At 37.4% G+C, this 57,671-nt stretch carries 40 protein-coding genes and 2 tRNA genes (2 of these 42 cut by a window edge); 26 read left to right on the forward strand and 16 right to left on the reverse strand.

The window, feature by feature from the left end; genetic code table 11:
* From PLJ10_02070 to PLJ10_02095, 6 genes are all read right to left on the reverse strand, one after another.
* Positions 1-7,859: the 5' portion of a PKD domain-containing protein gene (locus tag PLJ10_02070; protein ID HOK08429.1), read on the reverse strand. The gene continues 3,643 nt to the left of window position 1, outside the view; the window shows 7,859 of its 11,502 coding nt (coding positions 1-7,859); it begins with the start codon at positions 7,857-7,859; its stop codon lies beyond the left edge, outside the window.
* Between the two features lie 454 nt (positions 7,860-8,313).
* Positions 8,314-10,206 (reverse strand): DUF4340 domain-containing protein, encoded by a 1,893-nt coding sequence (locus PLJ10_02075; protein HOK08430.1) that lies wholly within the window; start codon positions 10,204-10,206, stop codon positions 8,314-8,316.
* Positions 10,203-11,867 carry a GldG family protein gene (locus tag PLJ10_02080; GenBank protein HOK08431.1) on the reverse strand — a complete coding sequence of 555 codons (1,665 nt, stop codon included), beginning with the start codon at positions 11,865-11,867 and terminating at the stop codon, positions 10,203-10,205. The genes PLJ10_02075 and PLJ10_02080 overlap by 4 nt, the downstream gene beginning before the upstream one ends.
* A gap of 17 nt (positions 11,868-11,884) precedes the next feature.
* Positions 11,885-12,715 (reverse strand): ABC transporter permease subunit, encoded by an 831-nt coding sequence (locus PLJ10_02085; GenBank protein HOK08432.1) that lies wholly within the window; start codon positions 12,713-12,715, stop codon positions 11,885-11,887.
* Positions 12,715-13,446 carry an ATP-binding cassette domain-containing protein gene (locus PLJ10_02090; GenBank protein HOK08433.1) on the reverse strand — a complete coding sequence of 244 codons (732 nt, stop codon included), beginning with the start codon at positions 13,444-13,446 and terminating at the stop codon, positions 12,715-12,717. The genes PLJ10_02085 and PLJ10_02090 overlap by 1 nt, the downstream gene beginning before the upstream one ends.
* Positions 13,447-13,611: 165 nt before the next feature.
* Positions 13,612-14,766: a uroporphyrinogen decarboxylase family protein gene (locus PLJ10_02095; GenBank protein HOK08434.1), complete on the reverse strand. Its 1,155-nt coding sequence runs from the start codon at positions 14,764-14,766 to the stop codon at positions 13,612-13,614.
* A gap of 420 nt (positions 14,767-15,186) precedes the next feature.
* Between PLJ10_02095 and PLJ10_02100 the strand changes: the two genes are divergently transcribed.
* From PLJ10_02100 to PLJ10_02160, 13 genes are all read left to right on the forward strand, one after another.
* Positions 15,187-16,215 carry an FAD:protein FMN transferase gene (locus PLJ10_02100; protein ID HOK08435.1) on the forward strand — a complete coding sequence of 343 codons (1,029 nt, stop codon included), beginning with the start codon at positions 15,187-15,189 and terminating at the stop codon, positions 16,213-16,215.
* Between the two features lie 2 nt (positions 16,216-16,217).
* The gene (locus PLJ10_02105; protein HOK08436.1) at positions 16,218-17,687 is read left to right on the forward strand and encodes a Gfo/Idh/MocA family oxidoreductase; all 1,470 of its coding nucleotides are present in this window, start codon (positions 16,218-16,220) and stop codon (positions 17,685-17,687) included.
* 68 nt (positions 17,688-17,755) lie between these two features.
* Entirely contained in the window at positions 17,756-21,196 is a 3,441-nt protein-coding gene (locus PLJ10_02110) for a formate dehydrogenase subunit gamma (GenBank protein HOK08437.1), read from the forward strand.
* Positions 21,197-21,245: 49 nt separating this feature from the next.
* Positions 21,246-21,812: an NAD(P)H-dependent oxidoreductase gene (locus PLJ10_02115; protein ID HOK08438.1), complete on the forward strand. Its 567-nt coding sequence runs from the start codon at positions 21,246-21,248 to the stop codon at positions 21,810-21,812.
* A 271-nt stretch (positions 21,813-22,083) separates the two neighbouring features.
* Entirely contained in the window at positions 22,084-22,236 is a 153-nt protein-coding gene (locus PLJ10_02120; GenBank protein HOK08439.1) for a hypothetical protein, read from the forward strand.
* An 8-nt stretch (positions 22,237-22,244) separates the two neighbouring features.
* A complete protein-coding gene (locus PLJ10_02125) occupies positions 22,245-24,746 on the forward strand; it encodes a carboxypeptidase regulatory-like domain-containing protein (protein ID HOK08440.1) in 2,502 nt (833 codons plus the stop codon).
* A 182-nt stretch (positions 24,747-24,928) separates the two neighbouring features.
* A complete protein-coding gene (locus PLJ10_02130) occupies positions 24,929-26,713 on the forward strand; it encodes a glycosyl hydrolase family 28-related protein (protein HOK08441.1) in 1,785 nt (594 codons plus the stop codon).
* A gap of 24 nt (positions 26,714-26,737) precedes the next feature.
* Positions 26,738-26,941, forward strand: a complete 204-nt coding sequence (gene thiS / locus PLJ10_02135; GenBank protein HOK08442.1) for a sulfur carrier protein ThiS — start codon at positions 26,738-26,740, stop codon at positions 26,939-26,941.
* Position 26,942: 1 nt separating this feature from the next.
* On the forward strand, positions 26,943-27,593 hold the full coding sequence (thiE, locus tag PLJ10_02140) for a thiamine phosphate synthase (protein ID HOK08443.1): 651 nt from the start codon (positions 26,943-26,945) through the stop codon (positions 27,591-27,593).
* Between the two features lie 160 nt (positions 27,594-27,753).
* On the forward strand, positions 27,754-28,308 hold the full coding sequence (locus PLJ10_02145) for a hypothetical protein (protein ID HOK08444.1): 555 nt from the start codon (positions 27,754-27,756) through the stop codon (positions 28,306-28,308).
* Positions 28,309-28,349: 41 nt separating this feature from the next.
* The gene (locus tag PLJ10_02150; protein ID HOK08445.1) at positions 28,350-29,390 is read left to right on the forward strand and encodes a hypothetical protein; all 1,041 of its coding nucleotides are present in this window, start codon (positions 28,350-28,352) and stop codon (positions 29,388-29,390) included.
* A 28-nt stretch (positions 29,391-29,418) separates the two neighbouring features.
* The gene (locus PLJ10_02155) at positions 29,419-30,144 is read left to right on the forward strand and encodes a glycosyltransferase family 2 protein (protein HOK08446.1); all 726 of its coding nucleotides are present in this window, start codon (positions 29,419-29,421) and stop codon (positions 30,142-30,144) included.
* Between the two features lie 121 nt (positions 30,145-30,265).
* Complete coding sequence (locus PLJ10_02160; protein ID HOK08447.1) at positions 30,266-31,354, forward strand: glycosyltransferase family 2 protein; 1,089 nt, start codon at positions 30,266-30,268, stop codon at positions 31,352-31,354.
* Positions 31,355-31,390: 36 nt separating this feature from the next.
* Here PLJ10_02160 and dapF read toward each other — a convergent pair whose 3' ends face one another.
* A complete protein-coding gene (gene dapF, locus PLJ10_02165; GenBank protein ID HOK08448.1) occupies positions 31,391-32,242 on the reverse strand; it encodes a diaminopimelate epimerase in 852 nt (283 codons plus the stop codon).
* Between the two features lie 243 nt (positions 32,243-32,485).
* Positions 32,486-33,502 (reverse strand): D-alanine--D-alanine ligase, encoded by a 1,017-nt coding sequence (locus PLJ10_02170; protein ID HOK08449.1) that lies wholly within the window; start codon positions 33,500-33,502, stop codon positions 32,486-32,488.
* Between the two features lie 264 nt (positions 33,503-33,766).
* Between PLJ10_02170 and PLJ10_02175 the strand changes: the two genes are divergently transcribed.
* From PLJ10_02175 to PLJ10_02195, 5 genes are all read left to right on the forward strand, one after another.
* Positions 33,767-35,470 carry a DEAD/DEAH box helicase gene (locus tag PLJ10_02175; protein ID HOK08450.1) on the forward strand — a complete coding sequence of 568 codons (1,704 nt, stop codon included), beginning with the start codon at positions 33,767-33,769 and terminating at the stop codon, positions 35,468-35,470.
* 42 nt (positions 35,471-35,512) lie between these two features.
* The gene (locus tag PLJ10_02180; protein ID HOK08451.1) at positions 35,513-35,935 is read left to right on the forward strand and encodes a PH domain-containing protein; all 423 of its coding nucleotides are present in this window, start codon (positions 35,513-35,515) and stop codon (positions 35,933-35,935) included.
* 373 nt (positions 35,936-36,308) lie between these two features.
* Entirely contained in the window at positions 36,309-37,928 is a 1,620-nt protein-coding gene (locus PLJ10_02185; protein HOK08452.1) for a hypothetical protein, read from the forward strand.
* A 25-nt stretch (positions 37,929-37,953) separates the two neighbouring features.
* Positions 37,954-38,877, forward strand: coding sequence for a PfkB family carbohydrate kinase (locus PLJ10_02190; GenBank protein HOK08453.1), 924 nt, complete (start codon positions 37,954-37,956; stop codon positions 38,875-38,877).
* Between the two features lie 98 nt (positions 38,878-38,975).
* Positions 38,976-40,439 (forward strand): metallophosphoesterase, encoded by a 1,464-nt coding sequence (locus PLJ10_02195; GenBank protein ID HOK08454.1) that lies wholly within the window; start codon positions 38,976-38,978, stop codon positions 40,437-40,439.
* A 747-nt stretch (positions 40,440-41,186) separates the two neighbouring features.
* On the opposite strand, the gene PLJ10_02200 is transcribed toward PLJ10_02195, so the two are convergent.
* Both PLJ10_02200 and PLJ10_02205 read right to left on the reverse strand, forming a co-directional pair.
* Complete coding sequence (locus PLJ10_02200; protein HOK08455.1) at positions 41,187-42,557, reverse strand: phosphomannomutase/phosphoglucomutase; 1,371 nt, start codon at positions 42,555-42,557, stop codon at positions 41,187-41,189.
* 58 nt (positions 42,558-42,615) lie between these two features.
* Complete coding sequence (locus PLJ10_02205; GenBank protein HOK08456.1) at positions 42,616-43,794, reverse strand: M28 family peptidase; 1,179 nt, start codon at positions 43,792-43,794, stop codon at positions 42,616-42,618.
* A gap of 107 nt (positions 43,795-43,901) precedes the next feature.
* Here PLJ10_02205 and dtd point away from each other — a divergent pair, with 107 nt between their 5' ends.
* The 3 genes from dtd (at position 43,902) to PLJ10_02220 (ending at position 46,734) form a co-directional block, all read left to right on the forward strand.
* A complete protein-coding gene (gene dtd / locus PLJ10_02210; GenBank protein ID HOK08457.1) occupies positions 43,902-44,351 on the forward strand; it encodes a D-aminoacyl-tRNA deacylase in 450 nt (149 codons plus the stop codon).
* Positions 44,351-45,304 carry a methionyl-tRNA formyltransferase gene (locus PLJ10_02215; protein ID HOK08458.1) on the forward strand — a complete coding sequence of 318 codons (954 nt, stop codon included), beginning with the start codon at positions 44,351-44,353 and terminating at the stop codon, positions 45,302-45,304. Before dtd ends, PLJ10_02215 begins: the two co-directional genes overlap by 1 nt.
* A gap of 65 nt (positions 45,305-45,369) precedes the next feature.
* Positions 45,370-46,734: a hypothetical protein gene (locus PLJ10_02220; protein ID HOK08459.1), complete on the forward strand. Its 1,365-nt coding sequence runs from the start codon at positions 45,370-45,372 to the stop codon at positions 46,732-46,734.
* Positions 46,735-46,771: 37 nt separating this feature from the next.
* On the opposite strand, the gene gpmI is transcribed toward PLJ10_02220, so the two are convergent.
* The 5 genes from gpmI to PLJ10_02245 all read right to left on the reverse strand — a co-directional run bounded on the left by gpmI (position 46,772) and on the right by PLJ10_02245 (position 50,699).
* Complete coding sequence (gene gpmI, locus PLJ10_02225) at positions 46,772-48,394, reverse strand: 2,3-bisphosphoglycerate-independent phosphoglycerate mutase (GenBank protein ID HOK08460.1); 1,623 nt, start codon at positions 48,392-48,394, stop codon at positions 46,772-46,774.
* 80 nt (positions 48,395-48,474) lie between these two features.
* Positions 48,475-49,053 (reverse strand): response regulator, encoded by a 579-nt coding sequence (locus tag PLJ10_02230; GenBank protein ID HOK08461.1) that lies wholly within the window; start codon positions 49,051-49,053, stop codon positions 48,475-48,477.
* 162 nt (positions 49,054-49,215) lie between these two features.
* Positions 49,216-49,291: transfer RNA gene (locus PLJ10_02235), tRNA-Thr, on the reverse strand.
* 46 nt (positions 49,292-49,337) lie between these two features.
* Positions 49,338-49,413: transfer RNA gene (locus PLJ10_02240), tRNA-Phe, on the reverse strand.
* A gap of 224 nt (positions 49,414-49,637) precedes the next feature.
* Positions 49,638-50,699, reverse strand: coding sequence for a M42 family metallopeptidase (locus PLJ10_02245; GenBank protein ID HOK08462.1), 1,062 nt, complete (start codon positions 50,697-50,699; stop codon positions 49,638-49,640).
* Positions 50,700-51,138: 439 nt separating this feature from the next.
* On the opposite strand from PLJ10_02245, the gene PLJ10_02250 reads away from it, so the two are divergent.
* On the forward strand, positions 51,139-52,152 hold the full coding sequence (locus tag PLJ10_02250) for a peptidoglycan DD-metalloendopeptidase family protein (GenBank protein HOK08463.1): 1,014 nt from the start codon (positions 51,139-51,141) through the stop codon (positions 52,150-52,152).
* Between the two features lie 55 nt (positions 52,153-52,207).
* Positions 52,208-52,594 carry a polymer-forming cytoskeletal protein gene (locus PLJ10_02255; protein HOK08464.1) on the forward strand — a complete coding sequence of 129 codons (387 nt, stop codon included), beginning with the start codon at positions 52,208-52,210 and terminating at the stop codon, positions 52,592-52,594.
* Positions 52,595-52,639: 45 nt separating this feature from the next.
* On the opposite strand, the gene PLJ10_02260 is transcribed toward PLJ10_02255, so the two are convergent.
* The gene (locus PLJ10_02260) at positions 52,640-53,116 is read right to left on the reverse strand and encodes a helix-turn-helix domain-containing protein (protein ID HOK08465.1); all 477 of its coding nucleotides are present in this window, start codon (positions 53,114-53,116) and stop codon (positions 52,640-52,642) included.
* 177 nt (positions 53,117-53,293) lie between these two features.
* Between PLJ10_02260 and PLJ10_02265 the strand changes: the two genes are divergently transcribed.
* From PLJ10_02265 to PLJ10_02275, 3 genes are all read left to right on the forward strand, one after another.
* Complete coding sequence (locus PLJ10_02265) at positions 53,294-54,619, forward strand: MATE family efflux transporter (GenBank protein ID HOK08466.1); 1,326 nt, start codon at positions 53,294-53,296, stop codon at positions 54,617-54,619.
* A gap of 104 nt (positions 54,620-54,723) precedes the next feature.
* On the forward strand, positions 54,724-56,562 hold the full coding sequence (locus PLJ10_02270; protein ID HOK08467.1) for an N-acetylmuramoyl-L-alanine amidase: 1,839 nt from the start codon (positions 54,724-54,726) through the stop codon (positions 56,560-56,562).
* Between the two features lie 79 nt (positions 56,563-56,641).
* Positions 56,642-57,671: the 5' portion of a sugar phosphate nucleotidyltransferase gene (locus PLJ10_02275; GenBank protein HOK08468.1), read on the forward strand. It continues 101 nt past the right edge of the window; 1,030 of the gene's 1,131 nt are visible here — the first part of the coding sequence; its start codon is at positions 56,642-56,644; its stop codon lies off the right edge, out of view.

Genomic DNA, 57,671 nt, shown 5'->3' on the forward strand with positions numbered 1-57,671 from the left:
GACAAACTATAACCTATTAAATCTTCAGGAAGCATTGGATAATCACCATTAAGTTGCACTCCCTGACCATCGGCACGAGGAATAGGTGGGTCAAATTTGCCATTATTATTAGTATCATGCCAAACCCAAACACCATTAAAAACTATATCTTGAAATACTACCGAATCACTATCTATCAAATAACTATTGATTTGTGTTGATGTTTTATCCAAAGCCTCTCTTGGGTCAAACCCACCATTCCCAGGTGGACCATAAGGGTCAGCACCTATATCCGTAAAAATAACATTTACCTCTCGGAGTTGAGGCCATATTTTTCTGTTTAAAACAACTCGTGGACCTACTAATGGGTCATACTGGTCAGCATGCACAGATTTAGTTGAATGAACATTAATACCTATTACAGGTCTCCATACATCCATTAGAAGAAGTCTACGGAAAGATAGTAATTCTCCTGCATACATATAAAGAAGCTGATCTACTTGTGACCATTTCGGACGTGTGTGCTCTGCTAACGGTGTATACAATCGTGTTGGATAGTTCCAAGCATCAAAACTTGCAAAATCCCAATTCTCAACTGAGCTCAAATTATTTAAATCCCAAACTGCAAAGCTTGAGGAATATGCAGTATCAGAAATCATTCGTTCCGGTTTATCTTTATTATAGAAATTCGGATTATATTCATCAATAGGTTCGCCATCATTATTTCTTGGAAAGATACCGTTCAACTTCACCATTTCTGCTCGTAATACATCACATGCTAACGTTAATTGACTACGCCATGTTGCCGAGGTCCGAACCGCAACAATATATGAGTTACCTTCAAAACCTTCATCTTGTGTTGGTCCTGTAACCACTGGATAATCCGGATTTTGTGCTGTTCCACTACCAAGGAAATTTAGTCGATACGTAAGCCCATCTTTTGAAAATGGATTCTGTTTAATTAATGTGCCTAACGGAGAGCCATCAGCACCCCATTTAAACAACAAATCATCATAGTATGGGTCTAATGTATTATCATATTCTTCCTTCCTTGAATAATTCTCTTTAAATAAACCAAATTCCAACAGGTCAGTTACATCCGGTCCAGCAAGGTTTCCATAACCCTCATCTCTTCTGCTATCGGGTCGAACCCGATACGTAAGAGATTTTAACACCCTTGGAGCAGGGTTTTCAGGGTCATAAGACATGGTAAACTTAAATAGAGGTACCCAGTCTATCAAAGGCAATAATGCTTCTTTATCTTTAATAATCGACTCTACAGAGAAACTGGCACTTGGCTCTTCTTGTGTTTCCCCTTCAGTAGTCCCTTCTGTCTGTCCTTCCCCTTCTGTTGTTGATGGACATCCAACACAAGGTCCGACAGTAATATAATTTGGTATTTGATAACATAATTTCATTGTTTCATTGGTATTTACATTCTTAAATGTGACTTCCAATGTAACTGAATAAAATCCTTCTTTGGTGTATCTATGTGTTGGATTCTGCTGTGTAGATTCTGGTGCTGGTACATTATCTCCAAAGGTCCATGACCAGGCAATAGCCTTCCATGCATCTGTTCCAATAGACATATCCTTAAAAGCAACATCCAAACCTGGGTCTAACTCACCTGTAGCATCAGGGGTTATATATCCTGATGTAGGTTGTGCTATAAAACTCACAAATGGGGCATTAAGAATCTCAATATAATCACGTTTTATCTTTGAAGCGGTTAATCCATTTTTATCAACAATTTCCACACTCACAGTATATTTTCCAGGAGTACCATAAGTATGAGTTGGATTTTTATCAGTGGACTGACTTCCATCTCCAAATTTCCAAAGCACACTGGAGACAGTAATCCCACTTCCTGGTTTTAATGTAAATTTAATTTGCCCTCCTGGAACCTGTCTTTGTCTATCAGACGTAAAATCAACTGTTGGTACTTGTAATGCGACTATTGGCTTGGTTCTACCGGATGCCACAGGATTGGTACGTACCCAATTTAAGCCCAACCTATCGGATTGTGCTTGACTTACATCCGGCTCTGCTCTGGCTGTCCATTTCCGTAATCGGTCGTTATATGCCCAGTAGCGATAAATTAACGGCTCTTTAAAGAAACTAATAAATCCTAAGGCACGATTACCCCATGGAAATTCGGAATATAACATAAATAATCCATCAGATAAATCTGCAGACGGAGGATAAACGCGAACAAAATTGTCAGGGTCCGGCTCTGTCGGTGTATCAGGACCAAAGGATACAATTGCTGATTGGAATGAATCGCCTGGACTAATTGACGGTGAAGTCCGAATCACTACAAAGAAGTCCGGTCCATATCCATTCTCACTTGGACAATCTCCAAAACATACTGGAATCGGCTGACGAAGACGGGGTTGAGATACGTAAGGCGTTCCACCTTGAGATGAATCCCGACCAGTACTATTATCTGTCCCCGGAGAAGAGAATACAAATCGTACCTGATATCTCGGGTCACCAGGACGTGAATACCATACCGGAGCTGAATCCAGTCGTAAAGGCAAGTCAATATATTCAATTTCACCGTTTGAACCTATTATAGGCGGGTCAAATACACCATTTGTATTCTTTGGGTTCCAATCATTATCACGCCATATAGAAACACCGCTCAATTTATCATTAGCAGGGTCTTCTTCATTCAAAGGCAACAAATCTGTATACGGGTCAAAACTTTGATTCGCTTGTAAATCTACAGAATAAAACTCAACGATAACCTGTTCTAAAAACGTCGGGTCCTTTACAATATACCACGGACTTCCATTCCTTGGTGTTCCTGCTCGAAGACTCAATGTCCTACTTTGGGCACCAGTTATTTCAAAGGCTTCCACACGTTTATCGACGTCTCTCTCAGTATTGCCGTACGCAACCAGCCATAAACCGGTTACATTTTTCGTCCATGCACCATTAGAGAAATACGTTGTATCACCTACATTAGGAATAACTATATCATTTGTATCCGGTGCAAATGATTTATCTCCACCAGCAGCACCAGTTCCATTTCCATAAGCAATTAAATTGTTAACTCGGTTCATCGAAGCATCGATACCTAATATGGAAATAGGCTGTCCACCTGGGGTTATCACTGGTGTTGTAATACCACTGGTTGACGGGGGAAGTAACGCATCTGTTAAATCTACAACTCGTGCAGGAACACTCACTTGAAGCATATCATGACCATAAAAATCCTGCAATCCGCCTTCTTCGGGATTCGTCTTCCATGCTCCACCACGGGACGTTAAACCACCTTGTGATAAAATGATTCCAGCAAATTGAGACGACGTTGGAGATCTGTCGGGCAATCGTGCCGGAATAACACAACGAAACTCTTCAAAAGCACTTACCGTATCTGATGTGCGAATAACAACAAATAAATCATCACCTCGGTGACCACCTTCAGTAAGGGCTTTGGCACTCTTCTCATACGGAACAACATTTGCAACACCGTTATCGTTAAAATCAGCATTTAAAATATCCAAAAGTAGAGATTTCTTTTTAGAAAACGCAAGTTTTTCAGTTTCTTTTATGTCTTTCACAAGTTCTAAAGGTATAGGTGATACGGTTTCTTCATTAGCACCTGAATCTAAACTCTTAGCACTACTTGGCGGATTGGCTCCACCAGCACGAAAATCTGATTGTGGGACTGTCCATGGCTTTGCTGGAGTTAACTGCAATACCCATGCAAGGTCCTTCAATCCATCCCAGACTTTCCTTTGTGCTGATGATAATTGTGGACGTTCCGGATCTGATAAATCGACAACACCATCCGTTACAATTCCATCACCACTCAAATCATCCGGGATATTATCACCATCTAAATCCACAGGTTCTGGAGCAATCCCCCATTCTAATGACCCCGGAACTAATGGCACAATTTTATCTATAAATGTAGGGATTGGGGCTTTATCAAAGAAAAGCGGTCCTGTAAAAACACCATCATTGTTCGTATCCTCATAAAGCAGGACACCAGATGAGGGCAATGTGCCTCCAGTGCTATCCAGAGGTGTTAAATCAGATGGGTCAAACTCCGGCCCCCAAAACGCTATATACATACTATTTAATGCTACCGGTCCTAATTTATTAACAACTGGGTCATCTGCACCGGCAAGATTTAGTCCTAACACCGCTACTGGCTGGGACTTATATTCCACTTTTTGTCGTAAAATTCGTGCCGCCCTTGCTTCTCCATTAGCACCCGAAATCACCGTATTGCTACCCCAACCCAAAGGCCAATCTGCCATTTGCGGATATCGATTTCGAGACATAGCGTTCTTCGTTACTAACCACGGTCCCCTCTCTACTGCATTAACTTTACCACCCTTTACACCATAAGGATACTGAGATACAACTAATTGATTCCCATTTGTTAAATATGGTGCAACATATGCCGAATGAGCATTTTCAAGAGTTAAGACATTTCCATTATTACTAACGATATAATATCTTCCACCATTATTATCAATAAACCACCAACCTGAAAGGTCGACTCCACCAAAATTGCCATCTAATAACTCCGCATAGTAAATATCATTCTTGTAAGTGTCCCATACTTCGCTCCATGTTTCAATATCATTTGGGTCCTCGTTAGGGTCAAAATGGTAATACTCAAGGTTATCTGTTAAACTCCCCTCATCAGCATAAATAATGCACCGTGTTCCAAAATTAGTTAAATCCAACCTTATAGGCCATGTTGTATAATCTGGAAGTGTCGGTTGGATAAACGGCTTCGGATAATATATACTCCGAGGAACAAGTGCTCGTGGTAATAATGTGTCATCAAATGTCGGTTCAAATGGCACGGTTTCAAACGAATATTGAAATGACGTTAACTCATCAAGATTCGGTATCTGATAACCTGTCCAGAAAACACCTTCCGAATAATCAGGCAAGAATCCAGGATTGTATATATACTTTACCGCATTAGTTGGACGTAACAAAGGATTATCTGTAGTATCTAAAACGAAGTCTCCAGGAGGTGCAAGACCAAGAAGGAATCTTTGGTTAAAAATACCAAACACATCAAAACCAGTATTTAAATTCATAGGTGGATCTATCCATAATCCGAGATACGTCATCCCCCTTGTCCCCCTCCAATCATACCAAAGAAAATTTGCATAATTCTGAAGGACATAATGATTGCCAACACCAATAGGAAGCGGTTGTGTTGGATGTATATATGTTTCCCTTCCAAATGTATTATCGGTGCTGTAGGTCATGACAAGGTCATGGACTTCAAATCCAATTCTTTGTGGCTTTACGTTATCCTGTATATGTTCTCGTTCATGCCACCACGGCCGATTTATCTTGCGATTCACTTCCGACGTAGAACCAATAGGATATGTATCATCTATCCACGGCGTATCCTGTACATATTTCTTTGTCTTGGCTAAATACATATTTGAGAACCAAATTCCTCCATCCCAGTGCCCCCCATCTCTCGGATTCCAACGACGTGGCTCAATAAACGCACGGAAATCACCTCCAAAGGTAGCCCCCGGACCTGAAGTCCTACCCGATATGTCCTTCTTACCACTATTTGTTCTTAACACTACAAAGTAGTCAGGTTTCTCTATAGCGGTATTAGGCACACCAGGTTTATAATAATCTGCAACAGGTTCAAAATATCCTGTGGGATCATCGTCTGGACATCTCCTTCTACCTCCTGAAAATCTTAACCGCACTTTCCACCACGGGTCACCACCACCTGGTGGGAAAGGTTCGTATTCCCAATAAATCTTTGTATCAACTAAACCTCCCTGCTCATAAGTGGCAGGGTACATTGGACAATCAAGAAACGAAACACCATATGTGCTACCAGAACTATCAAGTGGCACCGGAGGGTCAAATATTCCGTTTCCTCCTTCCGATTTTTCATGAGTATCGTGATAGAGCCACACACCACTAAATGCATAATCGTTCTGAACAGCTATAGAACAATCTCCTGCAGATGAAGTTGTTATTGGCTCCAAAGCATAATTGGGATTAAATCCTCCATTTCCTGGTGGACCAAATGGGTCTCCACCTATATCGGTCAATATTAGATTTAGTTCCCAAATTTGTGCTGAAGGGTCTCCATGAGCATTAATACCTAACACCGGTATCCATGAATCTACAGGTAAAACATGTCTTAAATCCAATATTTCCCCCGTAACTGCTTCTATAAATGTGTCGGAAATATCCCACCTTGGTCTTGTATGCTCAGGCACAGGAGTATACATAAAGAAGGGCCAAGATGATATATTCCGTTCTGTTCCAGGACGGTAACCAAAAATAGTATCACCTGTCAAATCATAAACATTAAAATGCCCTGTATATTGGTTATTCTCATTCATCACTTCACCCTGATAAAAGTTCGGACTATATGAATCCACAGGCTCACCCGTACTTTGAGTTAGAAAACCCCCAACCCCATATTGCCAATACGGGAATGGGATTGAATCCACAATAGATGATAAGTTAGGACCGCTATATGGTTGCATTCTCGCCATCAAAAGAGACGTTCTCATTGTATTTTCATTATTCCACTTAAAACTCATCCGCACCGCTACAATGTAACTCAACCCAGGGTCAGGACCAGCGGTTACCCATTGTTTTGAAGCATATCCACCAGCGAAATCAACACTGCCATCCGTATTATTAATCTTTACAAATGGGAATAACTCTGTGGGTGGACTATTCCGTGGATTTACGGCTGCAAATGGGTCAATTGGGTCATACAATGAACTTTGAGGATTCATAGTAAAATTAAGGTTATAAGTTAAGTCTTCTAAAAACTGACCATATGAATTAGGCATTTCATAAGGATACCCATACCTATCCCACGTTAACATAGGCGTTCCAGGGTCTACTCGAAATGCATTTGCAGTCCCTCGAACATAAACCAGCCTACCATCATACATCAGGTCAAACTCATCATCAGGCTTATTTTCAGGTCCCCAATCAACAAACAAACCAAACTCTAAAATGTCTTCCGGTTCTAAAGTCCCTTCCAACTTATAATAAAGTTGAGTTAATGCTCTCGGCGCAGGCTGGTCAGGATTGTATTTCATATTAAACCTGAAAAGGGGAAGCCAATCATTTAGAGGAACAACACCTTGTCCATTTGGAATTAAATCTTTTGCCTCAAACGAAGCAGAAGGAACTTGTTCACCTTCTCGAACAATTATATAATCCGACTTATAAATAGGTGGCTGGCCAACTGGAGGGCAATCAACATATGTATTCCCTGTAGGGTCATTGGGGTCTTTAATCCGAACACGCATACCTATCGTATATCTTCCCCCGGATTGAAAATAGGGAGTATTTTGCCCACCTATAAGAAATACTTGATTTTCAGGGGTCACTAATGGTTGATACGATTGATTTACCCGAAATTCCCACCACGCCTCTGTATAATTTGTAGTAGGAGGCACACCTCCAACATTCGTGCTAATGTACCATGTAATATTCGTAATGTTAGGGACATCATTAGGACCAAACGATGGGTCAAGTCTATAAACCAATTTAAACCCCACAGCCAAAGGTGCCGCACCATCTGTCGGTTCCCCAATAAAATTAAGGTCTATCTGGCCACAATTAGCAAATACAGGATTTCCTATCTGGCTCTGTGTTAATGAGGGGAGGATTTTCACTAATGCATCTGTCGGAGCTGACGATGCAACTTGTATTCTGTTCTCAATACCCTTGGTTTCTGCATTCGTATTTACCGTTACTGATAAGTTCTGTCTAAAATCATCTGCCCTTGTATATTTCTCTACAAAAAAATCGTAGCTTATGTCTAATGCAATAAATAAAATCAAAACTATAAAAAACAACATCGGCAGGGAAAATATACTTATCCGTTTCACAGTAATGTTCTCCTTCTTTTATCAATACTATACATTACAACACTTCTATTTCCAAAAATAAAATTTATTTTATATGTTATCAAATTCTTACTGTCTATATAAAACCTTTCCTTCTTAAATATTTTTTTCTAAAATAGTTTATCATGTTTGAGTAAGCAATATACAATTTTTTCTCCTAAAAAAAATCTTTCTTATCATCATAACTATTTCTTTATAATTATGTCAAGAATTCATTTCATTTTCAAGTCTATTTCTTTTTTTATTCTACTTTTTTAAATAAATTTACTTTACAGCATATTTAACACCTATTTGTCAAGAAAAAACCTCTGACAAATTCAGTATAATTTATACTACAATTTTTTTGATTAAAAGTCAACATATTTTATATTTCACAAAATAAAATGATTAGGCATAAAAAAATAAATAGAGTGTTTTTTCCAAAGTATTTACAACTCTATCTTTCTTCTAAATGTTGAATAGACTTCATGAGGTCTTTAATCAAATCCAATACCTCTTGCTTAATGAGATACACCCCGTCTTTGCCCTCTTTTTTAGCCCATCGATAACGAGAGTCTTTTTCATCAGGCAAACCAATAATTAATGCACCTGTTATCATAGGTACACCTTTCCCCTCATTATTCTGTATAACTGAAAGTTTTGCAATCGGTTCTGTAATTTTATTTTCCGCTTCTTGATGTTGAACTTCAACTGCACTCATTGATGATAAATATCGTAATAGTCGTAATAAATCCCCCTGATTTTTTAACACCTTATTTTCAGGTTGTTTTACAGTCCAATTTTTATCTATTTGCTGGAAAACATATTCATTTGATTCATAATTTAAATGGAATTCTGTTATTTCGGAGGGCGAGAAACGATACAAAATTAAACTTCGGAAATTCTCTGGCAATACCCATAATTGAGAAACAATATCATTTGAAACAATCCCAATCTCTCCTGTGTCCTGGTTTATATAACTATGGAGATTATCATCTGGAATAGGCATATAACGGATTTCGATTGTATCCTGATTTGCCATTGTAAATTTTAAAACATCTTTACACTTATCCAATCCACGAGATTCCACCGTTCCACCTGGGAAACTTTGTAGTTCAAGGATTTTTAACCTGCTAATATAATCATTTATTTTTAATGAATCAATATCATCTATCGATGGCTGTGTCATCATCCAGCCTTTCTCTGTGTTCTTTTCAAGTGAGAATACAATAGTATTTTCATCTAACCGTTCAATTTTTACTATATTCGTAAGATCTTTTGTAAAAATATGGCGATTCCGAAAACTTTCAGGTGAATGTGGTAACAATTCCAAAATATGAGGGTCTAATAAAAATACAGAATTCTGCCCTGAAAGTTTTGCAAAGACACCTGTGCAATCAGAAAGCTTTAATCGTTTCCTTTTCTCTTTATCCTTCTCCTGTGTACTCTGCCCTGCGGTTTGCAAACCTCCTAAAAATAAAGTCTGTGGTCTCTTTTCTTTTGCATCATAATACGTTAGTCGGCATCTTGGAGGTTCCAATCCGTAATCGGATAAACTCTCGGGTTTGTCAATAAAGTCTCTACCAATTCCAAATTGTATTTCTGATGATAATGCATTAACTGCTTCCTGGTCTGCAAGTCCCTGAGAAGGAGATACAAGAAACCATGGTTCATTTTCATTTTTTCGCTCCATTATCACAATTACTGATTCCTCTCCTACCTTAGGCATATATTCTGAGTTTTGCATTTCATCGTCTTCCGTCCATATTCTTGCAAACTCAATTCGCACAAGTGGAACTTCCCTCACCGCAACAAGAAACCGAAATCGCAAATCCTCCAATGAGCGATTTAACTCAAAAAACTGTTTATCGTCAACAAGAAAAACCTTACCTTTTAATCCCATAGCATATCGATATGTATTAGTTGGATCTAAAAAGCCGAAATCAAGTTCTATTGGTTCGTTCATTTCATCTACTACCGCTTTCAATTTTAATGTTGGCTTGTCCAAACCATAAGCTGATTTATCATCCACTTTTTCAATTATCGTCCGCTGATTTTTTAACTCTGATAAATGTTTTGCTATACGGTCCCACATTAATTGAAATGCTGGTATATCTGGTGAAGGTTTTTCAAAACTCCATTTTCCGTCAATATCTTTTTTCCCCACACACAAAGGTCCTCCTGCCTGTTGGAGATGAAGTTCCCGTACCGATTCTGGTGCAAATGAAAATATCTTCTTTGCTTCTTCATAAACAACCTTCTGCTCTTCCTTCCACCAATTTGAAAACCAATATAGGAGGATTAACACGGATAAAATTAAAACTAAAATTATTGTATTACGCCACTTCACTTTACCCTTCTCCTAACAAAATACGCAATCAAACCTGCAATTAAAACTAATTGCGGTGTTAACATTACAGAACACCAAATAAGCCATCGCTTTTGCATATCAGACAAAACAATAGGCTTATCTTCTTTTATTGAAGGACGAATTGAAATTAGTTCATCATGTTCTGTAAGCCATGCAAGACTATTTAGAAGGAAATTGATATGACCACCAATACTAATACGTTCATTTGTTATAAAATCAGCATCCCCAACCACTACAAATCGGCTCCTTTTTTTTGAACCATCAGATAGTTCTTTACTACATGTTCCAGCCACAGCAATAAACAAAGGACCTTGCTTCTCTTCAGGTTCATACTTAACAGCACCCCCTTCCGCAAGCCTTGACAAATCCGTCTCTGCCCAATATTCTGGTGGTGTTCTCAATATAGGAACTACATTGGCATTCTCTGGCAAATTTTCTATTGGTTCTATTGTCCGTACGGCCCTTAACAACAATGGCTGGTCCATTCGCTGTGTAATAGGATGGTCAGAACGAAAGGAACCCCGATACTCAAATAACCCTTCTTCTACATTTTCAAACGGCTTTGGGTCAGAACGTAATTCAATCTCCCATGGATTTTTTTTCTGCGTCGTAAATGCAATGTTTGAACCAACATCTACTCCTAATTTTTCTTTCAACCATGGACGAAGATATTCTACACCACTCCTACCTAAACGAACATCTACCCACGGCTCAAAAAACACAATAAGTCGTCCACCATTATCAAGGAAATCCTGAATTGCCTTTAATTCTTCACGACTTAAATCCCCTTTCGGATTATGTATTATAACAACCTCATAACTTTTGGGAACTTCTGGCAGGTCAATCCGAATCTGAAAAGGTTCTATCTTATAAGATTCTCCTTCAATAATAGCCCTTGCCATAGAAATACCATTCGGATTCGAATCATCAAGGGGCGTTTCATCATGTCCAGTAAGATAACCTATTTTTGTTTCCGTTTCTTTTAGAACACTAATAAGAGCCTGCGTAAAATCCCGTTCTTCCATCCGTGGATTGGCACCGCTTAACATAATAACACGTTGACGATTTCCACATTTTAGCACTACCGTTCCCTGGGTCGAAGCATGGGTAATGGACAATGCCTCTAAACGTGCTCGGTCAATCTGTGGGTCTAATAGTTCAACATTCAAAAAGGGTGTATGCCTTTTACATTGTTCAAGAAACCGTAATGTTTTATCTTTTGCAATTACTACAGACTCTTCATCAGTATTAATAAAAAAGCATAATACCTTTACTTCTTTGTTCATAGTCTCTAAAACTTTGACTGTTTGAGGAGATAACGTTCTACGACCTTCCTTTGTCAAGTCCACAGAAATATCCCACCGCAAAACAAAAGCATAGATAACGATACATATCCCTAAAAAAGACAAGGATGAAATCAATGCACTCAAACCCGAACCTGCCCTACCTGACCAGCCCGATTCTACTATAATACCCCGAATTACAAAACCTAACCACAAAATGCCTGTAATTAAAAAAACACCACCTACTAAAAGAGCCCACACATTAAAAATCTCTTGCTTCCACACTAAAAAATTTAAAACGCCTAATAGACTGATTACAGATATAACACCACAAAGTCTCTTCAATGACCATTTCATTATAATCTAAATTCTCCTTATTTTCGCCAATTTCGCGACTCCAGCGACCTGAATGTCAAAAACACAAAAAACGCAGTACAGAGTAAATAAAATGCAATATCTTTAGGTTCGAATATCCCTAATGCCATATTCTTTGCATGATTATCCAGCGGTAATTCTAACAACAAAGAATGAAATAATCCGTAGATTTTTTCGACTGCATTTTTCATTACTGCTGGAAATGTATTTGGTAAAGGTGCTGTTGCTGGTAATTTTTCAGCCACATTGCCAATAATAAACATTAATAAATAGATTCCAAAACTTACCAGTCCAGCTGTAATCGGATATTTTATTAATGAAGAAATAAAAAGCCCTATGCTTAATACAGCCATCCCCATCAGAAAAACAGAACATAACCCAAACAACAAAACGCTCCATTCTACTTCTGTAAAGGGAAGTAAAAGAAAAACATTAAGAGCAATTAAAATAACCGCCAAAGCAAGCATGGCTAACGCAGAACTAAATTTACCCAATATAATATCCCTATCCCTCAGTGGGTATGTTAATAATAACTCCATTGTCCCTCGATGGTACTCTTCTGATAACAGACGCATGGAAATTATCGGAGATAAAAACATAATCATAATGCCACAAAAAACAAAATACGGACTTAAAAATGTCTCCTCAAAATCTGGCACTGTGGTATAGCCATACTGAAATGGCGATTGAGATATTTGCACATACGTTAAAAATGACAAGATAAATGCCACCCCTGTTAACGTAGCTATCAACCCCAAAATCACATACCCTGATGGAGTAACAAAAAAACTTATAAACTCACGTTTTGCTATATTCCAAATAGATTTCATTACTTTCCCTCCTGCACCATCTCATCTCGAGAAATTGCATTTAAAAATGCTTGCTCGATTTCAACTACCGATTTCTCAGGGTCAATAGCAATCTCCGATACAATCCTACCGTCATTCAGAATTAATGCCCGTGAACAAAGTTGTGAAACTTCAGACAATATATGCGTGCTTAATAAAACAGTATGATTTACTCTAAAACTTCTAATTAACTCGCGAATCTCGACAATTTGATGTGGGTCTAAACCTACTGTCGGTTCGTCTAAAATAATAACTGGTGGAGAGCCAATAAGTGCTTGAGCAAGACCTAATCTTTGACGATAACCTTTAGATAATGTTCCTACAACCCGCTCATATACATCTTTTAACCCACAGGTTTCGACAACCTGATTAACCGAAGATTTGAGACTGGTTCTCGGAATATTTTTAATTTGTGCAACAAACAATAAAAATGACTTTACTGTCATCTCATCATATAAAGGCACCCTTTCTGGTAAGTAACCAATGAGTCTTTTTACTTCTAATGGATACTCATGAATTTCATATTTTCCAATCTTTGCTGTTCCATAACTCGCTGGCATAAATCCAGTAAGAATACGCATCATCGTACTTTTCCCAGCTCCATTTGGACCTAAAAGACCAACACTCTCCCCTTCCTGAATAGAAAATGAAATTTCCTTCAACGCACAAAATAAACCATAATACTTTGTTATTTTATTAACCTCAATCATCATTAGACATATTTACCTATCATTTCCCGATTAAAATTATAGTCCTCTCACTATTTGAATATTATATTCCTTCCTTTACAAATCTTTTTTGATTTAACGGAATTGTGAAACTGTATTATGACCATACTGTATTGATTTTATGTGTCTTAATTCAACTTTTATTTACAACTAACCAAAAACCTGCCTCATGCGGTCGCAATAATAACGAATATTATCCCATTTTGCATCAGGGGGGATACGATGGTCGGGACAAGGAATAAATCCACCCAAATCAACCAAAGGCTTTAGCCTTTCTATCTCACGGTCAACAGCATCTCTATCATGAAGGAATACTACTTTGTTCATTCCTCCGACACCACGCAAACCTTTGCCATATTTTTCTCTCCATGGGGCAATACTTGCGTTCCATGTACCAACTTCTATTGGGAACATGGTGTTCACACCATTATAAAACCATGTGGGAATAAGGGCATCAATACAGCCATCACAATCTAACGAAACAATATCCAATCCATAACTATTACATAACTCTATAATCCTTTTATAATGAGGTCCGACCAATTCATCAAATACTGAGGGGATTACCAGAGGTCCATTCTTAAAACAGATATCTTCCCAAAAATGAGCAAAATCATACTTAGCACCATTTTGTAAGGCTCGTTTCGTATTCTGATAACAAAGTTCTCCATAAGTATCAATCATTTCCTTAAACAAATCAGGGTCATCAGCATAAATATAACTTAATCCCACTACGCCTATAATATTTCTTAGAGAACCTAATAAACTACCGCAATGCAACCCATACAGATAATCACGTTCATCCTTTTTGAGAAATTCTTCTCCTCCCTCTCCAAAAGGTATCATTTTATCATTTACACGAACAAGTGTTTTTAACATTCTATTTTCATTATATTGAAGCCGTGGCAGATAATGTTCTTCCCAATCCTTTCGAGTTTTTAAAAGATGGTCAAACTCTGACGGAATAGAAACCGCTCCCAATTTTTCGAGAACTATAACACCATCTTCATTCTGAACTTTTTTGGAGCCATCGGGTAATTCTTCAATAACTTTTCGTTCAAATAATGGGTCTAAATGGGCATTAGGTTTAAATACCGAATAATAATTAAAATCAAAACCTAACTTCTCACTTAATACAGCATCTACAGGATTCCCATCTATCCATTCTTCTGCTTCTTCTTTAGTAATATATCCTTCATCTGCCCATTTCTTTAACGTCTCGTTCCAAAAACCAAAATGAACTATCGGTAAACGGTCATATGGTTCATACCTCAAAACTGCAAGAGCCCTTTCCCTATGTGTCATATTCATTCTCCTCAATACATTTCTTTAGAAGTTAAATACTTTTTATTTATATTACTATACTATAAAAAAAGGAAAATAAAAAATTAATTCCATCAGATTAAACATTAGTATTACTGTTAAATAACTTCATTCTTTCTTCTTCCATGTCCTACGTGTTCCATTTACCCCATTCCACCAGCGAAACAGTGACAGCTTCTCTATGCCAAAAGCAAAAGGCTTGTGATACTACAAGGTGATGACAGAACCCATGCTGTCACCAATTACATTCATAGTTTGATAAATTAATTCTTTTTGCAATGGAAGCATAATTCGTAGTAATATTATATAAACTGAATTTATAGTTTTATATGACGTTTTATTGATTCCTTTTGCTATTTTATAATAATCATGTTTTTATTTCTATAATAAAAAGGTTTTTACTTGAAAAAATCTTTATATAAAATAGTCATATATTTATTCTTTATTATTCTCTCTATTGGAGGACACGGGGAAGCAACCCAATCAGTGACTGTCCGTTTCTTTGCTATGGGAACAGAGTTCGTTTTTATTATTTATCCTCCCTTTGATGGTATGCTTGAAGAAGATGTTCGTAATTTATGTGAACCTGCTATCACTGCTGTCAATAACCTTGAAAAACATATCAGTCATTACTTACCAGATAATGACCTTGCACGACTAAATCAATCCGCAGGTTCAGGCGTTCTTAAAGTAAACAGCGACCTTTTTGAAGTTATCCGCTGGTCCAAACGATACTGGGAACGCACTGATGGTGCATTTGACCCAAGTGTAGGTCCTTTATTAGACCTCTGGGGATTTTATAGGAAGAACAAACAGGACATTCCATCGGATAATGAAATCTCTGAAGCATTAAAAAAGGTAGGCATGGATAAAGTAATCATCAATGTTGATGAACAATCTGTTGGACTTACAGTCCCCGAAATGCGTCTTGATTTTGGTGGTATAGGGAAAGGGTTAGCTTTGGATCGGGCAAAGGCAATATTAAAAGAACAAGGGATAAAATCGGGTATTTTACATGCAGGCACAAGTTCTATTGTTGCAATAGGTACACCACCTAACCAGGCAGGTTGGAAAATTGGCATCCGTTCCCCTTATAATAAAGATGAAACGATTGAAGAATTTTTAATTAATGATGAATCTCTTTCTACCTCTTCCGTTTCCGAACAATTTTTGGAACGAAAAGGTAAAAAGTATGGTCATATATTTAACCCAAAAACAGGTCGTCCTGTAGATACCAATATTGTGAGTTCAACAGTTATTTGTAAAACAGCGACAGAAAGTGATGCTTTAAGCACATCGTTCTTTGTGCTTGGTATCGATAAAACAAAAGAGTATTGCAAAAAATTTCCTGATGTGAAAGTTTTCCTTGTGTCGGAACATAATAATAAATTAGATAAACAATATATTAACCTTAAACAAAGCGAGGAATAGCCATGAAATCCAATACCTCTCGTAATGTATCTCGTAGAAACTTTATCAAAACAGCAAGTACTGCCACAGGACTGATTATTATGGCAGGGAAAGCCCCGTTTTCCTATGCACTTAATGACAAAGTAAAGGTCGGTTGTGTTGGCTGTGGAGGACAGGGAAGTTTCCATATTAAAGACGGCTTGATGGGCACATCCGACATTGTCATCACTGCGGTATGTGATGCCTATGGTCCTCATCAACGGCTAGCAGTGCAATTAGCTCAAATTTCAAATGCAGGCATTGCACTTGAACCTGGACAAGGATTGACAGAAGAACAACGGCAAAAAGCAATCGCAGCATTCAAACCGAAGAGTTATTATGACTATCGGGAAATGTTAGAGAAAGAAGAATTGGATGCAGTCGTCATTGCGACACCACTCCATACTCATTATCAAATCACTATGGATAGTTTAAGTGCTGGCAAATATGTATTCTGTGAAAAGACTATGTGTTACGAAATTGAACAAGCTCGAGATGTCGTAAAGAAATGCCACGAAACAGGTAAATGGGTTCAGGTAGGACATCAACGGAGGTATAATCCTTTATATAATAAAGCCTTAATGATGATTTGGGAAGAAGGAACTATTGGACGAATCGTACATATTGACGCTCAATGGCATCGCAACAACGATTGGCGACGTCCAATTAACAAAGACCATAAACTTAACTCTCAAGAAGCCCGCTTCATTAAAGATTTGGAACGCTATATGAACTGGCGTCTATACAAAGAGTCATCCAGAGGCTTATTAACAGAATTAGCAACCCATCAATTAGATATCGTTTCTTGGTTCCTTGATGCCGTGCCCAAACGCGTTTACGGTTGTGGTAGTTTAGACTATTGGAGAGATGGACGCGAAATTCACGACAGTATCAATGTCATTTATGAATTTGATATTACACCTGAAAACCGTGGTTATCGTGCTATAAATGCTCGAAGCAGTTATCAGGATAAGATGGCAATTAATCAGCCTTATACAGTTCAATTGATGTATTCCAGTATTACCGCCAATGCGAAAAAAGGATGCAACGAACTCATCCAAGGAGATGAGGGCACCATTGAATTAAGTGAAGAAGGTGGAACGTTCTATCCAGAAGCCACAGCCAAAATTTCATGGGGTGAATCTGGAAGTGCTGAACAAACTGCAACGGTTATCACCTCTGGCGGAACATTGAAGCTCAGCAACAAAGCACTTCAAGAAGGCAAACCGATTGTTGTAGATAATACACGTTCTGTTGACCAACTCCAATTTATGCGGTTCGCAAAAGATATAAAAGAAGGTGGCGTACCAAAAGCAAACCAAATGGTCGGTCTACGGGCTACCGTTATGGCTCTTTCAGGTTATCAAGCAATTGAGGAAAGGCGAATGGTTGAAATTGACCCAGCTCTATATACCTTCGATTTTCCGACACCTGACCCATCAATGGTTAGTTAATTCTATATATTTACACATATAAATTAACGAAATAAAATTATTAACATAAAGAAAGAGAAAGTGATGCCATGAGTAAATCGTGGAAAAGTTACATCCCATGTTTAGTATTTACCCTAGTTCTCCTACCAATCATCTCTATTCCCGCAAAAGATATCTCAGAACCATTACAAAATATTATCGAAAATTATGATAAATATATTGGTAGAGACCTTGTCATAAATAATCGAGCCCCAAATGCAAAAGTTATACGGACACTTCCTCTTTCCTGTCCACCATTCCATTTAAGAGATAAAAATGGTGACATTATTGACCCAACAAAGAATCCAGATGGGACACCAGTTGACCCTAACTTGCCAGTTCAACAGCAAGGCATCCCACGAGCAGTTAGTACCAAACAAACCTGTGGTGCATGTCATCCTTATGACAGAATCACTCATGGCTATCATTTCCAGATGGGTCGTGATGAACTCTATCCGCCTACAGACCCGACAGGTGGAATTCCAAAGGATAAAAGTCCTGGCTTTTTCGGAAAATGGTTATCCTTATACCAACGTGAACTGGTTGGAAAAAATTTTGAAAATCCTGACCAGATAGATATGACTCCTTTCAATTGGATTGTAGATTGTGGAGTGTGTCACCCTGGTGGTGGACCTGCAGAATATGACCGTTCTGGAAAAAATTATGAAAAATTCAAAAAAGCAAATCCTCTGGTAGGCACATTTGGGGACGGCGATTACTACGAATCCCCATGGGAAAAAACTGGAGTTGTCGAAGCAGATTGTTTTATTTGCCATCTTGAAGATTATGAATATTCTATCCGTGCCCAACAGATTAAAAAATGGAATTTTGAATATGCATCGACTGCCGCTGCAGGCTTCGGTTATGTTTGGGGTTCTACCATCGATGGACAACAACCCAAAGTTTATTATAACAAAAGTCTTTTCCGAGCAGATGGAACCGTTCACCTCCATATTCGCCGTCCTACCGACCGCCAATGCATGTTCTGCCATGATATGTCCAGCGTCCAGAAACGAGGGATTTCATGGCATTCTCCATATATGCAAGACGTTCACACAGAACAAGGTTTAAAATGCATCGACTGTCATCATGGCGACATTCGCCATAACTTCGCAAAGGGTAGTTCCTCTATACAAACTATTCGTGATGATTTAGATAACACAACATTATCATGCAAACAATGCCATGACCAACAAGAGAAAGGTGCCCCGTATCCAGAACATAAAGGATTACCTCCTCTGCATCTGGAACGGATTGACTGCACTGCTTGTCATATTACGCATCGTCCTTTCCTCCCTGTATCTATTATCGACCCATTAACTGGGAAAGCCATGACCTTACCTGAAATTCAAGACATGAGTTATTTGGGTGCATCTGAATTTGGTGGTTTTTGGGGATGGATACGTAGTCGAGACGATGCAAACCTCATTTTCCCATATACTAAAGAGCAATTACAGCAAGCCAAAGAATATACTATCTCAAACGATGATAATATCCGCAAATTATTTAAAGACGCTCTCTTAAAAGACTTGCCAGAAGGAGCAATAAAAGTTTCCGATTTTATTCAGCAAAATAATGAACTCGAAAGTCCAGAATCACGTGGATTAATGTTAATTGTATTATCCCAATTAGTTCGACCTGCTAAAGAAGCCTATCCAGTTGTCGTTTTCCGAAATCAGGCATATTCTTATGATACAGGACAAATCAGGGAATTAAAGGCTACACCACAACCAAAACGGCCAGGGGCAACCATCATAGAATCTTCATTTGATTTGGGCAGAAACAAACAGGATGGAAAGATATATGCACAAAACACCCAGGTCTCTACATACTGGGTCTATATCGATAAAGAAGAAGTCCGACCAGTTTTACTAAAAGATATGAAAAAGGCTTATGATTGGTTAACATTACCAGAATATACGTTCCGACTTTATCCATCACAACCTAAGAATGGACAGACCGCTCCGCCACTTCCTGAGAATCCATTAAAACAGGCACAACAACCAGCAACATCAGAAAATACAGGTGCTTTACAAGCACAAGTACCTAACCCAGAAGAAAATACAACTCGCAAAAAAACAGCAGAAGAAATCCGTCAACAAACAGAAATGGAAGAAAACTTAAAAGTAGCTATACAGGAAAAAATAAAAGTATACTCAGCATCTGACGCAAAACCATTAAAAATTTATGATGATAATAACGATACCTTCCCAGAAGTAAACACACAAGAAGAAATCGGGCTATTTGCATGGGCATTAAAACAGACTGTTCCATATCTCAAAGATAAAGATTTGTACTATTTGAGAGGAACTACTGTTTTTCGTGTAACCGTAAAAGGTGGGGATAATCCTTATGAGTTCGAATTTCTGGATATGGAACGTATCGGTGAAAATAAACCTTTCATTGCAATTACAAGATATGAACAAAAAGAAGAACCTGGTGAGTTTAGTTGGGACAAACCTAAACAAGTCTGGTCTCCTGTCGAAATGCGACTTTGCTCACCTTATGAAGCAGAAATTGTCCAGATTGAACCAAAGGCATACCCATCTATCATGGCTATGGCAAAGCCATTAGAATGGACTGTCTCCCATGGTGTAGAACCCGCAACCCGTGCGTATGGTGCCAAAGGTTGCACAGATTGCCACTCTGAAAATTCTTCATTTTTCATGGGTAGTATGCTCGTAGACCCATTCTCAGAAGATGGCACACCAAAATACGTTACATTATGGAGTGTTTTGGGCTATAATATTTCTAACTTAAAATTAGGGGCATGGCGCGAAGGTGTATTGAAAAAGTATGCCCCATGGATTGTCCTGATTCAATTATTACTTATCCTTATACATTATGTCCTTATCGGGAGAAAAGAAGGAACCCCCGTTGGTAAACCAAATGTCTTACGTTTCCGTGGCTATGAACGGATAGCTCATGCAATTGCTATGATTAGCGTTACATTTCTGGCTATTACAGGATTCTGCTTCCTTATGGGACAACACGATCCTTTAGGTCCCTGGGCAAGGGTATGGCATACATGGTTCGGATATGTAGCCTGTGCTGGCGTCATCTTTATCTTCCTCTCCTGGGTAGCATTTATGTTCCCTGCTAAGGGAGATCTCCGCTGGCTATTGAAAGCGGGTGGTTATTTAGGCGGTGTTAAAGGACACGTCCCAGCAGGAAAATTCAACGCTGGTCAAAAAATCCTGTTCTGGTTAGCAATACTTGCATCAGGCACCTGTGGAGTAACAGGCGTTGTTATGGGACTTAATCGCGGTACCCACTTCCTGAATCAAGAGATATACTATACCATCCATGATATATCCGCACTTGTTATGATTCTGGTACTTATTGCTCACATTTACTTAGCTGCCTTCGTTGTACCTCATAGTCTACGGGCTATTTTTGGAGGAAAAGTAAGTGATATATGGGCAAAAGAACATCATTCCCTTTGGGCATTTACCGTAATAGACGAAAAAAACAATTCAACCGAGCACTAAACTACAAATAAAAAACTCTTATACCTTAACATACCATCAGGAATAAAAAATGAAAATTCTATCCATATTAGGTAGTCCCAGAAAAAATGGGAATACAGCACATGCATTAAGCTATATTGAAGAACAACTCAAACAACAAAAACACGAAATTAAACACATCCACGTCTCAAATTTATCCATTGAAGGATGTAGAGAATGTTATTGGTGTAAAAAAGAAGATTCTTTTCTATGCTGTAATAACGATGACGCTATTCCTTTATTAAATGATATGATTGAAGCAGATGCTATTATCTTCTCAGCACCGACTTTTTGCTGGGGTTTTCCTGCACAAATGAAAGCACTCCTTGACCGTATGTTCTGTTTAATCTCATGGGAAGAAGGCAGTACCGAAAGCAAATCCTTATTAGAAGGCAAAACAATGGCACTCATTGTAACCGCAGGCGGTGAAATAAAAAACAATGCAGAACTTTTAGGAATTGCTTTCAACAACATGGTCGAATTCATGAATTGCAAATCCGCAGGAGTCGTATATATTGCCCCATGCGAAGGTGTCCGCTCTGTCAATGATGTGATTAAACGACAATTAGACGAAGTAGCCAAAAACTTAATTGGCTAACAACATCAAAAAACACACCTCAAAACAATTACTCCACCTACTAATTCCCATAAGAATAATAGAAATATTATCACCCACATATATTATTTTTCGTTTGTTTTTTCATAATATCTTGCATTTATTCAAAATTTTTAAAATGACAAAAACTGGTTCTTAATCATAATGAAAAAAAATGTAAAATACTTGCAAAATTGACAAATATATGATAATATGTTATTATCACATAAACAACATATATAACCAAAAAATAAGAAACGTTAGGAGGAAGGTTATGAAAAGCACAAAGTTATTACTCATGGGTCTTGCTGTATTCATTCTAATTACAGCCTCAGGATGTAGACCAACTCTTTTCTTGGAGCCATCCACTTTGGATTTTGGTAGCTCCGAACAACAAAAACATTTGAGGTATGGAATGGTAGTGTAAACACTACTATGAATTTTCAGATTTCAAAAGACCAAACATGGATTACAATTAATCCTGAATCTGGTTCCAGTAATGGACCATCAGATAGAAAGATAATCACAGTTCAGGTGTCCCGAGATGGGCTACAAAGCGGTCAATATACAGGAACAATAACAGCAAAATCGTCACGAGGTGGTTCTAAAACTGTTGAAGTAAAAATGACCGTTGGAACTCCCCAGCCATCAGAAGGAGAAGGAAGCAAAGAGGGAAGCAAAGAAGGAACTCAAGAGGGAACTCAGGAGGGAACCCAGGAAGGAACTCAAGAGGGAGAAATCGAAGGGCAACCGGAGTCCAATATATCCATAACGGGTTGGATAAATGATACAGATACAAATCCTGTAGCATACGCAACTGTTGAATTAGTAAGTACAAATTTTAAGGTATATTCCGACCAAACTGGATTATACATAATAGAAGATGTCCCCAAAGGTACTTATGTGCTTTCTGTTAATAAAGAAGGGTATGCCCCTTATAGTGCTGAAGTTGAAGTCGGGGACATACTTCCAGTGACAGTAAATGTTATTCTCGTAAAACAAGTAAAAGTTCAGGATATCCCTAATATAGAAAGTGGTGCCACTGTTACAGACTCAAAAGGAAATGCCATAACAATTCCACCTAATTCAGTGTTTGATGAAGTTGGGAATCCCGTAACAGGTCCTGTTGAGGTATATATTACTCCTCTGGATTTCACTCAACCCAATGATATTTTAGCCTTCCCAGGAGGTTTTCAGGGGGTTTCTACCAGCAAGCAAGGAGAACAAGTTGATTTAGAATCATATGGATTAGCAGACTTTACATTGAAACAGGACGGTAAAGAGATGAAATTAGACACTTCTGCAAAAGCAAATGAACCAGCGGAGATAACGCTTGACCTTCCCGATGATTCGCCCCTGAATGCCGGAGAGGAAGTACCCTTATGGTATTTTGATGAAGAAAAAGGGGTCTGGATAGAGTCTGGCAAAGGAACCGTTTATGATAAAGAAGGAAATAAATATTATAAAGCATCCATCCAGCACTTGTCATGGTGGAATTGTGATGCTCCTATTACGGAAAAAACCTGTATCCAGGGCTATATCAAAGATAAGGAAGGAAAACCTGTAATGGGTGCAGTAGTTAAAGCAATTGGGGTTTCCTATAATGGTGTCACTGTCGTCTACTCTGACGTTACCGGTTTCTTCTGTGTTGATGTCAAGGGGAATTCCAGAGTCATCATTGAAGTATATTTGGTCGGTTCTCAAATTCCTGTATATCAAAAAGAAATTGATGCAAATACAAGTGGAAATTCATGTGAAACAGATAACTGTATTGAACTGGATGACATTACTGCAGGATTTAATAGTTGCATTCAGGGAACAGTTACGGATAGCGATGGGAATCCCTTAGAAAATGTGACCGTTCGTTCTTCCTCAGGAACAGAAACCATTACAGACGGGGCAGGGCATTATTGCCTTGAGGCGATTGGGGATATGCCCATTACAGTATATGTAATTAGTCGTCCTCCGGTAACTGTTGTTTCGCGAACAAATACTTCTTGTCCTGCAGGTGATTGTGTGGTCGCAGACATAAAGGTAGAATATCCCAAAGATGGTTCTTATGTCGGAATTATGAACACAACTTTAAAAAATAAACAAAACTCACAAACAAAAGTAACCCAGTACTTAATTTCGTCCTCAGCAGTCTTTGCTTCATTTGGGGCAAATCTGGTACCCCCAATAAATGACCTGTGTTCTGTTCAAACCTTCCAATATGAAATTTCACAAGAACAACAGGATTTGTCTCAGGGCCTTCCGCAGATTAATTGGTCAGGGCTTGACCCCGGCGCCCCCGGCTTGTTCCAGTCTGCAGGTAAATCGGTTGATATGGTGAGAATGTCAGATACACATGTGCAAGAAACTGAGATGGTCCAGCCATGGATGTATTCTATTTTTGTTCTGGATTATACGCAAACAATTTCTACAACAAGTACACAACCTAATTTTACTGCATCCTGGCCCGGTGGTTTTGATATAGAGGAATTTTCAGTGAACGGGCAAATTCCGCCCCCGTTAGAAGTTACTTCTCCAGAAATAAAACAGAGTCCTGTTTATGGACCAACTTTTGATTTCGACCCCAGTCAAGATTTGAACATAACATGGAACGCCCCCGTAACACCTGTTCCCGGAAGTTTTATCGAGGTGTCTCTCTCTGGAAAAAGTTATACTTTCAATGAACAAGGGGAGGTAGTTAATGTAGTAGTCATTGAATGTACCCTCAATGATGATGGGTCCCATGTAATTTCAAAAGATTTACTCCAACAACTACCTGTTGGGACTTTTGCACAGCCCGCGTATATCGTTCTGACGATTTCTCGTTGTAACTTACAAGAATTTCCTGTCCCATTAGTAAAAGGCGGTAATGGGAAATTTGTAGTTACTGCACAAAATATGTTGTCAGCCATTAATTCCCCAAATATACCTATTCCTGTCAAATAGTCTGTTAAAGCCTTTTAATGAAAGACTACGCCCTGCCTTTTTTTAGCAGGGCGTAGTCTTTTTATTCCCTTTACTATGAACATTCACCACCAAATTTGAAATACCTTCCATCAGACCTGTAATTTATAAAGATAAAAGCATAACATAACTTAAAAATTATAAAGTTATAAGGATAAAAAGCTATGCGATTTTTAATATGTACCTTTATTCTTCTTTTTGGAGAAAATATAATAGCGGAAAATCAGGTTCCATACGCTATTAATGTAATTGACATGGGGGCAAAAAATGATGGTTCAGCGGATGCGACACAGGTATTTCAACAGGCATTAGATAAAGCCAGTGAAATTGGGGGTGGCATGGTTCTTGTTCCTGCGGGAACATATAAAATTTTGGGCAATTTAAAAATTCCAGCAGGTGTAACATTACAGGGAACATTTCGGACACCTCCCACTTCTCATTATCCCAACAAACCGAATTTGGTAGGGTCTGTTCTCCATGCGTATGCAGGAAAAAATCAACCAGAGGCAGAACCTTTTATTACCCTTGCTGGTAATAATGCTACATTAGCGGGATTTATCATATCCTACCCCGAATGGTCGAAAGATACGGTTCCTCCTATCCCTTATCCACCTGCAGTTTATTCAAAAGGGACAACAGATGTAGCAGTTTATGATTGCTGTATTATAAATCCCTATGAAGCGATTCACTTTCAAGACTCTGCCCGAATGATGATTCGGAATGTTTTTGGCTACCCATCATTTCGCGGATTATACATTGACGCATGCTATGATATTTCCCGTGTTGAAAACTGCCATTTCTGGCCCTTTGGTGTTACCTACCAACCGAATGACCCGTATTGCCTCTGGATAAATGAGAATGGTACTGCTTTTGAATTTGCCCGAACGGATTGGCAATATGTCACTCATACTTTTTGTTTCGGTTATGGTGTAGGATATAAATTCTCAAAAACGAAAAATGGTGCCTGTAATGGCAGTTTTTTAGGGATAGGAGCGGATTGTTGTCGTCGTGCGGTATTGGTCGAGGACTTACAACCTTTCGGTTTGCTAATAACTAATGGTGAGTTTGTAGGCAGATGGGAAAGTAGTGATTCTGCTGGTATTGAAATAGTTCCAGAGGCAGGGAATGGAAAAATTAGCCTTATCAATTGTGCCTTTTGGGGACCTTTAGACCGATGTATCTGGCATCGAAGTGCTAAAACACAGCTGACAGCCATCGGTACTAATTTTTGGGAATGGGATATTAATGGTAAAGGACACCCTGCAATTCAGGTTGACCGTGGAAAAGCCATTATTCAAGGGAACACCTTTGCTTTGGGGTTGCTACATGTGATAGTCAGCAAATACTGCACATCTGCTATTATCACTGGAAATCAGGCAGAAGGTGGGTTATTTGTTATCAATCATGCAGGTGAGAAAACACAGATGGCTATGAATGAACCGCCACCAAGCCCACCCAAAAAAAGTTGTTTGAAGAATTATATCCTGAAAATTGGCAGTGTAGGAGACCAAACTTTTGTTGACAACTGGCACGGTTCAGAAAATGGCTCCGAATGGAAAAAAGTTGGGACTACAAAACGTTGGTCAAAAAAACAATCTATTATTCGTATACCTGTCATACCTAACAAGGAATACACCCTCACTATTGATTTGTATATTCCATCACCAGCAAAACATCCTGATAATGCTATCTTATTAAATGATGAGAAGATTATATCTTTAGCAGATATAGAAGGTTTTCAAAAAGTAACAGCAAAAATACCTGCCCAACCAATGGATTTTATTATACTTAGTATCTGCTCAAATACATGGTCTCCTCAACAACAAGACCCATCATCAAGTGATAAACGTCAATTAGGTATTGCTGTAAGTGAAATTCAGATGAAAACATGTTTTGCACCAGGCAAACCATTCATATTGAATAACCTCTTCAAATCCATTCCCAAATAACCCTCTTGATAGGAGTAAACATATATGATCCGTGTCATTGTTAACGATGAAGAGACGTTACTCCCTGATGGAGCCAATATAAGTACATTATTGAAAGAAAAAAATCTTGAAGGGAAAACGGTCGTTGTTGTAATAAATGATGAGATTGTGGAACATACAAAATATGACATAACCTACCTAAAAGAAGGCGACCAAATTGAAATTGTTCGGATTGTAGGAGGCGGTTAAGATGACCTTAAAAGAACGAATGGAAAAATTTCAACAAACAGATTTATATGTCGTTATAACCGAAAAACTATGTAAAGGACGTTCTTCCCTCTATGTGCTTGAAGAATGCATGAAAGCAGGAGTTAAAATTGTACAATTCCGCGAGAAAGGTGGAGATGATCGCGAAAAATACGAAAAAGCCATTCAATTTCGGAATATCACCAACGATTATGGTTCCTTATTAATTATTGATGACCGAGTTGATTTGGCATTGGCAGTAAATGCGGATGGAGTACATTTAGGCCAAAAAGATTTACCCATTTATAAAATAAGAGAACTTGCACCAGAACTAATAATTGGTGCATCAACCCATAATTTAGAACAAGCCCTTACTGCACAAGAACAAAAAGCCTCATATGTAAATATTGGTCCTATTTTCCCTACACAAACAAAAACAGACACAGCCACACCATTGGGACTTGATACCATAGGGAAAATAGCACCCTACTTAAAAATACCCTTTACATGTATGGGCGGTATTAAATTAGACAATATTGATTTGGTTCTTAAATATGGAGCACGTCACATTGCAGTTGTCACCGCAGTAACAGAGGCAGAAAATATTCAATATACCGTAAAACAAATAAGAGACAAAATCCTTTCTGTTCACTAAATTAAAATGTTACATAGAAACCACAGAAAATAGATATACTGAGAATGAATACTTAGAAATTAAATTTATTTCTTAGTACTTTCGTTTTACTCTTTACAAAATTATTAAGTAAGATATAATAAGGTTTTGAAATCTATTATATTTTTTAGGAGAAAAATATATGATGGTATATTACGTCTTTTTTTACGGTGGTGATGCTATCATTTCATTACTCGTTTTTATTGTTTATATTCTTCTTATTATTGGTGCGATAAAAGAGTATCGTTGGATTCGCGGTCGCATTTCCCGAATGCAATTAGAGGGAGCAGTGATAATGTTTCTGGGAACAATTGCAAAATGGATTGTACTTAACCAGTTTTTTGGTTTAGACCGTCTACAAAGTGAGGAATGGGCTTATTGGTTCAACCGTGGAGAACTCGGTTTATTTTTAGTTGGACTTATCTTGTTCGGACTGGGCTTTTTCTTATCTCGCAGACCACGACCAGGACTTAAACCTTGGAATGCAGGTATTAAACGATTAACGATAATAAGTTTCATTCTTATATTAGGTTTCAGTATACTAACATGGTTTCACTTATATGCACGATGGTTTAATTTTGCATGGGAGTATGGTCGTGTACTTTTCAGCGTCGCTTTATATCCCTTCGCCATCGGTTACCTAAAACAAGAACGGAATCCTTCAGTACCACCCCCTGAAATTAAGGACTTAATATAATTATTAACACAAAAAACTTAGATAGTATTAGGAATAAAGAGATGATTGACAAATTAATTATTGGTATGCCAGCGGGCTCATTAGCAGACCCGAATCGTGGAGGCAATTTAGTTAATTTGCTTAAATATTCAGGCTTCCCTACAAAAGGTTATGACCAAGGGGGACCGACCTCATTTCCTTTGCATTCCTTTTTAGTAGGCTGGGACGGCAGACCACAAGAATTTGGAACACAATTATCCATTGGAGAGATTGACCTTGCTATTGCTGGTGATGATTGGATTTTAGAACGTACATTGGAACTGAAAACAGAATACAACCAGTCCTGTCCATTGAAACGTGTTTTAGCTTTGGGACGTGGCGCGGTACGTCTGGTCATTATTTACAGACCACAGCCCACTTCTTATGATGAGTGGTTCAAAGATTTATTAGAGCGTGAACAATTGGTTACCATGGTTGCAGAAATGCCATATATAGCTTTAGATTGGTTCCAGAAAAAAAGTAAATCATTAGGATTTGAGAACAAATTTAAAAACTTTTCAATCCAGAAATTTAAGACACCACCACGAATTGAACAGGGAATCGTTATTTATGAAACATGGGGTAAAACAGAAGCCAAAGTTTATCAAAGTTCAGTAGATTTTGGGTTAGAAATAACCCAGTCAGGTTCTGCCATACGCAACTATAGCCTCGAAATAGGAGAAGAAGTATTACGTTCAGAATCAGCTGTCTATGTCCGAGAAGATTTAAAGGAATATAAGGACAAATATGAAATTGCTCGCATGTTTCTGCTGAATCTATATGGTGCGATGCATGCAGAAAGAAGAGTTCTGCTTTTCTTTAATGCTCCAATCGAAGCAATGGAAAAGATAACTCAATATCTGAAAGAAAAACATTTATTTGCAGATGAACCAACAATCAATCGCGGGACTAATTTTGCTGAATTTAGTGTTCAGTTATGTGTTGATGATAAGGAAACACCTTTGGCAAAGGTACGTTATGAACTTATGCTATTAGGTGCTCGTTCGCTGGAGACCGTTCCTTTGGAATCGAGTATTCCAGGTCTGGAAGTAGTAGACATTTAATTATGGGCTTACAATAGAGATATCACTAATGAATGAATCAGAAATAAATTCTGTTATGCCTGTTTCCGTTATTATTCCTTGCTATAACGAAGCAGAAAATATTCCACTATTAGTGGAGAGAATTGACCAGGTATTTAAGGAAAAAATCAATATAAATTATGAATGTATTCTTGTTGATGACGGAAGCACCGATTCCACACAAGAAGTCTTAAATTCATTACGCAACTCCTATCCTGCGTTAAGACCACTCCATTTACAGAAAAACTGTGGACAATCCTTTGCTTTATGGCAAGGATTAAAATATGCAAAGGGCAATCACATCGTCATCCTCGATGGCGACTTACAAAATGACCCGAACGACATCCCAAATTTGCTCAATGAATTGAAAACTGCAGATTTTGTGCAAGGATATCGTAAACAGCGGAAAGATGAATGGCTAAGAACATGGATTAGTAAACAGGCGAACAGGATTATCCGTTTCATATTGGATAATCCTGTCCAGGATACAGGATGTGCCTTGAAAGCTATGAAAAAAGAGTGTATCCCTTATATTATTCCTTTCAATGGCTCGCATCGGTATTATGCTTTTCTATTACATTCTGCTGGCTTCCATGTAACTGAATTGCCAGTGAACCATTATCCACGAAAATATGGGACATCAAAATATAATATAAGCGGAAGACTTTTCAAAACCCTTTTCGATATTATCGGCTTGTTTTGGTGGAAGAAAAGGGTGCTACGTTGTAATAAATAGATAATTTGTCAAAAATGTATATCTAGACACACATCAAATCTATTTATGAAACCTGCTTTTATAATATGTTAAAGTATTATTGAAAAAAACATAGGTTCATATTCATAGAAAAGATAAAGTAATGTTACCATTAGAAGTGTCCGTAATTGTTCCAACCTATAAAGAACGGGAAAATCTCCCAGAACTGGTAGAACGTATACGCCAGGTAAAAGAAAAGAACCTACCGTCTCTTGAACTCATTATTATCGATGATGATAGTCAGGATGGAAGTGAAGAATATATTCATTCATTAGCATATGCATGGTGTAAAATTATCGTTCGCAAAGGGGAGAAAGGATTAAGCTCCGCTGTATTAAGAGGTTTCAAAGAAGCAAATGGAAAATTTATTGTTGTGATGGATGCCGATTTAAGCCATCCGCCAGAGAAGATTCCTGAAATGCTGGAACAATTACAACAAGGGGCTGACATGGTACTCGGCTCACGTTATGTACCTGGTGCAAAGACAGATGAGGAATGGGGCTTATTCCGCTGGATAAACAGTCAGGTTGCAACATTATTAGCAAGACCATTAACGACTGTCAAAGACCCTATGAGTGGTTTTTTTGCATTACCTCGAAATATTTATGAGCAGTCTGCACCATTAAACCCCACTGGATACAAAATTGCTTTAGAACTCCTTGTAAAATGTCCCGTGAAAAAAGCGGTTGAAATACCTATTTATTTCTCACAGCGAGCAAAAGGTAAAAGTAAATTATCCTTAAAAGAACAAATTAAATACCTAATTCATTTACGACGACTTTATTTTTTCAAATACGAGAACCTGAGTTATTTTGTTCATTTTGCAATTGTTGGCTTCTCAGGGACACTTGTAAATCTTATTGCATTAACAATACTGGTTTTTCTGGGTATTCCGATACGAATCTCTGTGGCTCTCGCAATTATAATCGCAATGCTTTCTAACTTTGTTTTAAACCGTTGGATAACATTTCCCCACGCAGTTAAAAGTCCGTGGTTACCTCAACTTATTGGATTTGTAAGTGCCTGTTCATTGGGAGCAGTTGTCAATTACCTCGTGGTACTTCTGCTATTACACCTTTTCCCAATGTTCGAGCGTATCCCACAAATTCCAGCACTTGTCGGAATCCTCGCGGGGCTCATCTTCAATTTTATCCTTAGCAAAAATATTGTGTTCCGCAAAACACAGAATTAGATTTATCCTCTTTTAATTCTGGTTAATCAATATCAATTACGGTATTGGCAATTGCCATATAGCGGTATAAACTTCCTCTGCAGGACCTTCTTGATAGACATATCCGTCTTCTGCCCATTCAATAGTAAGTGAACCATAAACAAGATGCACATTTACTTTATGGTCGGTGCGATTTGTAATCATTGAAGCAAGGGCTGAGGCACAAGAACCACTACCACTTGCCATAGTAATCCCACTACCCCGTTCCCAGATACGCATAACTATATTGGAACGGTCAATGATAGAAACAAATTCTACATTTGTTCGTTTAGGAAACAAATGATGATGTTCAATTTTTGGTCCAAATTCTGTAACAGGTGCTTGTGTGGCATCTGGAACAAATATAACTGCATGTGGGTTGCCGATATTAACCGCTGTGATTTTCACAACTTTACCTTCCACATCAATAGGCTCTTCAATAACCTGTCCTTCTGAGCCTATCATAGGTATTCGGGAGCGTTCAAAACTTGGTTTGCCCATACACGAACGTACAGACTTTACCCTACCATTTTCTATATTCAAAACAACTCGATTCGGTCCAGCTAATGTCTCAATAACAAAATCCGTTTTATGTGTGAGTCCTCGTTCATATACGTATTTTGCAAAACAACGGATACCATTCCCACACGTTTCTGCTTCACTGCCATCTGCGTTAAAAATACGCATCTTAAAATCAGCCGTTTCCGAAGCAAGAATAAGAATAATACCATCTGCACCTGCTCCCAGATGACGATGACTCATCCGTCGCGATAATTCAGGGATATTCTCAGTGGGTAATCCACCTCGAGCATCAATGTATAAATAATCATTTCCCAATCCATGCATTTTTGTAAAAACAAGTTGACTCATGTGAAATTTACCTTCTTACTTTTTATCTAATTAGGAGTCATTAACCAAAAACAAATTTAGTTGCAGATAAAACAAATATCTCTAATTCTACTCTTTAACAAAAACATTAAAATATTATAGAACTTTTCACGATTATTAGCAACAATAAATTAATGATGTAAAACAGAAAAGTTTAAAGTATTAGACATCCACAAGATTAGAAAATAATACTCAAATAAAAAAACTTATGAATTGTAAAATAGTTTAAACCCTCTTATTAAGAGCATGCTCAACAAATTTTTGTACCATCTGCTCATAACTAATACCTGCACATTTTGCTTCCTGTGGGTATAAAGATGTTGGTGTGAGCCCAGGAATAGGGTTTATTTCTATCCAGACAGGTCCCTCCTCGTCGATAATAAAATCACTTCGGCTCCATGTAGAACAGCCTATCACCTGATGTGCCCGCACAGCCATTTCTTGTACCTTTCGAGTTTGTTCAGGGGCAATTGGTGCAGGTGTAATTTCTTCAGTAGCACCTGGTGTATATTTCGCAGTATAGTCAAAGAATGAACTTGTTTTAGGGCAAATCTCTGTAACTGGCAAAGCACATGGAGGTTTCCCCTCTTCACAATCCCATACACCACATGTAACTTCGCGACCTTTTATAAATTTTTCTACCAGCACCTCGTTATCCAATTCCATTGCCTGCTCAATTCCCACAAGGACAGTCTCTCCATCCCCTGCAATTGTAACTCCTACACTGGACCCCTGAGATGAAGGTTTTATCACCACTGGAAAGCCTAATTCCTTCTCCACACGATGTACAGTCTCCGACCTGTCCCAAATCCACGTTTCTTTACGAAAAACAATATGGTCAGCAACACGGATACCTGCCATCTTTGCGACTGCCTTAGAACACACTTTATTCATTGCAAGAGCACATGCCAAACAATCAGAGCCCGTATATGGGATATGAAGCCAATCTAATAGTCCCTGAATGCGTCCATCCTCACCATAAGCACCATGTAATGCATTAAAAACTACTTGTATTCCCAATCGTTTTAACTCTACAAGTGCTTCCTCAATTTTCATTATCCGCTTCTCAGGAAACTCCCAATTAAAATCACGATGAATAATAATTGGAATAGGTTCATATTCTGTTGTTTTTAATGCACGGACTACGCCCTCCCCTGATAAAAGCGATATTTCATGCTCCGAACTTACACCGCCCATTAATACACCAACCCGCATTGGAATAAAAGTCTTGGTATTCTCCATACTATATGTTCCCAAAACAAAAGGTAAATATTTCAAACAACGGACACAATAATTGTTGATAGATTTTATCACTTGATCTGCCAATATCTCAATAACCTATGTCTTTCATTTTGTATATCAAAATAATTTTTTAGAATGTTATAAGATAAAGAATAAAAAGTTCAGTATATGTAGCAAGTGACACAAATTGTATATTTAATTTTGAATGCTATATTCTATTGATTTACTTCAAAAAGTTTAGAAATAAAAAATAAGAGTCTTTTTATGAAAAAGAAGGTAGAAAAACCATTAATTGTTCAATCGGACCGTACCATTTTATTGGAAGTTGAAAATCCATTATACGAAGAGGCACGGGATGCTCTATCTGCTTTTGCAGAATTGGTAAAATCACCTGAACATTTTCATACTTATCGGATTACACCGATTTCGCTATGGAATTCCGCTTCAGCAGGTTATACCGCAACACGAATTATTGACCTGCTTCATAAATATAGCCGATATGATGTCCCTTCGAACTTAATCTATGAAATCAACGATACAGTTCGCCGTTATGGCAGGCTGAAATTATATAAAAGCCCACAACAGGAATTAATTCTTGAATCGGACGACGCAATGCTCCTTTCAGAGTTGCTCTACAACAAGGCTTTGCAGGAGTTCGGGCTAACTAAATTGGATTCACGTCGTGTTCGTGTAAATACACAATTTCGGGGACACTTAAAAAGTGTTCTGGTAAAATTAGGTTTCCCAGCGGAAGACCTTGCAGGATATGTTGAAGGGGCTCCATTAAAATTTGAATTACGTAAAAAACTATCCTCTGGAAAGCCTTTCATCCTACGAGATTACCAGATTGACGCCATTTCTGCATTTTATGCAGGTGGCACAAATCGTGGTGGTAGTGGTGTAATTGTGCTTCCCTGTGGTGCAGGTAAAACCATTGTCGGGATTGGTGTCATGCATAAATTACAAACACATACCCTTGTATTAACAACAAATACTGTGGCTCTACGACAATGGAAAGCGGAACTTTTAGAAAAAACAACCCTAACGGAAGACCACATTGGCGAGTACAGTGGAGAACTGAAAGAAATCAAACCCGTTACACTGGCAACTTATCAGATTTTGACACATCGCAAAACAAAAGATAGTCCATTCCTTCATTTCCGTCTATTCGAAGATGGAGCATGGGGACTAATTATCTACGATGAGGTACATCTCTTACCTGCACCCGTATTCCGTGCCACTGCTGATTTACAAGCTCGCCGAAGATTAGGACTTACAGCCACCTTAGTCCGTGAGGATGGACGCGAAGATGAGGTGTTCAGCCTTATTGGACCTAAGAAATGTGATATCCCATGGAAAGTCTTAGAGAAGCAAGGTTGGATAGCCGAAGCCCTTTGTACTGAAGTGCGTATACCAATGATGGAAGATGAACGCTATAAATATGTCGTGGCTTCAAAATCTGCCAAATTCCAGATTGCATCAAAAAATCCAATAAAGATAAGTATTTGTAAACAAATTTTAGAACACCATAAAGAAGATAATGTCCTTATCATCGGTCAATATCTGGACCAACTCAAAATCATACAAAAAAACTTTGGGGCACCAATCATTACAGGACAAACACCCAATAAAAAGAGAGAAGAGCTTTATCAAAAATTCCGTAATGGAGATATAAAACTCCTGATTGTTTCCAAAGTTGCTAATTTCGCCATTGACCTGCCAGATGCCAATGTCGCCATTCAGGTATCTGGCACCTTCGGTTCACGACAAGAAGAAGCACAGCGATTGGGTAGAATCCTCCGTCCAAAAGAATCGGGTAAACAAGCCCACTTCTATACTATCGTCACACGCGATACATTAGACCAGGATTACGCCCTCAATCGTCAACTCTTCCTCACAGAACAAGGTTACCAATACAAAATCATATCTATGGAACAATTAAATGAATTGTTGAACACTATTAAATAGTCTGTAACGTTTTAAATTTTTTCTAAATAAAGGAGATTGTTTATGTCTGAAGAAAAAATTATCTGGTCAGGAACACCATCACAGGTTTTGAATCTCTGGATATTCATTATTTGCCTACTTACCTGTTTTTTGATAATCCCTATTTTCTACGCCTTATGGAAATGGCTTGTGGTTAAATGCACAAAATATGTAATCACAACAGAAAGAATTAAAATTACAACTGGTGTCTTCTCTACCAAAACAGATTACTTAGAGTTATACCGTATCAACGATATAACATTTGAACAACCCTTCCTACTAAGAATTTTCTCATTAGGTAACCTAAAACTTACCACATCAGATACTTCGACCCCCGAACTTACTCTACAAGCAATTCCTGCATCCGAAGAACTACAAAATGAAATCCGCAAATGCATTGAAACTCAAAGAGACAAGAAACGAGCCCGCGTCATCGACTATACTTAATAGATACTTAACTACTTAACACACAAAAATCTAATATATACAAAAAATAAACAATAACCACCAATTAAAATCATTAAAACTGTTCATTCTAACACAACCTTTTAAACATACCCCTCAAATAAAAAGGCAAAATGTTAACTATTTAAAACCTCTCAATTTCATTCTTCTTGTTTAGTTACTTAACTCTATTTTTCAATGTTTATTCAATAATACCTACTTTTATCTTTATTTTTAATTAAATTTATAAATTTAATAAATTTTGAAAAAAATGTTGAAAACCACAATTTTTTATGTTAATATATTTGATATACAATATATTGTGGTTATAAAATATTTTAAACCTATAAGTAGTATGTAAATTAGGAATAGAAAGATGAGCCAATTTATCTTTGTGTATGCACCATCAAATTTGAAAGATATTAAAGTTTTTCTTCCAAAAAGGCCTCTTGCAGTCATGGCACAGATATTAAAAGAAAATTACGTTGAGACTGCAATCTTTGATTTTGGGGTTCCTAATTCTATTGAATTTTTACAGGAGAATACCACAACCAGTAGTGTATCGAAAAATAGTATTGGTAAAACCAAAAAATGGAATTCATTGGTTTCAAAAATTTTTGGAAAACATAAGGATGACATAGCAGTTAGAGAACAACGATATATTCAATGGGTACATCGGAATATAAAAATAACTCCTAAAACTGCATGTATTTTATTCTGGATAGAAAATCGAGGAGACCTTGTTATTGCTCGTCATGTTGCAAAACAAATCAGGGAGGACGAGCCTGAGCGAGAACTTTTTATTATTGCCTGCGGTCCTTATTTTAAGCATACAGGTCCATATATTGTAACGTATCTACCAGAGTTTAATGGTATTTTATTAAATCATTGCGAGTTATCTATATTGCCATTGTGGAAATATCTTGTTTCAGGGAAACCGATTCATTCCATTCCCAATTATGCATATTCTGAATGGGGCGAAATTCACATGGGACCAGTCAGTCGGTTATTATCGCTTGATGAGCTTCCGATACCTACGTATGATACTTATGAGTCTCTTTTAAGAGGTGAAAAATTTAATATATTTACATTAGAACAAACAAGAGATGGTAGAATGGGCTATGCCGAGCCTTACATCTTAAAGCAACCTATTAATGCCAGTATTGAAAGTTTAATACATGAGTCGCATGCGCTCCGTGGTAGATATTACACATCCACATTTCATATTGCAGGAGAAATGACAAGTCTGACAGATGTTCAATCATTTGCTTTAGCACTATTAAAGTCTGCTCACTTTATCAATTATTCACGTAGTTTTCATTGTTTAAATGTTCAAGGTGAATCTGTCCACAGTTTGCACTTATCTGGATGTCGTGCTATATCTGTTGAAATTCCAACAGGAAGCCAACGTTTATTATCCAAGTATTACGGGTTAATGCGAACAATCAGTTCATTTGAAACTGCAATGACTGCGTTTGCAAGTTCTGGTCTTTACACAACAATTCAATGTTCATATCCATGTGCAGAAGAAGACAGACATACCTTCGCTGAAACAGTAAGGTTGATTCAAAGAATTAAGCCAGATAGCGTCAGGGTTTTGCCTGTATATCTTTGGCCTGATTCATTATGGTGGGAAAATATGCAATCGTTTAATCTCAATATCGACACATCAGATTACTTTACATGGCTTGCTGGACAACACTCTGCAAACAATTACCCTTATTGGAAATCATTTGAGCCATATTTATTAGAAGACGAGGCTACCAAGTTAGGAATATCTATCTATGGTGGTGAAGTCATGGGTTTGATTGCTCATGTACTACAAATACCAAAGGAGCAAAAACTATTCAAGCAAATTTACGAAAAAATATTATCTGAAGGTGATGCTAATAGTATGCAGGATTGGATTGCACAATTTAATACAATGTCAAGAAAAAGAATAAAAGAGGAAGAATGGAATATTCGTAAAAGTGACTTCAAAGCAGTTGCAAATTAAACACATTTAAGTGAAGGAGCATACCGTGTCAATTACAGTCGTCGGTTCTATAGCGTTAGATTCTGTGGAAACACCTTACGGTAAATGCGAATTAGAATTGGGCGGTGCTGCAACTTACTTTTCCATTTCAGCTTCTTTTTTTACACATGTCAATATGATAGGTGTTATTGGCACTGATTTCCCGAGAGAATACATTCAGATTCTCAAATCAAGAAATATCAACATTGATGGATTAAAACAAGTAGAAGGCAAAACCTTCCGTTGGTCTGGGCGGTATCATAAAGATATAAACCAACGCGACACATTGGATACACAACTTAATGTTTTCGAAACATTTAAACCCATTATCTCTAAGGAAATTTCACAGGTTCCTTACTTATTTCTTGGAAATATTAATCCTTCCTTACAGTTAGATGTATTACGTCAGGCATTCCCGCGTTTTACAGGCATGGATACTATGAATCTGTGGATAGAAACAACCCCAGACGATTTACAAGAAGTTCTGAGTCGTGTTGATATTCTCTTTATTAACGATTCTGAAGCAAGACAACTTTCAGGTGAAGAAAATTTAAAGAAAGCCAGTCGGGAAATCCTTGCCTTAGGTCCAGACGTGCTTATAATTAAAAAAGGGGAACACGGTTCCATAGTATTCTTTGAAGATGACGACAGTTTTATGCTACCAGCATATTTGTTAGAAGACGTTGTTGACCCTACAGGTGCTGGTGATAGTTTCGCAGGTGGTTTTATGGGTTATATTGCCTATAGGAACAGCACTGACCCCGAAACATTACGGCAGGCTACAGTTGTAGGAACTGTCATAGCCTCCTTTACATGCGAATCCTTCGGACCACGACGATTATTATCTCTCACAGGGGAAGAACTCAAAAACCGCTGTTACGAATTTATCCAGCAAACCCGCATTCAAGACCTTCCTCAATTTCCATTTTAACATCACTCCTTTTAGTGAGGAGAGCAGTTGAATAGGGAAAGTATAAACTCCCATAATTACTCACAACAAAATTCTAAATTCGCTTAAGGAACAAACCCATGCCAAAAAGAAATCTCTACCCTCCCTTTTATTACATATTCCTTGTTACTCTCATTTTCTTATCTCTTCCCTCATTTACAGAAGAGGTTGAAATTAATCTCGTTTATACAAATGATATACATGATAATATTCGTCCATCATATTCTGGTATTGGAGGTTTGCCTTACATCGCAGGGTTTGTAAAACAATTAAGAGCAGAAAAAACTAATGTTATATTGGTTGACGCAGGAGACTTAACAGACAAAGGTGACATGGTAGCCGATGTAACCAATGGAGAAATTATGTATCAGGCAGTAGAAAAAATGGGATATCAGGTCATGGTTGTAGGTAATCATGACATCAAAAAGGGGATTGAACAACTTTGCAAATTAAAGCAATTAGCCCCTTCTGTAGACATAGTAACTACAGATTATAAAGAAGGTTTAGAACATTGCTATAAACCGTGGGTTATAAAAAAAGTAGGAGATTTACCTGTCGGTTTTGTAGGAATAATTAATTTTCGAATCGAGAATATAAAACCTGCAATTGATGAAATGAAACGAAAAGGATGCTATTTTTTTGTGGCTTTATGTCATTTAGGAAGTGGCACTTGCAAAGCCATCTCTAAAAAAATTCCTGAAATATCAATATTCGTTTCTGGACATACACATGAGATATTAGAAGAACCAATAGTGTGTCCTGATACTAATGCCCTTATCGTTCAATCGGGTTCACGTGCAATACGAGTTGGATATTTAAAAATACTTGTTGATACCCAAAAACAGAACATTAAAAGTTACGAAAACAAATTAGTAGAGTTAAAACATGATGTAATCAAGCCAGATGAGGATTTATTAAACTGGATATATGCAGAAGAAAAAAGGGCGTGTCCTCTCGCTTCTGAATTTTTAATTGACAATAAAAAAACAATTAACGCAAGCCAAATAGCAATTCTTACATCACATGCTATAAAAGAAAAAACCGATGTAGATATTGCCCTTTGCCCGCCAAAATTAATCCGCAATGTTTTTCCACCAAACAAATTGGATTATAACGCCGTTTTTTTAACCACAGGACATCGAGCCTTAGAAAAAGAATGGATTCAAATAACATTAAAAGGCAAGCAGATTGAGCAATACTTAAAAGATATATTAAAAAACCACTGGGACATAACCGAATGTGCAGGTATGGAATTCCAATATAAGGATAAAACCCTATTAGAAACCAATTTAATTTTAGATAAAGATTACAGAATTGCTATCTCAAAAACAGAATTCCAGAACCAATTATTACGCTCTTTGCGAATGAATAACGAAAAGGATATAGAAAATATAAAAAATGAATTGACAGAATATGATTTTACATACCTTGATGTTCTATCAGAGTTGTTTAAAAAGATAAACAATAGCGGTTTAACCTTGGACGCGTATGTGGATAGAATGAATATAAATAGCAATAATGAAAATAACCAAAGTGACAATTAATAACATTTATAAATATATTGAGTAGTACCAATGAAATATTTACTTCATCATTTATTCTATTATCGCAATCAAAATAATAGTTTAAAAAGTAATATGCTTTTTATATGACTTCATCACATTCGTTATAGATATTGAGTAAAAATCTGTTTTGTTGTATCTATTCGTATTGGACCCTTCATAGGTATATATTAATGCCATTACTAAATAATATTTTCTAAAATAACGATTAGTAAGGTAAATAAAAAACATTATTTATGGATATTCATAAAGAAAAAATAAAGTTAACTATCAAGAATGAAATTGTAAGTAGAGGATTTACTCTTGTAGATATTATCCTTTTTGGAAGTAGAGTTACAGGTAAATACAATAAAGATAATGATTGAGATATACTTATATTAATTAAAGAAGCTATCAAGAAAAGAAAAAATAAATTTAACTACAATGGTTAGACGGGCTCTTCTTGTTTTTAATAACAAAGAGATTAGTAAAACACACGATATAGCCTTCCTTATAAAGGAATGTGCAAAACTTGATAAAGAATTTGAAAATTTATTTGATATAAATGCTGATATATTATCGTCTTATGCAATTAAGGTAAGATATCCCGACGATTTTTATTTTCCCTCATTAAAGGAAACGAAAAATATTATTGAAATTGCGAGAAAAACAAAATCTTTTATATTAAAGAAATTATTATCATTAGGTATTCAGGTCTAAGATATACAATAAGGTAACAAAATATTAAGATTACGAACGAATCTGTTTTACGACATCTTCAATTAATTTTTGGATTTCATTCATTCGTTTTGGGGTATCTGCTTCCACCCGCATTACTAACTTTGGTGATGTGTTAGATGCACGAAGGAGTCCCCAACCATCTGGAAATTCAATTCGTGCCCCATCAATAGTTATTACCTCATACCCTTTTTCCTGAAAATGTTTCGTTGCCTTTGCAACCACATCAAATTTCTTATCATCTGGGCACGGAAACTCCAGTTCGGGTGTAGAATGCCTTTTCGGAATAGTATTCAACAACGCACTTAGCGGTTTATCTCCATTAGCAATGAGTTCCAGAAGTCTACATGCCGAATAAATTGCATCATCAAAACCATACCAGCGATGTTTAAAGAAGATATGTCCACTCATTTCACCTGCCACCTGTGCCTTTAACTTAATCATGGCAGATTTGATATGTGAATGTCCCGTCCGCCACATAACTGCATTTCCACCTGCTTTTCTTATTTCCTCATACATACTCCGCGAACACTTTACCTCACCTAAAATCGTCGCTCCAGGTTTATCTTTTAATATATCCCGAGCAAACAACACCAATAGTTGGTCACCCCACAACATTCTTCCTTTATCGTCACATCCACCTAAACGGTCTACATCACCATCAAATGCAATACCGACATCCGCTTTATATTTCTTAACTGTTTTAATCAATTCCTTCAAATTAGATTCTTTGGTTGGATCAGGATGATGATTTGGAAAATTACCATCCACATCACAATACAAAGGAATAACGTCACAACCCAATTTTCTAAATAATGGAACCGCAACTACACCGCCAACTCCATTACCTGCATCCACAACCACTTTTAATTTTCGTTTTAATTTAATATCTTTTAATATTCGTTTCTCATACTTTGGCACAATATCTACCTTCGTAACACACACATCTTTTTTACGAATAGGAAAATTACCGCCCTCTACAAACTTACGGAATTCCTGGATTTGCTCCCCATAAATAGTTGTTTTCCCAACACCTATTTTCAACCCATTATATTCTCCAGGATTATGACTCGCTGTTATCATTAACCCACCATCCACGTTAAGCGTATTCATTACAAAATAGGTTAAAGGTGTTGGTACTTCACCAATATCAATGACATTCATTCCCGCCTCTGTAATCCCATCAATCAAAGCACGGCTAAAACTTTTACTACTAACCCGACCATCTCTACCAACAACTACAAGGTTATTACGGACTGCCCGTTTCGCTTTCATATATGCAACATACGCTTTCCCCAACAGTTCCATAATATCCTCAGTTAAATCTTCACCTGCAATCCCACGTAAGTCATATTCACGAAAAATATTCGGATTTACATGCATATAAACATTCCTTCTATTTATCTGTGGTCTTATATTGTAATAAATATAATAACGTTTATTAAAACCTATTATTCCCAATCCATGCTTTCACAAAAGAACATGCAAATTTCGCTGATGTATCTATCTGCTTCTCTTCTATATTCAATGTTGTATCCTCAGGGCGATTTAAATAAACAGGGTTCCCTTCCTTATCCAAACCTATAATTGTAAAACCTTTATAACCCCATGCTAATGTGATATATGACGACGTCGGTATCTGTAAATGTTCTACTGTCTTAACCCCATAATTAGCCCCAACTTTTTCTATAATTTCCTTTAATTGTTTATCCACAGAAAACGAAAAAACAGTTTGTTCTTTAAGAGGGACATATAAATCTCCAGTACCTACTCCTTCAATATTTATAATCAATGAATCGGTTTTAGAAATATGATTGGTCTTCAAAAAATGCCTCAGCCCTGACATCCAACATTGATGAGCACCAGTAAACAAAAAATGTAACTCTATATTTTCTATTGGCTGTTTTGAAAAATACTCCGCAATAGCAAGGACACTGGCAACCCCTGATGCATTAAAGTTGGCTCCACGAGTATCCTCTTGATTTGATGTTGAAATAAAGGTTATCAGCCCTAATGTAGCCAGAAAAATAACTGCACCAACTTCTAACAACAAGATGATAGTGTTGTCCTCTATACCTTTTCCAAACAAACTATTTATTAAACTTGTTCCAACTATAATAAGCATACTTATTACAACAGCATTATGAATCATGGGCAAAAATGGCACTACAGATGTAGAATACAAAAAATGGGATACACCACAATCATAATTTGCATGGAAAACAATTCTACATTTTGGCTCCTCAAAATCGTGTTGTGTTTTTATAACTCCATGGATATTTTGAGACTGAAACTCTGAAAGATATTGGGACAAACTAAAATAACCTACCAGTTCTAAGAAATAGAGGAAAATAACCAATAGTCCATAAATAAATCCTGCCATAGGTATAAAAAAGGACAACAGAAAAACAAAGATAAACTCTATCCAGTAAAGTGAAAATATCTGATATGACTCACGTGAACATGTAAATGGCTCCACCTTCGTTAAAATTTGCATTTCCAATAACCGATTGCGGATATATTCGGAGGCTATCAATTCTCCTTCCGTTCCATATCGACGTGTAAAGGTCGTTCCTGCAAGGTAATTTATATCTTCTGTTATTCGTGTTAGGCTATCCATATTCCAATTTTTATTTTATACGCATGATAACTATAATTAAATAAAAATAACATTTTGGTATTAAATTAAGTATAACACAATTATTTTATTTGCTTAGAAAGGAGTATATGAGAGCCGTTGTTCAAAGAGTAACTTCTGCAAGTGTCGATGTTGATAATCAAACCGTTGGTAAAATCGGTAAGGGACTACTTGTATTTTTAAGCGTTGATGAACAAGACACAGAGGCAGATATCGAATATACTGTAAACAAAATAACGGAACTTCGAATCTTTAATGATGAGGAAGGTAAATTTAACCTTTCTTTATATGATGTAAAAGGTGAAATGTTAGTTGTTTCTCAGTTCACACTTCACGGAGATTGTCGACGCGGAAGACGTCCTTCTTTCAGCACTGCAGCCCGACCTGAAAAAGCAGTGCCTTATTATGAAAAGTTCGTCCAGACTGTTCGCGACAAAGGATTTCACGTTGAAACAGGTGTATTTGCAGCACACATGTTTGTCTCATTGGTTAATGATGGACCAGTTACGATATTAATCGATTCTAAAAAGGTGTTTTAATGAGGATACTTTTAGCAGGCACAGGAAAATTAGGAGTATGTCTTGCTACTCCATTATTGAATAGTCGTCATACAATTATCGGCATACTTCAAAATGGCAGACAGGCAAAAGGACTAAAAAGGTTGTTTTATTCTACTGTATTAGGACATTTCGGAGGAGGAGACAGCATTCTTCGTTTTGCTAAAAAAAATCACATACCTGTGTACTGGATTGATAAAATGGATAACGCTGATTTACAACCACTAAAAGATATATCACCAGACCTTATTTTAACAGGTGGTTTTGGTATTATTTATAAAAAGAACCTTTTAAAATTACCTAACATCGGATGTGTAAATGTTCACTCGTCATTACTACCGCGACATCGAGGACCAAATCCGTTTTATGCAGTAGTACGGCAAGGTGACCCCATAACTGGCGTAACATTTCACATTATGGACGAAGGAATTGATACTGGCCCTATCATCGAACAGAAGTCGTTCCCTGTTACAGATACCGATACCGCATATTCCATTTATTGTAAGGCGTCAGAACTTGCTGGGGAAATGGTTGTTGATGTTATCAATCGTATCGAGCAAGAAGGCCTCCATGGCGAACCACAAAACCCAGAAAACGCTACCTACGACCCAAAACCTACCCTAAACGATGCAATTATTCAGTGGGATGTCCCAGCAATTGAAATAGACCGACAAATTCGTGCCTTATCTCAAACTATCGTGCCACGTTTCTCTCATAATAATAAAAATGTATATGTCACTCGCGTTCGAGTAAATAAAAAAGAGGTTCCTGTACCCCCAGGAACTGTTATTTATCCTCGTTTTCCTGCTGAAATTGCAACAGCTGAAGGCTCCATAACTCTTCTCACTGCTTTCACTTTAAAACCTATTATGTTGCCTTGGCCAAGAAAAAATATCATCAGAGAAGGAGAACGATTGGAGTCAAATAAAAATTAAGCAAATAAAGTTATATTAAGAGATTCAACTATAGAGATAAGATATTAATAGAAGGAATATAGAAGATGATTAAAACAACAATTCACATTTCATTTCTCCTGATAACAATACTTACGATGTCTTTCCCTTTATGTGCAGATGAAGGATTGTATGCTGGTTCTGCAACTGTGGACATTACCCCTGAACCAGGGAAAGAAATGCCTGGTGGTTTCAAAAAATCTATTTCTAAAGGTACTCATGATCCTCTGGAACTAAACACAATTGTTCTAAAAAATGAAAGTGGCTCAATAGCCATCGTTGCTATCGACGCCTTGTTTATTCCGAGTGACATCGTAGAAAATGTACGGACAAAAGTTTCAAAAATAACCCCTATACCTGCAAAAAACATCATTATTTCCGCATCCCATACACATCATGGTGGTCCTATCATTGTTGTATTTTTATCTGAACGTGACCCCGAATATTGTTCCTTAGTTGAAACAAAAATTATTGAAAGTATCCAGACAGCATGGAATAATCTTACAAAAGTAAAAATAGCCTTTGCAGAAGGGGAACAGGAAGGGATTGCATTCAATCGTAGATTTTATATGAAAGATGGAACGGTAGTAACACACCCAGGCCGTAAAAATCCACAGATTATCGCTCCTGCAGGACCCATAGACCCGCAGGTATTAGCAATGTTTATTACAAAAGAAGACGGGACATTATTAGGTGCTGTTGTTAATTATGCCTTGCATGGCACTGTTTTCAGTGGTGCTTTTTACTCAGCCGATTATATCCATTATCTTCGTGACTTCTTACGAAAACAATGGGGGAAAACAGTTTCAATCGCCTTTCTGAATGGTGCGTGTGGTGATGTAACACAAATAAATAATCTGAGAGAGGAAGAACCGCCCGAATCCGGTCCGGAATGGTCAAAGAGAATAGGAGAAACTCTTGCTTGTAAAGTATATCAACTTTACTTATGGACAAAACCTCAAGACACTGCAACAATAGCCACAGCAACAGAAACTATTCATATTCCTATCCGCGATATAGACGAAAAGAAATATCATGTAAAAACAGGTTTAGGTTCTGACCAATCAGAAGTATACGATAGAGAAATTAAGTTGTTAAGAAAAATGAAAAATCAAATGGGTGGTAATGTCGATGTTGAAATTACTGCTATAAGAATTGGCGATTTAGCAATTGTGTGTAACCCGACAGAATTATTCTGCCGATTAGGATTAGATATTAAAAAATCATCTCCGTCAAAATATACCATGATTGCCGAAGTTTCAAATGGATACACAGGATACTGTCCGACACCAGAAGCCTTTGATGAAGGAGGTTACGAAATACTCACTGCACGCAGTAGTTTTATGGAACCCAATGCTGGAATAAAAATTGTCCAGACTTCAAGAAAATTATTATCACAATTATTTAATTGAAATACGTTTTGCCCGACAGGTCAGACAGGTCAGACTCTTAAACAATTTCAATTAAGGATGGGTCGTATTCCTCTGGGGCTTTATAGCCTAAAAGATTACAAAGTGTGCTTGCCACGTTACTCAAGCCTGGCTTTTCTACTCCACTTAAACGGAAGGAATTTTTCTGCGAGAAATCCTTAATAATAAATGGCACAGGGTTTAATGTATGTGCTACATGTGGTTCACGTTTGCCTTTTTTCTCCGTAAATAATAAATCTGCATTCCCATGGTCTGCGGTAACGACAAGAACACCTTCTACCGCTTTAACCGCATTATATATCCGTGTAAGACACAAATCTACCGTCTCTACTGCAATAATCACTGCTGGGGCTATACCTGTATGTCCAACCATATCACCATTTGCAAAGTTTAACCGTATAAACTTAAAATCCCCCCCTTCAACCTGCTTCAGCACCGCATCCGTTATCTCCCCCGCTTTCATCCACGGTCTTTGCTGAAATGGCACCTGGTCTGATGTTATCTCTTCAAATAATTCTAAATTAGGGTCTACATATCCCGACTTATTGCCATTCCAAAAATAAGTAACATGTCCAAACTTTTGTGTCTCTGAAATAGCGTAGCTTTTAACACCAGTTGCACAAAGATATTCACTAATTGTCCCTTCAATTTGTGGAGGCTCAACCAAAAAATTCTTGGGAATAAATTTATCACCATCATACTGCATCATACCCGCATAAAAAACATTTGGTCGGCGTTTACGGTCAAAATATGGGAAGTTATCTTCCTCAAAAGCACGTGATAATTCTATTGCTCGGTCTCCTCGAAAATTGAAGAAAATCACTGCATCCCCATCTTCAATTGTTCCTACTGGCTTACCTTTTTCAACAATAACAAATTCACCTAAAAATTGGTCATTTACAGTCGGGTCTTGATAATAAAACTCAACTGCCTCTTTTGCTGATGTAAATTGTTTTCCTTCTCCTAACACATGTGCTTTCCAACCTCGCTCTACAATTCGCCAATCCGCCTCATATCGGTCCATTGTCACTATCATTCTGCCACCACCAGAGGCTATACGGTAATCTAAACCACTTCGATTACATTCAGCCAATACATTCTCTAACGTTTCTATATATACCAATGCACTCCGTTCAGCCACATCTCTGCCATCAGTTAAAACATGCACACGTACCTTCGGAACCCGTTCCTCAGCACAATGTTTGATTAGTGCCAACAACTGATTAATATGACTATGGACATTCCCATCAGACAGCAACCCAATAAAATGCAATGTCCCTCCATGACGAACCCGCTCCATAATATTTTGCCATGCTTTCCCCTTGTAAATCCTTCCATCCTCAATTGCTTCATTCACAAGTCGTGCCCCCTGTGCAAAGACACGTCCTGCTCCTAACGCATTATGCCCAACTTCCGAATTCCCCATATCCTCATCACTCGGCTGACCTACAGCAGTCCCATGTGCTTTTAGACTCACAAATAATGGCTCTTGAAACAAAGCATCTAACATCGGCGTATTTGCCATATAAACTCCATCACTTTCATCCTGCTTCCCTATACCAATCCCATCCATTATAACAAGGACTAACGGTCCCGCAAAAGGTACATACTTATTTAACTTTTCTAATGGCTTCATTTTCATGATAATAAAAACCTCATTAATCTTTAATAGAATAATCTACTTACATTTCGAGAAGATGAATATAAAATAGAGATGTGAAATTAACTAACTTCTATACCCACTTTTGCTAATGCTTTTCTCAAATCATCTGGTGTAAACGGCTTTTGAAGTAGCATATCCGCTCCCAATTCAAGCACTCGATTCGCTACATCCCCTTGATAATACCCCGTCATCGCAATTATATGTATATGCGACGTTTCAGAATTTGATTTAATCCGTCGGGTCACTTCAAAACCATCTAAACCAGGCAATCTCAAATCCAGAAAAATAATTTCAGGTTGAAAAGTTGCAACCATCTGTCCCGCATCAAATCCATCCATCGCCATCTCTATTTGAAACGGTGTCTGGGCTCTTTCCAGAAATCTACGAATAACGGAAATAACTGCCTTTTCATCATCAACAACAAGTATTTTTACTCCCGCATTTCCCAGATCTTCATGAATAGGCATATTATTCTCCCGCAAAAAGCGGAGTAAATCATCCCTACGAATTCTTCGATGTCCTCCAGGAGTTTTAAATACACGGATTTTACCCGCTTCTGCCCATTTCCGAATCGTATCTGCTGTTACATGACAATACTTCGCAACTTCTGATGTACTAAAAGAAAGTCTTGATTCCATGGTTTATCCTCACAATAGTTTTGATTGATTTTATTGATTATTTTCACTAATTATACAGATTAAAAATTGTTTTTTTCAACTTTTTAAGATTCTACGAAAAAATTTTTTTAATTGATATTTAGACAATTATTTTTATTATTGAAAGGGACATAAATTATAGGATGGAGCTGGAACGGGGAATCGAACCCCGGACCTGGTCATTACGAGTGACCCGCTCTACCGACTGAGCTATTCCAGCTTACTAAAAAGCAGGGATATTAAATTGTACATCTAATGAATAAAAATGGTGCCAAGGGGCGGAATCGAACCGCCGACACGCGGATTTTCAGTCCGCTGCTCTACCAACTGAGCTACCTCGGCAACCGACCATAATTATATCATGAAAAAAAATCAATTTCAACTCACAAATTATCTATCTAAAATACCGCAATATGCTGTAATCGAATACATTTGTCGTATCAAAAATATTTTCTTAGTCTCAATTTTAAAATTTAAACAAAATAAATTTGTTAAAAAAATCTTGTTTAGAACTCATTAGATAATACCTAAAAAGAAAAGAAATACCCATTTCTAAATTACACATGTTATGGGATAAAGGTTGTAGACGGTGTTAGAGAGAGTATCCAATATTTTATCAGTTTAATTGCATTTTCAACATCACTTAAAGAGATAATTTCCGCTGGGGTATGCATATATCGGTTAGGAATACCAATCAAACCTGTTGCAACCCCCTTACGGCTAAGTTGTATAACATTGGCATCAGTCCCTGTGGCTCTTGGGGCAGGCATAAGTTGATATGGAATTTTATTTGTTTCTGCTACTTTTTTTATTCCTTCAAAAACCTTCGGATTTATATTTGGACCTTTATCTATAATTGGTCCTTTGCCTAATTGTATCTCAGCATACCTTGCTTTATCTATCCCAGGATGGTCTGTTGCCCAACCAACATCAACTGCAATAGCAGTGTGAGGCTCACAAGCATAAGCACTGGTGATAGCACCACGCAAACCTATTTCTTCTTGAACAGTCGTAACGCAAAATACAGCGACCTTTACCTTTTGCTTTGCCAAATTCCGCACCGCTTCAAGGCAAACAAAAGCACCGATACGGTCATCTAATCCACGTGCCGTTATCAGGTTATTTTTAAGCTCACGAATAGGAACATCTAAAGTAATAGGGTCGGCAATAGATACCATCTTTTCTGCTTCTTTTCTGTTTTTAGCACCAATATCTATCCAGAGGTCGTGAAGCTCAAATGCCTTGTCTCGTTCTTTCTCTGGAGTTAAATGTATTGGTTTTCTCCCAATCACTCCATACACAGAACCTTTCTCTGCATGTATAACAACTCTTTGTCCTGGTAAAACAGCAATATCCACTCCGCCAATAGCTACAGCTCTTATAAACCCCTGCTCATCAATCGCGTTTACCATTAAGCCAATTTCATCTACATGCCCACAAAGCATTACCCTAAACGGTGCATCTTTATTAAGAACATAGAATTGATTACCGTGAACATCCTTGTAAATTTCATCAACCACATCCTTCATATACTCACGGCATTTTTCCTGTACCTGAACCTCAAAACCAGAAGGGCTTGGCGTTTGAAGCAAGTCATAGAGAAAATCTTTTGCCTGTGGAGACAACATAATCCTTTTCCTCTGTTTACATTGAGAACCTTATAAAGTAACACTATCAAATTATATCACAATTAGAAAAGAAAATAATTGTTGACAGAAACTGAAAATATAAAAAAACACAGGCACACCCTTTCCCTCTTCTATGAAGAAGAACTTTTGTTTTATGTCTAACAATTATCTATTTTTGATTTCCACCTCGTATTTATTATACCTTAAAATTCTCCTTTTTTGTTTTAAATTTTTTTACTTCTCGTTAACTCTTTATTTATCATATATATACAATTATACGAAGAAAATGTTACATATATTTAAATTTTTGAATTTTTCATTTGACATTGAGGGTAATAAAATGTTAAATTTTAGGTTATGAGATTTTGGATAGACAAAGAGTACGTATAAAAATAATTGAGGAGAAGGGATTAACCTTTTTCCATAGGAGCCGAAGCGCGTGAAATCATGGACGATACTTAGGCTTCCGAAGAAGGAAGGCGAAAAGATACATATAAGACTCTCTCCATGGGTATTAGGATTTATCTTAGTATTGATAGCTGTTCTTACCTTTTTCACTTCCTTTTTATACACACGGCAGTGTATCATTTCTACTCACCTTACTCAATTGAAGCAAATTAATCGCAATTTAGAATATGCTACAGGAAATGGAACCACCAATTCTGTACCTGTAGACCCTGTGACAGAAGAGGACCTTCGTAAGTTAGAAAATCAGCTTCGTTCTGAGTATGAATCAACAATCGCTGTTATTACCTCTCAATTAAACGAATTGTTAGAAATAGAGACAAAAGCACGCCAGGCAACAGGACTTACCCCGAGATACAAAGCCCCAACGGCTAATATTTCCTCAAACAACGAAAGAGGAAAAGGTGGTCCAGTAGCCAGCAACCACAATATTGGCATGTCTTCAAGCCGAAATTCCTTTGTTATACCCACACTATTACGGAGCTCTGGACGCTTATCCGCTGATTTACTCTTGCAGGAGATAGCCCTCCGTAAAATAGGTTTACAGGATTTATTAAAAGGTATTGAAATCCAGAATGCCAAAATTGAACGGACACCTACCAGCTGGCCTATCGCACGACGTATGGGTAAGTTAATGTCTTACTTTGGTTATCGTCGTGACCCATTTACACATCGTATCAAACACCATGATGGGCTTGATATATCTGCACCTTATGGAACACAAGTTATTTCCGCAGGCAAAGGTGTCGTAACATTTGCAGGAAGAGATGGTGATTATGGAAATGTTGTAATTATCGACCATGGGGAAGGCATTAAAACAGTGTATGCTCACTTATCCAAAATAAGTGTAGATGTTGGGCAAAAAATAGAAAAAGGACAAGTAATTGGAGCGGTAGGTAGTTCAGGTAGAAGTACAGGGCCTCATCTCCACTTTGAAGTTCGAGTTGGAAATGCACCTACAAATCCATTAAAATATCTAAACAGATAACAAATGTAGCGTTTGATATTTTTTCCAGGTTTAAGAAAAAAGATAGGAAATTGTTATGTTAGATGTTCGTAAGAAAGGTCCTAATGAAATGAATATATCAAGTGTTATTGGTCCAGGTACCGTAGTGAACGGTGATATTAACTCATCAAGTTCCATCCGTATTGAAGGAGAAGTTATCGGAAAAATCAACAGCAAAGAAACTGTTGTTATAAACGATAACGGCAAAGTGAAAGCGGAGATTCGTGCGTCTCAAGTCATTGTCAGTGGAGAGGTTCAGGGAAACATCTTTGCAACAGAACGATTAGAGATTACCGCATCAGGTAAGGTTATGGGTGACATTACTGCCCCACGGGTAAGCATTGCCGAAGGCGTTGTATTTGAGGGCAAGTGTACAATGAAGCCACCGACAACAACACCCAATAGTTCACAACCTAATAAATAACATTGTGTTCGCTAATTAAAAATATCTTTATATTATCTGGCGGTGTTAATCTGTCTTTCTGTTCATTTTAATCCTTTTTAATTTTCGCCAGAGGGTATTTCTACCAATACCAAGGCGACGAGCCGTTTTAGAACGGTTGAAGTGACACTCAGCAAGCGTTTGCAAAATAACCTCAGTTTCAATTTCTGTTAGGGAACGTTCTTCATTCCTTAGCTTTCTCTTATTTAATCCCCATAAACCTAAAGCACGTTCAATCATTAAACATGCTTCATCAGGCTGAAATGGAATAAAGATATAACCATAAACACCTTTCTTCATTAATTCAACAGCCTCACCAATTCGTTGAGCAGTAGCAAGTACTAATGTTGGCATTGATGATGCATAACGTAGAGCTATTCCATAATCATCTGTAATAAATATATCTGAGGCATCTTCAGAAATAATATGTCCACGTGCCTCTAACATCGTCTTGAGAGTAAGTTGATTTATTGGCTGTCGGATATTTAGTTTAACACGAGCCATGAATTGCTCCTCTTTAATCTTTTATAAACAGACTACCTATAATAGTATAATACATACCAACAAAAACCATAAACTAAAAAATATCTATCTTTTTATATAAATATTATGTCGGACAATTATAACGAAAATATAAAAAATCCTTTTTCATGGTGGGATTCTGTCCGTGAAGTTTTTTTTATGTCCTGGCCAATTGTATTAGGTTCACTCTCATACACGGTCATGGAGTTCTGCGATAAATGGATGGTTTCACGGTTAGGAACAATACCATTAGCAGCAGTCGGTTCAGCTGGAATATGGTCTTATACATTAAGCACCTTATTATTAGGTATCGTAGGTTGTTCAGGAACTTTTGTTGCTCAGTCATATGGTCGCCAGCAATGGAAAGATTGCTCAAGATATACCTGGCAAGGAATATACTTGGCATTAGGGTCAATTTTACTTGCAGGTATTCTTGGGCTCATCTCCGAACCTCTTTTCCTCCTCATGAAACATAGTCCTGAGGTAACGCGTCAGGAGTTAATTTATTTCCGTATACGACTTTTAGGTTATCCTCCGATGGCAATGGGCTCTGCATTAGCTTCATTTTTCCCTTCAATTAGTAAACCACGGATACCAATGTACTCTGCAATATTAGGAAACATCTTAAATTTATTGCTTAACTATCTCCTGATTTTCGGCAAGTTTGGTTTTCCTCGGTTGGAAATTGCAGGTGCAAGTTTAGCAACGATTATTTCCCAGTGGGTTCAGACCTTATTCCTTTTTATTCTATTTATCCAACCTTCTATTCATCGAACTTATGGAACCCGAACATATCGACGATTCGACTATCGGCGAATGAAAGAATTAATTCGCATAGGTATTCCCGCTGGTTTGAGTATGTTCTTAGATATTTGTAATTGGAGTATCTTTACCAGTTTTATCATCGGCAGATTTGGGGCTGTACCGCTCGCTGCTCATAATATTGCGATTAGCTTCATGCACTTATGTTTCATGCCTGCTGTAGCAGTAAGTATTGGTATATCAGCGATTGTAGGTCAATGGCTTGGCAGAAAACAGATTCGAGTAGCACGTCAAAGAGTATATGTTGCTATTTTTTTATGTATTGTGTATATGGCAAGCATGGGGTTGGTCTTTGCTATTTTTGGTGGAAAACTTATTACGTTCATTTTTAGTAAAGACACAGAGGTTATCCATTTCGGACACCAATTACTCATTTTGGCAGCACTATTCCAAGCCTTCGATGCAATTAACATCGTCTGTTTAGGTGCATTACGTGGAGCAGGTGATACCAAATGGGTTATGTGGGCTATGGTACTCAATGCCTATAGTTTCTTTTTACCCCTCTCTATTATTATGGGCTTTGTATTAGGATGGGGGGCTTTAGGTTCATGGATTTCTGCAACAATATATATTTTTGTATTGAGTATCACATTGCTCTACCGATTTATTTCAGGTAAGTGGTCAACAATTGTAATCTTTTCTGAAAATAATGCTTCATCATAAAGCAACCTATAATATTGTTCAATTCTCTTAAGATGAATATAGTCCCCTATGTAATGTATTATTTCTATGAAATTTAAACGTTTAATTTTGAAATAGGATTCGCATTGATTGGAATTGATAAACGAGTAAATAATATAAAGGTAGGATTGTTAATATCCATTTTGTTTTACCTATTCCTGACTGGTTCTATACAGGGTCAGGTTGGAGTAATTCGAGCGGAATTAGAGCAGGGCATCGTTGCAGTGTGCCGTCCTTCATATCAGATTTTTCTTGAATGTTTTGCTATACCTAATAAACCGTTAAGCAAATCATTAACTTCTATTCTTGCGACACCCTCAGATGCTCAAAAATATTCACAACTAAAAAGCTGTGCCATTCCTTTAAATAAAGTTAAATTGTCGTTATACCCTAATATTTTTTGGACTTTATTCAAAGATGACCTAAAAGAATCGGAAGGCTGGACTCATACTGTTCCCAAAGGTTATATGTTTGATTATACCTCATTAAATCTATGGACACTCGCTCTAACAGGCGACACAGGCCATACAGATGAGATTTTAAAATCTCCGAAAAATAAAAAAGTGAAAATACCCTTAAACCAAGAAGAAACTATATTTTTCCCCTCACATTATCTTGTGCCAGAACTAAAAACAAAATTAGTATCAATAAAACCAAAAATCAAGGAACAAAAACAGCCATCATATCCTACATTAGTTCCGTTGGAGGTCGCTGATGAAAAGATAGAAACACAAACACCAATTGAATATAATGGTACAAGTTCAAACGAACTTACTTATGGAAAAGATAGCCAAGGAGAGTATGCAATATACCGTCTAAAACAGGGAGAAACACTTTACCGCATCGTTGCCCGATTCACAGATTACTCTGAAAATGCAGACATTCTAAAAGCATGTGAAATTATCAAAAAACGAAGCAAAATCGTTCAAGAACGCTCATTAGAACCTGGAACAACTATAAAAATACCTTTAGATATGCTTAGCGATAATTATTTGCCAAAATACACAGAGGAACGACGTGTTGCCGAAGAAGTAAAAAAAGAAACAGAACGGTTAAAGAAAAAAACAAAAGATTCCACTGTAAAAACAACCTTAAAAGGGAAAATAGTGATTATCGACCCTGGTCATGGAGGAAAAGACCATGGGGCTCCTTGCTATAAGGCAAAAATATTTGAAGATGAGGTTAATTATGATATTGCATGCAGATTAAAAAAATATCTTGAAGAGAAAACCCAAGCCAAAACCTATATAACTCTTAAAGATAAAAGCCAAGGATTTGAACCGACCAACCAACGAACTTTTATTCACGACACTGATGAATGGGTATTAACAACTCCCCCCTGTAATCCCCAAGATTTTTCATCATCAGCAAATCTTCGGTGGCTTTTGGCAAATAGCATCATGAGGAAAGAAGAAAAGGCAGGGATTTCGAGAGATAAAATGATTTTTATTAGCATCCATTGCGATTTTTTATATAAATCGTCAATGCGAGGATTGATGGTTTATACTCCTGGTGCCAATTATCGACATGGGACAGAGTACATCCCACCAATGAATAAAGGTTTCCAATACAACCTTTATAAAGAATGGAAAGAATATCGTCCAAAAACACTCACAAAATCTCAGCTTATCAAAGAGGAAGCTCGTTCTAACACCTTTGCACAAATATTAATAAAATCCGCACGTAGAAAGGATATTGCCATTCATAATGAAGGACCGGCTATCCGAAATGTAATACGTAAATCAAAAAGAAGTGTTTTTGTTCCAGCTATCCTACGAAATACCGAGATACCAACGAAAGTGTTAATTGAATGTGCTAATTTAAACAATCCCTCAGACTTAAAAAATTCTGCTGACCCTGTCTGGCGACAGAAAATGGCAGAGGCTATTGCTGAGGCCATCGAACAATATTTTGAAATACAATAAGAAACAATTCTACATCATCAGAAAATAATCATCTTTGTTATAATGAATAGATTATGTACCTTTTGTAGGATGATACAAAATGAGTGAAAAACAACCATCAGAAACAATATCGACAAACCAGACATGTGCAATTATCATGGCAGGCGGAATTGGTGAACGGTTTTGGCCATTATCTCAACCGAACAAGCCCAAACAATTTCTACCATTCGGCACTAATAATAATACATTGATTCAAGATGCTTTAGAACGTGCTACTCAAATTGCACCTTTAGAAAACATATACATCGCCACATCCAAAGAACTTAAACCTATATTTGAAACAATAGGATTATTACCACCTTCCCAAATTCTTGCTGAACCATGCCGTAGAAATACTGCTGGTTGCCTTTCCTTTGTGCTTGCGAACTTACTTGCTAAACAACAAGACTTAACAGATATTACTATGGCAGTTCTTACCGCAGACCAGCGGATTGAACCACTTGAGAACTTTGTCAAAGTAGCAAATGTCATTATTCAATACGTAGCAACGCATGATGTTCTTGGAATTATTGGAATACCCCCTACACGCCCCGAAACTGGATTTGGCTACATCGAAGCCATACACGAACAGAAAATTAATATTAATGACATCAATATATACCCCCTCAAAAAGTTCCACGAAAAACCAAAAGAAACTGTTGCTAAGAGTTACATCAAATCGAAAAATTTCTACTGGAACAGTGGTATGTTCTTCTGGAACGTAAAAACATTTCTAAATGAACTTCATAAAGCAAGTCCCATTCATTGGGATTCCATCATACAAATGAAAAATGCAGTCATAAACAACGATTCAGAAAAGGTAGAGGCTGTATTTAACAATCTACCTGATATATCAATTGATTATGCCCTGATGGAGAAAACAAACAACGTAGTTGTAGCAGAGGCAATATTTCAATGGGACGATTTAGGTTCATGGACATCATTAGAACGGGTTTTGCCTAAGGATGAAAACGGAAATATTCTTCATGGCAATTCAGTCTGCTTAAAGAGCAACAATTCTATTATCTACAATGATGATACTATCCCAATAACAATAACCACATTAGGGATAGAAAATCTGGTTGTGGCTG

It is taken from the genome of Candidatus Hydrogenedens sp., from assembly GCA_035361075.1.
In the GTDB taxonomy this organism is placed as follows: domain Bacteria; phylum Hydrogenedentota; class Hydrogenedentia; order Hydrogenedentales; family Hydrogenedentaceae; genus Hydrogenedens.

Coding starts and splice junctions, on each gene's coding strand:
- PLJ10_02080 (HOK08431.1), bottom strand. CDS start 11,867: ATGAAATGGTCATTGAAGAGACTTTGTGGTGTTATATCTGTAATCAGT.
- PLJ10_02085 (HOK08432.1), bottom strand. CDS start 12,715: ATGAAATCTATTTGGAATATAGCAAAACGTGAGTTTATAAGTTTTTTT.
- PLJ10_02090 (HOK08433.1), bottom strand. CDS start 13,446: ATGATGATTGAGGTTAATAAAATAACAAAGTATTATGGTTTATTTTGT.
- PLJ10_02095 (HOK08434.1), bottom strand. CDS start 14,766: ATGACACATAGGGAAAGGGCTCTTGCAGTTTTGAGGTATGAACCATAT.
- PLJ10_02105 (HOK08436.1), top strand. CDS start 16,218: ATGAAATCCAATACCTCTCGTAATGTATCTCGTAGAAACTTTATCAAA.
- PLJ10_02110 (HOK08437.1), top strand. CDS start 17,756: ATGAGTAAATCGTGGAAAAGTTACATCCCATGTTTAGTATTTACCCTA.
- PLJ10_02115 (HOK08438.1), top strand. CDS start 21,246: ATGAAAATTCTATCCATATTAGGTAGTCCCAGAAAAAATGGGAATACA.
- PLJ10_02120 (HOK08439.1), top strand. CDS start 22,084: ATGAAAAGCACAAAGTTATTACTCATGGGTCTTGCTGTATTCATTCTA.
- PLJ10_02125 (HOK08440.1), top strand. CDS start 22,245: ATGAATTTTCAGATTTCAAAAGACCAAACATGGATTACAATTAATCCT.
- PLJ10_02130 (HOK08441.1), top strand. CDS start 24,929: ATGCGATTTTTAATATGTACCTTTATTCTTCTTTTTGGAGAAAATATA.
- thiS (HOK08442.1), top strand. CDS start 26,738: ATGATCCGTGTCATTGTTAACGATGAAGAGACGTTACTCCCTGATGGA.
- thiE (HOK08443.1), top strand. CDS start 26,943: ATGACCTTAAAAGAACGAATGGAAAAATTTCAACAAACAGATTTATAT.
- PLJ10_02145 (HOK08444.1), top strand. CDS start 27,754: ATGATGGTATATTACGTCTTTTTTTACGGTGGTGATGCTATCATTTCA.
- PLJ10_02150 (HOK08445.1), top strand. CDS start 28,350: ATGATTGACAAATTAATTATTGGTATGCCAGCGGGCTCATTAGCAGAC.
- PLJ10_02155 (HOK08446.1), top strand. CDS start 29,419: ATGAATGAATCAGAAATAAATTCTGTTATGCCTGTTTCCGTTATTATT.
- PLJ10_02160 (HOK08447.1), top strand. CDS start 30,266: ATGTTACCATTAGAAGTGTCCGTAATTGTTCCAACCTATAAAGAACGG.
- dapF (HOK08448.1), bottom strand. CDS start 32,242: ATGAGTCAACTTGTTTTTACAAAAATGCATGGATTGGGAAATGATTAT.
- PLJ10_02170 (HOK08449.1), bottom strand. CDS start 33,502: ATGGAGAATACCAAGACTTTTATTCCAATGCGGGTTGGTGTATTAATG.
- PLJ10_02175 (HOK08450.1), top strand. CDS start 33,767: ATGAAAAAGAAGGTAGAAAAACCATTAATTGTTCAATCGGACCGTACC.
- PLJ10_02180 (HOK08451.1), top strand. CDS start 35,513: ATGTCTGAAGAAAAAATTATCTGGTCAGGAACACCATCACAGGTTTTG.
- PLJ10_02185 (HOK08452.1), top strand. CDS start 36,309: ATGAGCCAATTTATCTTTGTGTATGCACCATCAAATTTGAAAGATATT.
- PLJ10_02195 (HOK08454.1), top strand. CDS start 38,976: ATGCCAAAAAGAAATCTCTACCCTCCCTTTTATTACATATTCCTTGTT.
- PLJ10_02200 (HOK08455.1), bottom strand. CDS start 42,557: ATGCATGTAAATCCGAATATTTTTCGTGAATATGACTTACGTGGGATT.
- PLJ10_02205 (HOK08456.1), bottom strand. CDS start 43,794: ATGGATAGCCTAACACGAATAACAGAAGATATAAATTACCTTGCAGGA.
- dtd (HOK08457.1), top strand. CDS start 43,902: ATGAGAGCCGTTGTTCAAAGAGTAACTTCTGCAAGTGTCGATGTTGAT.
- PLJ10_02215 (HOK08458.1), top strand. CDS start 44,351: ATGAGGATACTTTTAGCAGGCACAGGAAAATTAGGAGTATGTCTTGCT.
- PLJ10_02220 (HOK08459.1), top strand. CDS start 45,370: ATGATTAAAACAACAATTCACATTTCATTTCTCCTGATAACAATACTT.
- gpmI (HOK08460.1), bottom strand. CDS start 48,394: ATGAAAATGAAGCCATTAGAAAAGTTAAATAAGTATGTACCTTTTGCG.
- PLJ10_02230 (HOK08461.1), bottom strand. CDS start 49,053: ATGGAATCAAGACTTTCTTTTAGTACATCAGAAGTTGCGAAGTATTGT.
- PLJ10_02245 (HOK08462.1), bottom strand. CDS start 50,699: ATGTTGTCTCCACAGGCAAAAGATTTTCTCTATGACTTGCTTCAAACG.
- PLJ10_02255 (HOK08464.1), top strand. CDS start 52,208: ATGTTAGATGTTCGTAAGAAAGGTCCTAATGAAATGAATATATCAAGT.
- PLJ10_02260 (HOK08465.1), bottom strand. CDS start 53,116: ATGGCTCGTGTTAAACTAAATATCCGACAGCCAATAAATCAACTTACT.
- PLJ10_02265 (HOK08466.1), top strand. CDS start 53,294: ATGTCCTGGCCAATTGTATTAGGTTCACTCTCATACACGGTCATGGAG.